The 56,089-nt window shown below is 66.9% G+C and carries 55 protein-coding genes and 1 other RNA gene (1 of these 56 cut by a window edge); 27 read left to right on the top strand and 29 right to left on the bottom strand.

The window, feature by feature from the left end; all coding sequences use genetic code 11:
• Both hisS and VLA96_06825 read right to left on the bottom strand, forming a co-directional pair.
• A protein-coding gene (hisS, locus tag VLA96_06830; protein HSE48907.1) for a histidine--tRNA ligase crosses the window boundary here: on the bottom strand, positions 1-1,292 show its 5' portion. Its footprint begins 73 nt before the window's first position; the window shows 1,292 of its 1,365 coding nt (coding positions 1-1,292); the start codon lies at positions 1,290-1,292; its stop codon lies beyond the left edge, outside the window.
• Entirely contained in the window at positions 1,293-1,814 is a 522-nt protein-coding gene (locus VLA96_06825; protein ID HSE48906.1) for a gamma carbonic anhydrase family protein, read from the bottom strand.
• Between the two features lie 164 nt (positions 1,815-1,978).
• On the opposite strand from VLA96_06825, the gene VLA96_06820 reads away from it, so the two are divergent.
• The 3 genes from VLA96_06820 (at position 1,979) to VLA96_06810 (ending at position 6,090) form a co-directional block, all read left to right on the top strand.
• A complete protein-coding gene (locus VLA96_06820; protein HSE48905.1) occupies positions 1,979-5,143 on the top strand; it encodes a TonB-dependent receptor in 3,165 nt (1,054 codons plus the stop codon).
• Positions 5,144-5,412: 269 nt separating this feature from the next.
• Positions 5,413-5,595 (top strand): 30S ribosomal protein S21, encoded by a 183-nt coding sequence (gene rpsU, locus VLA96_06815; GenBank protein ID HSE48904.1) that lies wholly within the window; start codon positions 5,413-5,415, stop codon positions 5,593-5,595.
• A gap of 171 nt (positions 5,596-5,766) precedes the next feature.
• Positions 5,767-6,090 carry a zinc-ribbon domain containing protein gene (locus VLA96_06810; protein HSE48903.1) on the top strand — a complete coding sequence of 108 codons (324 nt, stop codon included), beginning with the start codon at positions 5,767-5,769 and terminating at the stop codon, positions 6,088-6,090.
• Positions 6,091-6,223: 133 nt separating this feature from the next.
• On the opposite strand, the gene VLA96_06805 is transcribed toward VLA96_06810, so the two are convergent.
• Positions 6,224-6,685: a response regulator gene (locus tag VLA96_06805; GenBank protein ID HSE48902.1), complete on the bottom strand. Its 462-nt coding sequence runs from the start codon at positions 6,683-6,685 to the stop codon at positions 6,224-6,226.
• Between the two features lie 111 nt (positions 6,686-6,796).
• Here VLA96_06805 and mtaB point away from each other — a divergent pair, with 111 nt between their 5' ends.
• The 9 genes from mtaB (at position 6,797) to VLA96_06760 (ending at position 14,956) form a co-directional block, all read left to right on the top strand.
• Entirely contained in the window at positions 6,797-8,140 is a 1,344-nt protein-coding gene (gene mtaB / locus VLA96_06800) for a tRNA (N(6)-L-threonylcarbamoyladenosine(37)-C(2))-methylthiotransferase MtaB (GenBank protein HSE48901.1), read from the top strand.
• Between the two features lie 55 nt (positions 8,141-8,195).
• Complete coding sequence (gene infC / locus VLA96_06795; GenBank protein ID HSE48900.1) at positions 8,196-8,711, top strand: translation initiation factor IF-3; 516 nt, start codon at positions 8,196-8,198, stop codon at positions 8,709-8,711.
• A gap of 17 nt (positions 8,712-8,728) precedes the next feature.
• The gene (gene rpmI, locus VLA96_06790; GenBank protein ID HSE48899.1) at positions 8,729-8,923 is read left to right on the top strand and encodes a 50S ribosomal protein L35; all 195 of its coding nucleotides are present in this window, start codon (positions 8,729-8,731) and stop codon (positions 8,921-8,923) included.
• A gap of 113 nt (positions 8,924-9,036) precedes the next feature.
• Complete coding sequence (gene rplT / locus VLA96_06785) at positions 9,037-9,405, top strand: 50S ribosomal protein L20 (GenBank protein ID HSE48898.1); 369 nt, start codon at positions 9,037-9,039, stop codon at positions 9,403-9,405.
• 137 nt (positions 9,406-9,542) lie between these two features.
• A complete protein-coding gene (gene pheS / locus VLA96_06780; GenBank protein HSE48897.1) occupies positions 9,543-10,646 on the top strand; it encodes a phenylalanine--tRNA ligase subunit alpha in 1,104 nt (367 codons plus the stop codon).
• Between the two features lie 93 nt (positions 10,647-10,739).
• Positions 10,740-12,764, top strand: a complete 2,025-nt coding sequence (pheT, locus tag VLA96_06775) for a phenylalanine--tRNA ligase subunit beta (protein ID HSE48896.1) — start codon at positions 10,740-10,742, stop codon at positions 12,762-12,764.
• A 187-nt stretch (positions 12,765-12,951) separates the two neighbouring features.
• On the top strand, positions 12,952-14,094 hold the full coding sequence (locus tag VLA96_06770) for an aminotransferase class I/II-fold pyridoxal phosphate-dependent enzyme (protein ID HSE48895.1): 1,143 nt from the start codon (positions 12,952-12,954) through the stop codon (positions 14,092-14,094).
• An 81-nt stretch (positions 14,095-14,175) separates the two neighbouring features.
• Positions 14,176-14,460, top strand: a complete 285-nt coding sequence (locus VLA96_06765) for a hypothetical protein (GenBank protein ID HSE48894.1) — start codon at positions 14,176-14,178, stop codon at positions 14,458-14,460.
• Positions 14,461-14,629: 169 nt separating this feature from the next.
• Positions 14,630-14,956, top strand: a complete 327-nt coding sequence (locus VLA96_06760; GenBank protein ID HSE48893.1) for a cell division protein ZapA — start codon at positions 14,630-14,632, stop codon at positions 14,954-14,956.
• A gap of 48 nt (positions 14,957-15,004) precedes the next feature.
• Here VLA96_06760 and VLA96_06755 read toward each other — a convergent pair whose 3' ends face one another.
• From VLA96_06755 to VLA96_06745, 3 genes are read right to left on the bottom strand one after another with little or no spacing between them, the layout of a single operon-like run.
• Positions 15,005-16,603: a sulfatase-like hydrolase/transferase gene (locus tag VLA96_06755; GenBank protein ID HSE48892.1), complete on the bottom strand. Its 1,599-nt coding sequence runs from the start codon at positions 16,601-16,603 to the stop codon at positions 15,005-15,007.
• The gene (locus VLA96_06750; GenBank protein HSE48891.1) at positions 16,603-18,024 is read right to left on the bottom strand and encodes a class I SAM-dependent methyltransferase; all 1,422 of its coding nucleotides are present in this window, start codon (positions 18,022-18,024) and stop codon (positions 16,603-16,605) included. The genes VLA96_06755 and VLA96_06750 overlap by 1 nt, the downstream gene beginning before the upstream one ends.
• Before the next feature lie 10 nt (positions 18,025-18,034).
• The gene (locus tag VLA96_06745; GenBank protein ID HSE48890.1) at positions 18,035-18,244 is read right to left on the bottom strand and encodes a hypothetical protein; all 210 of its coding nucleotides are present in this window, start codon (positions 18,242-18,244) and stop codon (positions 18,035-18,037) included.
• 126 nt (positions 18,245-18,370) lie between these two features.
• On the opposite strand from VLA96_06745, the gene ssrS reads away from it, so the two are divergent.
• The 4 genes from ssrS to VLA96_06725 all read left to right on the top strand — a co-directional run bounded on the left by ssrS (position 18,371) and on the right by VLA96_06725 (position 21,674).
• Positions 18,371-18,558, top strand: a non-coding RNA gene (ssrS, locus tag VLA96_06740) — 6S RNA.
• Between the two features lie 100 nt (positions 18,559-18,658).
• Positions 18,659-19,516, top strand: a complete 858-nt coding sequence (gene lgt / locus VLA96_06735) for a prolipoprotein diacylglyceryl transferase (GenBank protein HSE48889.1) — start codon at positions 18,659-18,661, stop codon at positions 19,514-19,516.
• 78 nt (positions 19,517-19,594) lie between these two features.
• Positions 19,595-20,572 (top strand): RluA family pseudouridine synthase, encoded by a 978-nt coding sequence (locus VLA96_06730; protein HSE48888.1) that lies wholly within the window; start codon positions 19,595-19,597, stop codon positions 20,570-20,572.
• A gap of 34 nt (positions 20,573-20,606) precedes the next feature.
• The gene (locus VLA96_06725) at positions 20,607-21,674 is read left to right on the top strand and encodes a VWA domain-containing protein (protein ID HSE48887.1); all 1,068 of its coding nucleotides are present in this window, start codon (positions 20,607-20,609) and stop codon (positions 21,672-21,674) included.
• A gap of 86 nt (positions 21,675-21,760) precedes the next feature.
• On the opposite strand, the gene VLA96_06720 is transcribed toward VLA96_06725, so the two are convergent.
• Positions 21,761-22,711 (bottom strand): VWA domain-containing protein, encoded by a 951-nt coding sequence (locus VLA96_06720; GenBank protein HSE48886.1) that lies wholly within the window; start codon positions 22,709-22,711, stop codon positions 21,761-21,763.
• A 183-nt stretch (positions 22,712-22,894) separates the two neighbouring features.
• Here VLA96_06720 and VLA96_06715 point away from each other — a divergent pair, with 183 nt between their 5' ends.
• Together VLA96_06715 and VLA96_06710 are read left to right on the top strand one after the other, a co-directional pair.
• Positions 22,895-24,148: a VWA domain-containing protein gene (locus VLA96_06715; protein HSE48885.1), complete on the top strand. Its 1,254-nt coding sequence runs from the start codon at positions 22,895-22,897 to the stop codon at positions 24,146-24,148.
• A gap of 155 nt (positions 24,149-24,303) precedes the next feature.
• The gene (locus VLA96_06710; protein HSE48884.1) at positions 24,304-24,888 is read left to right on the top strand and encodes a GTPase domain-containing protein; all 585 of its coding nucleotides are present in this window, start codon (positions 24,304-24,306) and stop codon (positions 24,886-24,888) included.
• 96 nt (positions 24,889-24,984) lie between these two features.
• On the opposite strand, the gene VLA96_06705 is transcribed toward VLA96_06710, so the two are convergent.
• From VLA96_06705 to VLA96_06695, 3 genes are all read right to left on the bottom strand, one after another.
• Positions 24,985-25,512, bottom strand: coding sequence for a DinB family protein (locus VLA96_06705; GenBank protein HSE48883.1), 528 nt, complete (start codon positions 25,510-25,512; stop codon positions 24,985-24,987).
• A gap of 182 nt (positions 25,513-25,694) precedes the next feature.
• A complete protein-coding gene (locus VLA96_06700; protein ID HSE48882.1) occupies positions 25,695-26,657 on the bottom strand; it encodes a branched-chain amino acid transaminase in 963 nt (320 codons plus the stop codon).
• A 129-nt stretch (positions 26,658-26,786) separates the two neighbouring features.
• On the bottom strand, positions 26,787-28,292 hold the full coding sequence (locus VLA96_06695) for a putative glycoside hydrolase (GenBank protein HSE48881.1): 1,506 nt from the start codon (positions 28,290-28,292) through the stop codon (positions 26,787-26,789).
• 327 nt (positions 28,293-28,619) lie between these two features.
• Between VLA96_06695 and VLA96_06690 the strand changes: the two genes are divergently transcribed.
• The 3 genes from VLA96_06690 (at position 28,620) to VLA96_06680 (ending at position 32,906) form a co-directional block, all read left to right on the top strand.
• Complete coding sequence (locus VLA96_06690; protein ID HSE48880.1) at positions 28,620-29,774, top strand: AAA family ATPase; 1,155 nt, start codon at positions 28,620-28,622, stop codon at positions 29,772-29,774.
• A 147-nt stretch (positions 29,775-29,921) separates the two neighbouring features.
• Complete coding sequence (locus VLA96_06685) at positions 29,922-31,379, top strand: M48 family metalloprotease (protein HSE48879.1); 1,458 nt, start codon at positions 29,922-29,924, stop codon at positions 31,377-31,379.
• Positions 31,380-31,508: 129 nt separating this feature from the next.
• Positions 31,509-32,906, top strand: coding sequence for a M48 family metalloprotease (locus tag VLA96_06680; GenBank protein ID HSE48878.1), 1,398 nt, complete (start codon positions 31,509-31,511; stop codon positions 32,904-32,906).
• A 168-nt stretch (positions 32,907-33,074) separates the two neighbouring features.
• On the opposite strand, the gene VLA96_06675 is transcribed toward VLA96_06680, so the two are convergent.
• Complete coding sequence (locus VLA96_06675) at positions 33,075-33,959, bottom strand: hypothetical protein (protein HSE48877.1); 885 nt, start codon at positions 33,957-33,959, stop codon at positions 33,075-33,077.
• Positions 33,960-34,328: 369 nt separating this feature from the next.
• Between VLA96_06675 and VLA96_06670 the strand changes: the two genes are divergently transcribed.
• From VLA96_06670 to VLA96_06660, 3 genes are all read left to right on the top strand, one after another.
• Positions 34,329-35,432: a type IV pilus twitching motility protein PilT gene (locus VLA96_06670; protein ID HSE48876.1), complete on the top strand. Its 1,104-nt coding sequence runs from the start codon at positions 34,329-34,331 to the stop codon at positions 35,430-35,432.
• A 261-nt stretch (positions 35,433-35,693) separates the two neighbouring features.
• Positions 35,694-36,251 (top strand): regulatory protein RecX, encoded by a 558-nt coding sequence (locus VLA96_06665; GenBank protein HSE48875.1) that lies wholly within the window; start codon positions 35,694-35,696, stop codon positions 36,249-36,251.
• A gap of 53 nt (positions 36,252-36,304) precedes the next feature.
• The gene (locus VLA96_06660; protein ID HSE48874.1) at positions 36,305-37,081 is read left to right on the top strand and encodes a hypothetical protein; all 777 of its coding nucleotides are present in this window, start codon (positions 36,305-36,307) and stop codon (positions 37,079-37,081) included.
• On the opposite strand, the gene VLA96_06655 is transcribed toward VLA96_06660, so the two are convergent.
• From VLA96_06655 to VLA96_06635, 5 genes are all read right to left on the bottom strand, one after another.
• On the bottom strand, positions 37,082-37,819 hold the full coding sequence (locus VLA96_06655; GenBank protein HSE48873.1) for an SDR family oxidoreductase: 738 nt from the start codon (positions 37,817-37,819) through the stop codon (positions 37,082-37,084).
• A gap of 1 nt (position 37,820) precedes the next feature.
• Positions 37,821-37,982: a hypothetical protein gene (locus VLA96_06650; GenBank protein ID HSE48872.1), complete on the bottom strand. Its 162-nt coding sequence runs from the start codon at positions 37,980-37,982 to the stop codon at positions 37,821-37,823.
• A 50-nt stretch (positions 37,983-38,032) separates the two neighbouring features.
• On the bottom strand, positions 38,033-38,605 hold the full coding sequence (locus tag VLA96_06645; protein ID HSE48871.1) for a PadR family transcriptional regulator: 573 nt from the start codon (positions 38,603-38,605) through the stop codon (positions 38,033-38,035).
• Between the two features lie 102 nt (positions 38,606-38,707).
• On the bottom strand, positions 38,708-39,643 hold the full coding sequence (gene trxB, locus VLA96_06640; protein HSE48870.1) for a thioredoxin-disulfide reductase: 936 nt from the start codon (positions 39,641-39,643) through the stop codon (positions 38,708-38,710).
• A gap of 109 nt (positions 39,644-39,752) precedes the next feature.
• Entirely contained in the window at positions 39,753-40,475 is a 723-nt protein-coding gene (locus VLA96_06635) for a hypothetical protein (GenBank protein ID HSE48869.1), read from the bottom strand.
• 36 nt (positions 40,476-40,511) lie between these two features.
• Between VLA96_06635 and VLA96_06630 the strand changes: the two genes are divergently transcribed.
• The gene (locus tag VLA96_06630; protein ID HSE48868.1) at positions 40,512-40,712 is read left to right on the top strand and encodes a hypothetical protein; all 201 of its coding nucleotides are present in this window, start codon (positions 40,512-40,514) and stop codon (positions 40,710-40,712) included.
• A gap of 83 nt (positions 40,713-40,795) precedes the next feature.
• Here VLA96_06630 and VLA96_06625 read toward each other — a convergent pair whose 3' ends face one another.
• The 11 genes from VLA96_06625 to VLA96_06575 form a co-directional block, all read right to left on the bottom strand.
• Positions 40,796-41,134 carry a gas vesicle protein GvpG gene (locus VLA96_06625; GenBank protein ID HSE48867.1) on the bottom strand — a complete coding sequence of 113 codons (339 nt, stop codon included), beginning with the start codon at positions 41,132-41,134 and terminating at the stop codon, positions 40,796-40,798.
• 68 nt (positions 41,135-41,202) lie between these two features.
• Complete coding sequence (locus VLA96_06620; GenBank protein ID HSE48866.1) at positions 41,203-42,075, bottom strand: GvpL/GvpF family gas vesicle protein; 873 nt, start codon at positions 42,073-42,075, stop codon at positions 41,203-41,205.
• 49 nt (positions 42,076-42,124) lie between these two features.
• On the bottom strand, positions 42,125-42,523 hold the full coding sequence (locus tag VLA96_06615) for a response regulator (protein HSE48865.1): 399 nt from the start codon (positions 42,521-42,523) through the stop codon (positions 42,125-42,127).
• Between the two features lie 2 nt (positions 42,524-42,525).
• The gene (locus VLA96_06610) at positions 42,526-44,646 is read right to left on the bottom strand and encodes an ATP-binding protein (GenBank protein ID HSE48864.1); all 2,121 of its coding nucleotides are present in this window, start codon (positions 44,644-44,646) and stop codon (positions 42,526-42,528) included.
• A gap of 48 nt (positions 44,647-44,694) precedes the next feature.
• Entirely contained in the window at positions 44,695-45,000 is a 306-nt protein-coding gene (gene gvpA / locus VLA96_06605; GenBank protein ID HSE48863.1) for a gas vesicle structural protein GvpA, read from the bottom strand.
• 24 nt (positions 45,001-45,024) lie between these two features.
• On the bottom strand, positions 45,025-45,336 hold the full coding sequence (locus VLA96_06600; protein HSE48862.1) for a gas vesicle protein: 312 nt from the start codon (positions 45,334-45,336) through the stop codon (positions 45,025-45,027).
• Between the two features lie 239 nt (positions 45,337-45,575).
• Positions 45,576-45,968: a gas vesicle protein K gene (locus VLA96_06595; protein ID HSE48861.1), complete on the bottom strand. Its 393-nt coding sequence runs from the start codon at positions 45,966-45,968 to the stop codon at positions 45,576-45,578.
• Entirely contained in the window at positions 45,965-46,591 is a 627-nt protein-coding gene (locus tag VLA96_06590; protein ID HSE48860.1) for a GvpL/GvpF family gas vesicle protein, read from the bottom strand. Before VLA96_06590 ends, VLA96_06595 begins: the two co-directional genes overlap by 4 nt.
• Before the next feature lie 9 nt (positions 46,592-46,600).
• Positions 46,601-46,837 (bottom strand): gas vesicle protein GvpJ, encoded by a 237-nt coding sequence (gvpJ, locus tag VLA96_06585; GenBank protein ID HSE48859.1) that lies wholly within the window; start codon positions 46,835-46,837, stop codon positions 46,601-46,603.
• Entirely contained in the window at positions 46,827-47,621 is a 795-nt protein-coding gene (locus VLA96_06580) for a GvpL/GvpF family gas vesicle protein (protein HSE48858.1), read from the bottom strand. The genes gvpJ and VLA96_06580 overlap by 11 nt, the downstream gene beginning before the upstream one ends.
• The gene (locus VLA96_06575; protein HSE48857.1) at positions 47,618-49,546 is read right to left on the bottom strand and encodes a TRC40/GET3/ArsA family transport-energizing ATPase; all 1,929 of its coding nucleotides are present in this window, start codon (positions 49,544-49,546) and stop codon (positions 47,618-47,620) included. The genes VLA96_06580 and VLA96_06575 overlap by 4 nt, the downstream gene beginning before the upstream one ends.
• 101 nt (positions 49,547-49,647) lie before the next feature.
• Between VLA96_06575 and VLA96_06570 the strand changes: the two genes are divergently transcribed.
• Complete coding sequence (locus tag VLA96_06570) at positions 49,648-51,816, top strand: SpoIIE family protein phosphatase (protein ID HSE48856.1); 2,169 nt, start codon at positions 49,648-49,650, stop codon at positions 51,814-51,816.
• Positions 51,817-51,858: 42 nt separating this feature from the next.
• Here the strand turns inward: VLA96_06570 and VLA96_06565 are convergent, their stop codons facing one another.
• Together VLA96_06565 and VLA96_06560 are read right to left on the bottom strand one after the other, a co-directional pair.
• Positions 51,859-52,761, bottom strand: a complete 903-nt coding sequence (locus VLA96_06565) for an SRPBCC family protein (GenBank protein HSE48855.1) — start codon at positions 52,759-52,761, stop codon at positions 51,859-51,861.
• Entirely contained in the window at positions 52,733-53,092 is a 360-nt protein-coding gene (locus VLA96_06560) for a metalloregulator ArsR/SmtB family transcription factor (protein ID HSE48854.1), read from the bottom strand. The genes VLA96_06565 and VLA96_06560 overlap by 29 nt, the downstream gene beginning before the upstream one ends.
• Before the next feature lie 411 nt (positions 53,093-53,503).
• Here VLA96_06560 and VLA96_06555 point away from each other — a divergent pair, with 411 nt between their 5' ends.
• Positions 53,504-55,969 carry a 3-hydroxyacyl-CoA dehydrogenase NAD-binding domain-containing protein gene (locus tag VLA96_06555; protein ID HSE48853.1) on the top strand — a complete coding sequence of 822 codons (2,466 nt, stop codon included), beginning with the start codon at positions 53,504-53,506 and terminating at the stop codon, positions 55,967-55,969.
• Positions 55,970-56,089 lie beyond the last annotated feature (120 nt).

Here is a 56,089-nt window from a genome sequence, read left to right as displayed (position 1 = left end):
TGCTTGACGGCGAACTCGCCCGACTTCACCTCGTTCTCGCCCACGATGACGACGTAGCGCGCGCCCAGCTTCACCGCCGTCTCGATGGACTTCTTCAGCTTGAAGCCCTCGTCGCCCATCTCGATGACGGCGTCGTGGCGGCGCAGCTCGCGCGCCAGCCGCGCCGCTTCCCGGTTCATGCCGGCGCCGAGCGGCGCGATGTAGGCGTCGGGCTTGCGCACGATGCTGCTGGCGTCGGCCGATTCCGCCAGCGACATCACCAGCCGGTCCTCGCCGATGGCGAAGCCGATGCCGGGCGCGGAGGGTCCGCCGAGCATCTCGCTCAGGCCGTCGTAGCGCCCGCCGCCGAGGATGGCGTTCTGCGCGCCCAGCGCCCCGTGCGTGAATTCGAACGCCGTGCGCGTGTAGTAATCCAGGCCGCGGACCAGGCGGTCGTTGAGCGTGTAGGGCACGCCGGCCGCGTCGAGGATGGCGCGCACCTCGGCGAAGTGCGCGCGGCAGGGCTCGTCGAGGTACTCGGAGATCTTCGGCAGCTTGGCGATGACGGGCTGGTCGGCCTCGACCTTGCAGTCGAAGACGCGCAGCGGGTTGGTGACGGCGCGGCGCCGGCAGTCGGCGCACATCTTTTCTACGACCCCGCTCAGCGCCTTCTTCAAAGCCTCATTGAACTTGGCGCGGTCGGCGGCGCAGCCCACGGAGTTGAGCTCCAGCGTCCAGCCGGAGATGCCGAGCCGGTCGAGCAGCGTGGCGAGCAACTCGAGCACCTCGGCGTCGACCGCGGGCGACTCCGAGCCGTTGGCGCTCGGGCCGATGACCTCGGCGCCGATCTGGTAGAACTGGCGGTAGCGGCCCTTCTGCGGGCGCTCGCGGCGGAACTGCGGGCCCATATAGAAGAGCTTGGTCAGGCCAGGGCGCTCCCACAGCTTGTGCTCGATGTAGGCGCGCACCACGCCGGCCGTGTTCTCGGGGCGCAGCGCGAGCATCTGGCCTTTTTCCGATTCGGCGCGCGCGCGGTCTTCCCACGCGAACATCTCTTTGCCGACGATGTCGGTCTCCTCGCCGACCGAGCGCTGGAAGAGGCCGAGATCCTCGAGGATGGGCGTGCGGATCTCGTGGAAGTTGTAGGCGCGGAAGACGTCACGCGCCGCCGCCTCGACGAAGTTCCACAGCGCGGTCTCCGGCGGCAGCAGGTCGCGGGTGCCGCGGACCGCCCTTAGCTGCGGCCGTTGGTCTTTGGTCTTTGGTCGTTGGCCGGAGGAGTCGTCGGCCTTCGGTCGTCGGTCGTCGGCCATCTACTTTCCTATCTCACGAAGATACTGCTCTTTGTACTCCAGGTAATTGTTCGCGTACCGCAGGATGGTCTCCTGGGTGGCGGCGTCGTCGATCTTCTTGCGGAACTTGCCGGGGACGCCCATCCAGAGCGAGTTCGGCTCGACCACCGCGTTCTCCGGGATCACGGTGCCGGCCGCGATGATCGACCCTGCGCCGATGTGCGCGTTGTTCAGGATGACCGAGCCCATGCCGATGAGGCAGCGGTCTCCGATGGTGCAGCCGTGCAGCGTGACCGAGTGCCCGACGGTGACGTACTCGCCGAGCGTGACGCCGTACTTGTGGCGCATGCCGTGGAGCACCGAGCAGTCCTGCACGTTGGAGTGCGCCCCGATGCGGATGGCGAAGACGTCGCCGCGCACCACCGCGTTCATCCAGATGGAGGCGTGCTCACCGAGTTCGACGTCGCCGATGACCTGCGCCGACTCGTCGACGTAGCACGACTTCGGGACCTTCGGGGTCACGCCCTGGTAGCTGCGGATCATGATGCCAACCTAAGCCAAGCAAGGTAACACAGCGCGAACGGCCGGCTTTGGCCGACAGGCGTCACAACCGGTTGTGACGACCGCCACAGGAGATCGACCCCGCCGCCCGGATACTACGCCATCCGCCAAGCGGCCCTTTGGTACGCACAGCAGGGGTGTCTCCCATGCGCTGGGCCCTCGTGTTCCTTTGCATCGGCACGGCCGCGCTTGCCCAGGACGCCGCTACGGCAGGCTTGCGCGGCGTCGTGCGCGACCCGACTGGCGCCGTCATCGCGGGCGCGACCGTCACCGCACGGCGCGCCGACACCGGGCACGCGCGCGCGGCCTCGACCGGCGCCGACGGGCGATTCGTGCTCGCCTTCCTGCCCCCGGGCGACTACATCGTCCGCGCGGAGGCCCCCGGGATGGCGGCGGAAGCGCGCGAGGGCGTGCACGCCGAGGTCGGCGCGACCGTGGAGCTGGAATTCGCGCTCCGCGTCGGCGGCGCCAACGAAACGGTGGACGTCTCCGCCGAGGCGACCGCGGTCGAGCAGGCGCCCAGCGGGCTGACCACCGTCATCGGGACGCAGGAGATCGAGCAACTGCCGCTCAATGGCCGGCGCTGGCAGGACCTCGCGCTCACCACCCCGGGCGTCACCCAGGACCCGCGCGGGCTGACCTCGTCGTGGAACGGCGACCTCGCCTTCGGTGGCGTGCGTGGCTATCACTCCACCTTCCTCGTCGACGGCGTCGACAACAACAACTCGTTCTTCGGCCAGGCCCGCGGCCGCTACCGAGCGCCCTACCAGCTCTCGAGCGAGGTCGTGCAGGAGTTCCGTGTCTCGTCGAACACGTACGGCGTGGAGTACGGCCGCTCGTCGGGCGCGGTCGTGAACCTGGTGACGAAGTCGGGCACCAACCAGCTCCACGGCAGCGCGTTCTACTACCTGCGCTCCTCGGATTTCGGCGCGCGCAACCCGTTCGTCGGGGACAAGCCGCCCGACCACCAGCACCAGTTCGGGTTTACGCTCGGCGGCAAGCTCCTGCGCGACCGCGCGTACTTCATGCTCGGCGCCGACCTGCACGACTACCGCACGCCGGTGAGCGTCCGGTTCCTCGACCCCGCCGGGCCGCAGAGCGTCCTCGTCCCCAAGCCGGCGGATTACGAGAGCACCGACCAGGCGCTGGTGTTCGCGACCGCGGACCAGCTCACCAGCGAGCTCGCCGGCGACTTCGGCTCCGACCTGCTGGGCAACACCGCCTTCGCCAAGTTCGACTACACGCTCTCGCCGCGCCACGCGTTGGCCGGCCGCATCAACACCTCGCGCTACTACGGCGCCAACAACGTGTTCTTCGACCCCGCCAGCCCGGTCACGTACCACGGGCTCTCCAACAACGGGACCGAAGAGGTCTCGACCGAGAGCGCCACGCTCTCGCTCAACAGCGCGCTGCCCGGCCGGCTGGTGAGCCTGCTGCGCGTGCAGTTCGCGCGCGACCTGCAGCAGTCGGCGGCCAACACGAGCGACATCCTCACGCGCATCGACGAGGTGACCGAGGGCTTCGGCCGCTCGACCATCCTGCCACGCCGCACCCGCGAGCATAAGTTCCAGCTCGCCGAGACGCTCTCGCTCGACACCGCGCGCCACACCTGGAAGTTCGGCGGCGACGTCATCTTCGCCCGCATCGAGAACTTCTTCCCCTCGCTCTCGGGCGGCGAGTACATCTTCGACACCATCCGCGTGAACCCGTGGACCTTCGCGCCGGCGACCTTCGGCATGCGCATCTCGCCCTTGCGCGCGTACGCCCACGGCGTGCCGCGCTTCTACGTGCAGAACTTCGGCGCGCTCGAGTCGCATCCCGACACCAGCGAGTTCTCGCTGTTCGCGCAGGACAACATCCGCGTGAACTCGCATCTGGCGCTCACGCTCGGCGTGCGCTGGGACCTGCAGACGTTCAACACCGGCGCGCTGGAGCCGAACCCGCTGTGGCCAGGCTCCGGAAAGCTCCCCGTGGACGCCAACAACGTGGCGCCGCGTGCGGCGTTCGCGTTCTCGCTGGGCGAACAGGACCCCCTGGTCGTGCGCGGCGGCTACGGCATCTTCTATACGCGCATTCCGCAGATCTATACCTCGGCGGTCGAGACCGACAACGGCCTGAAGCAGACGCACCTGTTCCTCGACAACGCCGACCCGTTCGACCACGCGCTGTTCCCGGCGTATCCGGACCCGCTGGTCGCCTGCGCGCCGACCGCGACGCGCTGCGAGCCGCCGCCGGGATTCACCGGCAGGCTGGAGAGCGAGATCTCGGCCTTCGCCGGCGATTTCCAGACGCCCTACGTGCAGCAGGCGTCGCTCACGGCCGAGAAGGAGACCTGGCAGGAGATCGCGCTGGGTGCGTCGTACCTCTACGTCCACGGCACGCACCTGATGCGCACGCGCGACGTCAACCTGCCCCCACCGGACTTCCTCACCTACCCGGTGTACGACTCGGCCGGCAACTTCACCGGCGAGTACTTTACGGTGGCGTCGTTCGCGAGCTGGCAGACGACGCCGTCGCTCAGCTGTCCATACAATCCGCCCTACTTCTCGCCGCCCTGCATCAACGACATCACGCGTCCGATCCCGCAGCTCGGCGCCATCGACCAGTTCGAGAGCGCGGTCTCCAGCGTCTACCACGGGCTCACCGTCTCGGCGCGACGCCGGATGCGCAATGGCTTTTTCTTCCGCTTGTCGTACACCTGGGCCAAGGCCATCGACGACGGCCAGGACGCGCCCTTCGCCGCGCCGCCCGCGGTGCAGAACGCCGCCGCTCCCCGCGCCGAACGCAGCGTCAGCTCGATCGACCAGCGGCATCGCGCGGTCGCCGCCTGGGTGTGGGAGCCGAAACCGTTTGACCGCGAGAATCCCCTGCTGAAGAAGTTGTTCAACGACTGGACGATCGCCGGCACCGTGACCTACGGCTCCGGACGGCCCTTCAACGCGCGCGTCCTGAGCGACCCCAACCGCGACACCAACAGCTCCAACGACCGCCTCCCCGGCCAGTCCCGCAACGCCTTCTATGGCCCCGAGTACCTGACCACGGACCTGCGCCTCACCCGGCGGCTCCACCTGGGCGATCGCTTGACCATGGACGTGCTGGCGGAGTCGTTCAACGTGATGAACCGGCGCAACGACCGCATGGTCATCAGCGATAACGCCTTCCAGAACTCGGCCGGGAGCTTCGTCTTCGGCCGCAACGTGCAGGGCGGCACGGCCTACCCGGCGCAATACGAGGTACGCCAGGACTTCCTCTCGCCCACCAACGCGTACGCGCCCCGACAGGTGCAGTTCGGGGTGAAGGTGAGGTTTTGAGAATCGAGCCCGGCACGTCAGTGCCGGGGAAAGGGGTTTCAGGGTTTGAGAATCCAGCCCGGCACGTCAGTGCCGGGCTGGATTCGTTACCACAGCCAAGCCAGCCCCCGGGTCACTTCGCCTCACGGCCGAAGTCCTCACTCATTCCCTGGGCCACCAGACAGACTGAACCGAGCCATATTAAACTTGACTTAGGAAGTAAACGTTGCAATAACTTACGAGTCCATCAGGGCCGGAAGAGGGGTGTTTTTTAGTTGGCAGAAGTCAGAGTGCAAGAAGGTGAGCCCCTTGAGAACGCGTTGCGCCGTTTCAAGCGCAAGGTGCAGCAGGAAGACATCATCAAGGAAGTGAAGCGTCACAGCTTCTACCTGAAGCCGGGCGAGAAGCGCCGGACGAAGGAAGCGCTGGCGCGCAAGCGCAATCGTAAGAAAGCTCGCAAGGAGCAAGACTAACTCGGCGGGCCGCTGCTTTCGGGCGGCGGCCCGTTCGCTTTTCATACCGCAGTCGTAAGCCGTCAGCAGTGAACGCGCCAAAGAGCGCGAGGGCCGAACCCAGGGGAGCGTGGACCCTCACTGGCGCCGCAGAGCGCCGGAGGGAGGGATCAGGGGGAGGTAGGGTTCCCGATGGAATTCCAGGACAAGACTCTGAAGTGCGTGGACTGCGGTGCGGATTTTGTTTTCACGGCCGGCGAACAGCTGTTCTTCCACGATAAGCAATTCAAGAACGAGCCCAAGCGCTGCAAGGCCTGCAAGGGAAAGCGCGCGTCGGCCCTCGGTCTGAACTCCGGCTCGAACTACCAGAAGGTCGAGACGCGCACGACCTGCTCGAACTGCGGCAAGGAGACCACCGTCCCCTTCAAGCCGACGCAGGGGCGCCCGGTGTACTGCCGCGAATGCTTCCAGGGAAAGCGCGGCACCTCGGCGAGCGCGGCCGGCGCCGCGTCGTAAGCGCCGCGCGGCGAGGCTTTCCATCCCGCGTGTAGGAGTGTGTGAGAGCGCGTCCCGCGGACGCGCTCTCCGTGTTTCCAGGCGCAAAAGAAAACGTCCGCCGCATCGCGGCGGACGCCTGCGAATCTTCCGTCTAGACCGCGCGCTTCATCTCGGCCTTGTTCTTGGCGCCGTTCTCCGCGACGCGCGCCGCCGCCTTCGCCGAGGCCTTCGCGGCCTTGGCCTTGTGGTCGGCGTGCTGGATGAGCATGACCTCGATCTGCCGCAGCAGGTCCTCGGTGTTCATCGGCTTCACCAGCATGGACTGCGCGCCTTCCTGCTTCCAGTCGTGGCCCAGCGTGGGATAGGCCGTCAGAATGGCGGTCGCCGGCCGGTACTCGGCCTTCTTGGCCGCGCGCACCACGTCGTAGCCGGAGCGCTCGTTCTCCATCTTCATGTCGGTGATGACCATGTCGAAGGTCGCCGCCTTGATCTTGCCGATGCCTTCCTTGGCGGAGGTGGCGGTCTCGACCTCGAAGCCGTTGATCTCCAGGATCGCTTTCAACGTGAGCAGGATTGCCAGTTCGTCGTCGACCAGCAGGATACGGCGCTTCATAGGCGGTAAGCTCCCAGGGGTTAAGGCTTACGAGACGGTTGTGATGCAACCTTCAGCTACTCCGGTTGCAGGGAAAAGAGCGAATCGATTGCTGTCTATAATACTCCGAATATGGCGAGCCGCTACTTCGTGCAGAACTTCGGATGCCGGGCCACCCAGGCGGATGGCGCCGAATTGGAGCGCCAATTCGCGTCGCAGGGCTTTCGAGCGGCCCAAACCGCCGCCCAGGCCGACCTGGTGGTGCTCAACACCTGCACGGTGACCGATTCCGCCGACAAGGATGCCCGGGCCGCCATCCGGCGGGTGCACCGGGAGAACCCGGGCGCGAAGATCGTTGTCACCGGCTGCTACGCCCAGCGCGCGCCGGAAGAGCTGGCCGCGCTGCCCGGCGTCTCCCAGGTGGTCGGGAACTCGCACAAGCACCAGCTCGCCGAGCTCGTGGCGCCCCCTGGCTTTGTGCCGCTGCGGTCGCTGGCGGAGACGGCCGGAAGGCCGTCGCTACCGAACATTTTCGTCTCCGACATCTTCGCCCACACCGAGCTGCTGGCCGCCCCGGTCTTCGAGGCCGAGACGCACGCCGAGCGTACCCGCCCGAACCTGAAGGTCCAGGATGGCTGCGACAACCGCTGCTCGTTCTGCGTGATCCCGTTCGTCCGCGGGCAGAGCCGCTCGCTCCCGCGCGCGCGCGTGCTGCGCGAGGTCAACGCGCTGGTCGCCCTGGGCTACCGCGAGGTCGTGCTCTCCGGCATCAACCTCGGCAGGTGGGGCAACGACTTCGAGCGGACCGAGGATTTCGAAGACCTCGTCCGCGCCATCCTCGGCGAGACGCCCCTGGAGAAGCTGCGGCTCAGCTCCATCGAGCCGATGGACTGGTCCGACGAGCTGATCGCGCTCGTCGCCTCGTCGCCGCGCATCGCCAAGCACGTGCACGCGCCGCTGCAGTCGGGCTCCGACCGCATCCTGCGCGCGATGCACCGCAAGTATCGGCCGTGGCACTACGCCGAGCGCATCGGGAAGGCGCGCGCCGCGATGCCCGAGGCCGCCATCGGCGCCGACGTCATGGTCGGATTCCCGGGCGAGACCGACGAGCTGTTCGAAGAGAACCGCGCCTTCCTCGCCGCGCTTCCCTTCACCTACCTGCACGTCTTCACCTACTCCGCCCGCCCCGGAACGCCGGCAGCGGATATGCCGGGCCAGGTCCCGGAGCGCGTCAGGCGCGAGCGCAACCGCGTGCTGCGCGAGCTGGCGGCGGAGAAGAACCACGGATTCCGCCAAGCGTTCGTCGGGCGCGAACTGGAAGCCATCACGCTCTCGCGCGCCGGCGACGGCTGGACCGAGGCGCTGACCGACAACTACCTCAAGCTGGAGCTTGCCGGCGCGCACGCGCCCAACCAGTGGCTGCGCGTCCGCGTGGCAGGCCTGAGCGATGACGGCCTGCGCGGCCGGATGCTATAATCATTGGGTTTTCCGCCCTGTTCCATCCCCTGCTTAGGAAAGCTGGAGGCGTCGCATCGATAAGAAGTTTATCCGCACGAATGAGCGTATTCGCGCGCGCGAGTTGCGCGTGATCGGCCCGGAAGGCGAGCAGTTGGGCATCCTGCAGCCCTTCGAAGCGCTGAAGATCGCTCGCGAAAAGAACCTCGACCTCGTGGAAGTCTCGCCGACGGCGCAGCCGCCCGTCTGCAAGATCATGGACTTCGGCAAGTACCTCTACGAGATGGACAAGAAGGAAAAGGCGGCCAAGAAGCACCAGAAGACCATCACCCTCAAGGAAGTGAAATTCCGCATCAACGTGGACGAGCACGAGTACCAGACCACGAAGAACCCCGTGCTGCGCTTCCTGGGCGAAGGAGACAAGGTGAAGGCCACCATCTTCTACCGCGGCCGCGAGATGTCGCACCGCGAACTGGGCCGCAAGATCCTCGACCGCCTGATGAAGGAGATCGAGGGCAAGGGCATCGTGGAGTTCATGCCCCGCATGGAAGGCAACACGCTGCACGCCATCCTCGCGCCGCCAAGAAAATAAAGACGAAAGGTTTTGCAATGCCGAAACTCAAGACCCATTCCGGCGCCAAGAAGCGCTTCAAGAAGACCGGGACCGGACGCGTCAAGCGCGCCAGTGCGTTCACCCGTCACATCCTGACTTCCAAGAATCGCAAGCGGAAGCGCCAGCTCGACATGCCGACCATGGTCTCCAAGGCCGACCAGCCGAAGATCAAGCGCATGATCCCGTACTAAAGGCAGCAATCAGCGATTAGCTGTTAGCTCATCGCTCAGCGAGTGAAGAGGCCACGAAGTTCCCTGCGAACCTCCTGCCTCCAGCCGCGTAACGAACGTAAAAGGAGAAAGCAATGCCTCGCGTCAAACGTGGTACCAAGCGCCGCCAGAAGCGCAAGAAGATCCTGGAGCGCGCCTCCGGATATTTCCTCACTAAATCCAAGCTCTACCGCTCGGCAAAGGAGTCGGTGGAGCGCGGCCTGAAGTTCGCCTACGCCGGCCGCCGGCAGAAGAAGCGCCAGTTCCGCTCGCTGTGGATCGTGCGCATCGGCGCCGCCGCCAAGCAGAACGGCATGAACTACAGCCAGTTCATCAGCGGGCTGAAGAAGTCCGGCGTCGAGCTCGATCGCAAGATCCTGGCCGACATCGCGGTCCACGACCCGACCGGTTTTGCCGGCCTGGCCGAGCAGTCCAAGGCCGCGCTGGCCAGCAAGTCGGCGTAGCACCAGCCGTCAGTCTTCGGTCTTCAGTCGTCAGTCTTAGGATTGTCATTCCGAGGCCGCCTTCAGGCGGCCGAGGAATCTGCTTTTGAAAAAGCGGATTCCTCGCTACGCTCGGAATGACAATTCCAGAGCCTTTCATGTACGAGGTCCCCAAACTCGGAGACTATTCGCCGGCGTCGCTCGACGCCGCGGTGCGCGACCTGTTGGCCGCGCTCGACTCCGAAGCCGCCGCGATCGCGAGCGAGAACGACTGGCGCGTATTCCGCGACCGCTGGATGGCGCGCAAGAACGGCATCCTCACGCAGGTCAATGAGGCGTGGTTGAAGGCCGCGCCCGGACCGTCGAAGCGCGACGTCGGACAGCGCGTCAACGAACTCAACAAGAAGGTAGAAGAGGTGGTCGAGGGCGCGAAGGACCGCGCCTCCGGCGCCACCTCCTCCGCGCGCCTCGCCGCCGAGAAGCTCGACGTCACCCTCCCCGGCATCCGGCGGCCGCTCGGGGTCGAGCATCCCGTCATCCGCACGATGAACCACATCGTCGCGGTCTTCCAGCGCATGGGCTACTCGGTCGGCGAAGGCCCGGAGATCGAGACCGACTACTACAACTTCGAGGCGCTGAACTTCCCGCCCAACCATCCGGCGCGCGACACGCAGGACACGCTGTTCGTCGCCGGGCAGGAACGCAAGCCGCAGCGCGAGCGCCTGCTGCTGCGCACGCACACCTCGCCGGTGCAGATCCACACCATGGAGCGGCAGCCGCCGCCGGTGCGCATCGTCATCCCCGGCAAGGTCTACCGGCACGACACGCCCGACGCGACGCACTCGCCCGTCTTCCACCAGGTCGAAGGCCTGGTGGTCGACCGCAACATCACGTTCTCGGACCTGAAGGGCACGCTCGACCACGCCATGAAGGAGCTGTTCGGGTCGGATGTGAAGACGCGCTTCTTCCCGTCGTTCTTCCCCTTCACCGAGCCGAGCGCCGACGTCGCCGTGACCTGCTTCAAGTGCCACGGCAAGGGCTGCCGGCTGTGCAAGATGAGCGGCTGGATCGAGCTGCTCGGCTCGGGCATGGTCGACCCCAACGTCTTTCAGTTCGTGAAGCAGAACGGTTACGACCCGGCGAAGGTGTCGGGCTTCGCCTTCGGCATGGGCGTGGAGCGGATCGCGATGGCGATGTACGGCATCGACGACATCCAGTTGCTGTATTCGGGCGACGTCAGGTTTTTGGAGCAGTTCGCGTAACACCGAACGCCGAGGCGCAGAGAGCGCCGAGGTCTTTTTGATGTTCGACTCGGCGGCCTCCGCGCCTCCGCGTTGGATTTTGAACTTGCGAAGATGAAGATCGTCCCCACATGGCTGCGCGAGTACGTCGACCTCAAGGCCGACGCGGAGACGCTCGCGCGCGACCTCACGATGGCCGGCATCTCGGTCGAAGCCATCGAGAAGTCCGGCGGCGAGACCGTGTTCGCGATGGAGATCACCACCAACCGCCCGGACGCGATGAACCACTACGGCGTGGCGCGCGAGGCCGCCGCCATCTACGACAAGCCGCTCAAGCCGATTGTCGCGAAGCTGCCGAAGGGCGCCGGCAAGGCCGATTTCAAGATCGAGATCCACGACAAGCAGGGTTGCGCGCGCTACACCTCGCGCATCATCCGCGGCGTGAAGATCGGGCCGTCGCCGAAGCGCATCGCCGAGCGCCTGCAATTGAACGACGCGCGGCCCATCAACTCCGCTGCCGACGCCACCAACTACAACCTGATCGAGATGGGCCACCCGACGCACGCCTTCGACGTCGACACGCTCGAGGGCGGGAAGATCATCGTGCGGCGCGCGCGCGCGGGCGAGAAGCTCAAGACGCTCGACGGAGTGGAGCGCACGCTTTCGGCCGAAGACCTGGTCATCGCCGACGCGAAGAAGGCAGTCGCGCTGGCCGGCGTGATGGGCGGCTTCGACACCATGATCACCGAGAATACGAAGAACGTGCTCATCGAAGCCGCGTGGTTCGACCCGGCGACGGTGCGCGCGATGGCGAAGCGCCACGGCATGCACACCGACGCCTCGCATCGCTTCGAGCGCGGCGCCGACTTCGGCGCAACTTCCTTGGCGGCCGCGCGCGTCGCGCAACTCATCATGGAAGGCTCGGGGGGCGCGCTCGAGGGCGGCGAGATCGACGCGGTCGGGCGGCAGGTGAAGCGGCCCACACTGAAGCTGCGTCCGGCGGAAGTGAAGCGCCACCTCGGGCAGGAGATCGCGCCCGCTCGCATCACCGGCATCCTGAAGCGGCTCGGCTTCCGCGTCACCGGCAAAGGTCCCTGGAGCGTGCAGGTCCCCACCTGGCGGCTCGACGTCGAGCGCGAGATCGACCTGATCGAAGAGCTCGCGCGCATTTACGGCTACAACAATTTCCCCAACACGCTGCCCGGCTTCTCCGGCTCGGTGGTCGAGCTGCCGGCGGCGGAAAAAGAAGAGAAGACGCGGCGCGCGCTGCTGGCGCTCGGCTACCACGAGGCCATCTCGTACTCGTTCATCTCGCACGCCGACGCGAAGGCGTTCTCCGGCGCGCAGGCTATCGAGCTGGCGAACCCGCTGAACGAAGAGCTCTCCGTCATGCGGACCTCGCTCGTCCCCGGCATGCTCGACATGCTCGCGCACAACCTGAACCGCGACGTGAAAGACGTCCGCCTGTTCGAGGCCGGCCACATCTTCGAGCAGGCCGGCGCCGGCGTGCACGAGTCCCCCGCCCTCGCGCTGGGCGCCACCGGCACCGCCGCTCCCGGCTCGGTGCACGACACGCCGCGGCCCTACACGTTCTTCGACCTCAAGGGCGACCTCGAGACGCTGCTCGAAAGCTTCGAGCACAAGACGCTCTACTTCGACGCGCTGGTCTCCGACTACTACCATCCGGGCCGCGCCGCGCGCGCCGTGATGGACGGCGAGACGGTCGCGCGCTTCGGCCAGCTCGAGCCTGCGGTCGCCGCCCGGCGCAAGCTGAAGCAGGAGGTCTACGTCGCCGAGGTCTTCCTCGATCGCCTCTACAAGCGCGCGCTGCGCGAGCCGCGCTACCAGCCGCTCTCGAAGTTCCCGGCGGTCGAGCGCGACTTCTCGCTCCTCATGCCCGACGAGGTCACCTTCGACCGCATCCGGCAGGCGGTCGAGGCGCTGGGCATCGCCGAGCTGCGCGGCTTCGCGCCGGCCGAGATCTTCCGCGGCGGCAACGTCGGCGCCGGCAGCTACTCCCTGCTGCTGCGCGCAACCTTCCAGGCCGCGGACCGCACGCTGCGCGACGACGAGGTCGCCGGCTGGTCGCAGCAGCTCGTCCGCGCGCTCCAATCCCTCGGCGCTTCCCTCCGCTCCTAAGACCCAAGAACAACAGGAGGACGCAGAGGACGGGGAGGACAGATATTTCTTTCTTTCAACGCGGGCTGTCCGGTGTCAGTGAAGTTCGTCCTTCAGGAAACAAGGAAAAGACCTCGGCGTACCCTGCGTCCTCCTGTTTTCATTTGGTGTTCGGGACTACAATCCGCCGGATAGTCGCGAGGACATCATGGCCGTATCGCGTCGCTCTTTCCTTCGCACCGGCGGCATCGGACTTGCCGCCGCCACGCTTCCGCTTCCCGCCCTTGCACAAAAGTGTGGCGAGCCGCCGCGCGCTCCGCGGCCCGGGGGCCCGATCCTCCTGAACGGCAACGAGAACCCCTACGGGCCGCTGCCCAGCGTGAAGGCCGTGATGGCAGGGACGCTGGAGACCGCGAATCGCTATCCCGACTTCCGTTACGAAGAGCTGATCGGCGCGATCGCGAAACTGCACAAGGTGAAGCCGGCGCAGGTGCACGTGGGCTGCGGCTCGACCGAGATCCTGAAGATGGCGGCCGACGAGTTCGCCGCCGCGCCCGCGCGCCTGGTGGTGGCCGAGCCGACGTTCGAGGCCATCGTGCACTACGCCGAGGCGGAGAAGGCGAACATCGTGCGCGTCCCGCTGCGCCCCGATCACTCGCACGACTTGATGGGCATGTTGAAGGCGATGGGCGCCGGCCCGGGCCTGTTCTACATCTGCAACCCGAACAATCCGACCGCGTCGCTCACCGCGCGCGCCGAACTCGACGACTTCCTGAAGCGCGTCCCTCCGAACACCTACGTCCTGATGGACGAGGCGTATCACCACTTCGCGGTGGGCGCACCGGGATACACGTCGTACCTCGACCCGTGGGTCGCGGACGACCGCGTGATCGTCGCGCGCACGTTCTCGAAGGTCTATGGGATGGCGGGGCTGCGGCTGGGGTATGCCGTCAGCGGCGAAGAGACGCTCAAGCGCCTGAACACCGAAGAACTGTACGACAACGTGAACTGCGTGGCGGCGCGCTGCGGCACGCTCGCGCTCGGCGCGACTGCGGAGATGCAGGCGGCGGTCGAGCGCAACGCCCGCGACCGCGCCGCGTTCCTGGCGGAGTGCCAGCGGCGCCGCATCCAGGCCATCCCCACCTACGCGAACTTCGCGATGATCTACTGCGGCAGCGTGGCGCGCGAGGTGCGCGCCTCGATGCACGCGCAGGGCATCCGCATCGGGCGGCCGTTCCCGCCGATGTTGAAGTGGTGCCGCATCTCCTTCGGCACGCCGGAGGAGATGGCGCAGTTCTGGATGACGTGGGACGGGCTGAAGGACTGCCTGGGCGAGATCCGCGAGACGTAGCGCGCGGCGTTGTGCAAAAGTTTCTTGACCGCCTGCGTTATACTGCGCTCGCGCCACCGCAAAAAGAGGAGAACGCACCGCATGACCGTGAAGGCCCAGCGCGAGCTCGACGCCGAATTCACCGCCGACGATTTCCAGGCACTGGAGCAGAAAGTCTTCCAGACGGTGGAGATGCTGAAGGCGGCGCGCGCCGCGCAGCAGGCCGCCGAGCGCGACGCCCGCCGCCTGCGCGAGCAGTTCGGCCAGCGCGACGACGAGTTCGAGTCCATGCGCGCCGAGCTCATCGCCCTGCGCAAGGACCGCGAGGAAGTCCGCGGCCGCGTCGAGAAGCTCCTCCGGCAGATCGACCAGCTCACCGCCGAGTAAACAGCCTTTACCGGCTAACTTCGGGTTTCTTCCGGTTTTTGCCCGCTAACCTCCGAACCCCGCCCGCAAGTTTTCCTTTGCTTAATTGCACTTCCGGTACATAATCGGCTCAGGCGAACCCGCGACACATACAAACAACACGATGCCGACTCCAACCCAGGAGAGAGCGGTGACGACGAAGCCGAACGGAAACGGGAACGGCAATAGCGTCCGCGTCGAGATCTTCGATCAAGCCTACAACCTCCGTGGTACCGACCCGGAATACATCTTCAAGCTGGCGGAGTACGTCGACATGAAGATGCGTTCGGTGGCCGAGCAGACCTCGACCATCGACTCGGTGCGGCTGGCCGTGCTCGCCGCGCTGAACATCGCCGACGAGTACCAGATCCTGAAGAAGAAGTACGAGGCCATCGCCGGGGATTACAACGCGCGCGCCCACCAGCTGCACGACATGCTGAACGAGGCGCTCGAGGAATCGCGGCGCGCCGTGAGCTAGGAGCGCCGGCGTCTCGCCGGCAGGGGCGGCGGCGTCCCGCCGCCGCGGTCATTTCCTGTAGACGCTGTACGGGCTCTCGCCGATGGTCCGGTGAGCGTCGAGCCACGCCGCGGCGCCGGCGGCGTCCTTCACTTCCCCGCGCACGATGGCCAGCACCAGTTCGCGCGTCAGCACGGTGTTGAACGCTGGCTCGTAGCTCCGCGCGCCCCCGCCCGGCAGCTTCACCAGGAACGGCACGCGGTGGTCGATGGGCCCGAGCGCGCGCCGGTCGTCTTCCGCCCAGCCGAAGTGCGTGCTCCAGAAGTCGGACCGCCACCAGTGGTCCGCCGAGACCACGACCACGCTGTTCTGCCACACGCCGGCTTTTTCCATCGCGGCGCGTATCTCGCCCAGCGCGCGGTCCGTGAGCGCGAGGTTGTCGAGGTAGCCGCGCTCTTCGGAGGTCGAGAACTGCCCGGTCCGGCGGTCGTAGATGCCGTGCGGATGCGGCACGCCGAGATGCAGGATGACCATACCCATCTGCGGGTCGGCGGCGTGGGCGACCGCGCGCGGCTCGAGCTCGCGGTAATCCTGCAGCTCCTCCGCGCGCTCGCGCTCGCCCGCGCTCACGAATCCCGGGATGTGCCGCAGCTCCCACGTCACGGTCGGGATGTCGAGCAGCTCGTCGAGCATGCTGACCGCGATGCCGGAATCGCGCCGCACCTCGCCCAGCAGCAGCCCGCCGTCCTCCCAGTCGCAGCGCGCGAGCTTTTCGGCGATGCCTGCGATGCGGCAGTACGGATGCCACCACGCGGTCAGCGCCACGTTCATGCCGAGGCCGTGCGCGTCGGCGAAGATGCCGGGCTCGCGGCTCCAGCGCCGCGGCGTCTGGTCCTCGCCGAAGTAGAGCACCAGGTCGTCAGAGCCGAGCGGCGTGGCTCTCGACACGAGCTTGCCGGTGAACAGCGCGGGGAGCGATAGCTCGGTCGCGCGCGCCGGCGGGTAGGCGTTCGTCGCGAAGAGCGATTCCGCGCGCAGCCGGTCGAACTCCGGCATCTGCACCGAGGGATCGCGCGCCAGGAACGCCTGCTTCATGTCGAGCTCGTCGAAGACGATCCACACCACGCGCGGCCCCGCGTAGCCGGGCCGCATCGCCGCCGGCGGCAGGTCGCGAAAGTTCAGCTTCGCGTTGACCTGGTAGAGCAGCCACGCGCCCTGCGCGAAGGTGACGAGCACGAAGGGGCTCCCGATCAGCAGCAGCACGGCCGCGGCGTGCGCGATGCGGTCGCGCCAGCGCGCGAACACAGCGAGCGCGATCGCCGTCACCAGCGCGAACAGCAGGATGCCGGCCGCAAAGCCGAACTTCTGGTGATAGAAGACCGCCTGCTTGTTCCACTGCGCGGTGAGCAGAAAGATGACGAAGAACGCCCAGCGGACCGCGGCGCGCGCCAACCTGCTGCCGCTGCGCTCCGCCAGTTCCACCACGGTCCAGAAGACGAACGCGAGCAGCGCCACGTCGAGCATCAGGCCGAACATCAGCCCGTTCGGCGGCTGCTTCGAGTAGTACGCCAGCTTGCCGTTGAGCAGCTCCTTCCACAGGCGAAGGAACATGACGTTCGCGAGCGAGAGCGCGACCAGGAAACGCTTCCCTGCCGTCATCGCGCCCATCAGGCGGCCTTCTTGCGCAGCAGATAGAGCGTGCGCGTGCCCTGCTCGAGCTTCCGGACAATGGCGAATCTCCGCTGCGCGGCGGCTTCGAACGCGGCGGGCGTGAGCTCGCGGTGCAGGGCGTCGCGTCCGCGCGTCAGGCGCTTGAACATCGCGTCGGCGGGGTCGACGTATTCGACGACGGCGGCGTCGCGCGTGAGCTCGGCGGCGAGCGCGAGCACGTCGTCAAGCGGAATGCGCTCGCTCACCAGCATGTGGTGGATGAGCGCGAGCAGCAGCACCAGGTCGAAGCGGCCGCGCGCGCGCTCCAGCCACGCCGGGCACTCGCGGTTGCGCCATCCGGTCGCCGGCGACGGCCGCGTCAGGTCCACTACCAGCGGCAGAACATCCGCCTGGCGCGATCGCGCCTCGCGGAACACGCGGTCGACGACCTCGGGATCGTAATCGAGCGCGACCACGCTCGTGCCCGCGCGCTCCGCCGCCAGGAGACTGAAGAACCCGGTGTTACAGCCGGCGTCGAGCACGCTCTTCGGGGCGACCTCGGCCAGCGCCGCGCGCACGAACTGCTCCTTGCCGGCGAACTGCTGCTCCGAGTAGCTGTGCGTCTTCATGTAGTCGGACCAGGTGGACTTGTCGGCGGCGGGCGCGAGCGCGTCGAGCTTGCCGCGCAGCCCGCGCAACTGCGCGCCCAGGACGTAGCGCGCCTGCTCGGGATCGTTCAGCAGCTTGGGCTGGTAGATGGTCTGGTCATCGGCGGAGTGCTTCGCGCCGAGGCGCGTCGGCATGGTGACGAGGCCGAGCAGCGGCGGCAGCCAGCGCTCGACCGGCCCGGTCATGCGGTACAGGTCCTCGGGCTCCAGCCCGTCGCGATGGGCGAGGAAGACGTCGCGCAGCGGGAGCTTGAACTTCTTCCACGCCAGCAGCGGCAGCAGGAAGGTGCGGACGAACTGCGCATACGGCAGCCAGGTGGCGTCACGTGGCTCGCGGCGCTCCACCGAGAGCACGTCGACGAAGACCGGCTGCGAGCCGCGGAACAGCACGTTGTACGGCGTGGCGTCCTTCAGCCCCAGGCCGGCGCCGGGCAGCGCGGCAGCCAGTTCCAGCGTCAACACGCCGGCGGCGTGCAACATCGCCGGCGACCACTCGTAAGCGTACGCCGGGAACGCGATGCGCTCGTGCTCCACCACGCGCGCCGCGCCGGCGAACAGCGGCTGCAACTCCGCGGGCGCGTCGGTCACCGTCGTGGTCCGCACCAGCCGGCCATCGCTCAGCAGCTTCTGCGCGAGCGGCGACGCGAGGAACGCGTCCAGGTCGGCAAGCGCCTCTGCGCGCACGCCGCGCAGCACCCGGTCGCCCAGCAACACCACGCGGCCGGCGGGATCGCGGAACGAGGCAGCTTCGGCGGCGCGCAGGTCGCTCATCGCGCGCGCACTACTCCGGCTTGTCGTCGGTGGATTTTGCTCCGAACAGCTTGAAGAAGAACTTGCGGAAGTAGAAGGACGCGCCCAGGAAGGCGGCCACCAGGCCCTGCCAGATCAGCATGCCCGACCCGGGGTCGGTGTAGGCGTGCGCCGGCCGCTCGCTCGCCACCACGAAAAGCAGCACGGCTGCGATCGCCGCCAGGTATGACTTTCTCGGCAAAACAGGATTCTCCCAGGGGACTGCCTAGATTTTATCAGCGCGTGCGCGCCGTAGCACTTGCGATGCCAACTTTTTGGCCCGGCTCCCTTGTCAGCGACCGCGCTTTTCTCTACTCTGCGAATGAGAGCCGGCCTGCAAAGTTTGTGCAGGTGTAACCGCTTTTTTGAACCAACATTCAAACAATAGGGAGCTCGGCTCGCCGGTCCGGTGTGCGATGCTCCGCCATGCGGAGATGCCTAAAGGGCCGCGGAGGGTTCCCACCGTCGCTTGCGACGGTTCAAAAAACGGCCACCTCACGGCCCCGCGGGTCGGTCTTTCATTTGTGATTTGGTAATTTGTAACTGGTAATTGCGTCAGGATCGTCGGGCCGCGGCTCTCCATTACCGATTACAAATTACCGATTACAGATCCTCCTTGTTTCCCCGCCTCTTCCATCTCGGTGACTTCTCGCTGCCCACCTACGGCGTGCTCTCGGCCGTCGGGCTGCTGCTCGGCCTGGTGATCTGCGTGCGCCTCGCCAAGCGCGCGGGCATCGACGGCGACCGCGCCTGGGACCTCGGCATCTGGGCGATCATCAGCGCCATCGTGGGCGCCAAGCTCATGTTGTTCGTCACCGATTGGGGACCCCACGCCGAGCTGGTGCGGCTGGCGTTCGCGCGCGAGACGCTGCCCGCGCTCCTGCACTGGGACCTGGCGAACCGGCACGCGGCGGCGCTGTTCGTGCTCATCCAGGCAGGCGGCGTGTGGTACGGCGGCCTGCTGTTCGGCTCGCTCATCGCGTGGCTCTACATGCGGCGCCACCACATGCCCGCGCTCAAGACCTTCGACGCTTACACGCCCGGCATCGCCTTCGGGCACATCCTCGGGCGCATCGGATGCTTCGCCGCCGGATGCTGCTACGGCCGCCCGACCGACAAGCCCTGGGGCGTCACCTTCACCGACCCGCTCGCCTACCAGAACTCGGGCACGCCGCTCGGCATCCCGCTCCATCCGACACAGCTCTATGAGGCCGCCACGAACACGGTGATCTTCCTCGCGGTGCTCTGGCTCTTCCGCCACAAGCGGTTCGACGGCCAGGTGCTGGGCGCCTACTTCTTCCTCTACGGCGTGGCACGCTACTTCCTCGAATTCTTCCGCGACGACCCCGAGCGCGGCCTGGTCTTCGGCGGCGCCATGACGGTGACGCAGTTGGTCGCGCTCTGCCTGGTCGCCGCCGGCGGCGCGCTCTGGCTGCGCCGGCCCGCGCCACGCAGCGCTCCTGCCGTCGCCTAGTACTTCTTCGCGGACTCGGTCCGCCTCTGCGTTCTCTGCGTTTCAAGCTTTTTGCCCGCGGCTGCTATTCTGCGCACCGTGAGCCAGACGTTCCACGTCTCGCCTGCCGTTGCCGGTCTTCGCCTCGACCGCTTCCTCGTCGAGCAGCTGCCGGACGTGAGCCGCGCGCGCGTGCAGGAGCTGATCGCACAGGGCGCGGTCGCGGTCGACGGCAAGCCCGCGAAGCCTAGCCTGAAGCTGCGTGGCGGCCAGAGGGTCGACGTCGCCGCGGCCGCCGGGCGCCCGCCCATCAAGGCGGTCGCCGAGGACATCCCGCTCGAAGTCGTTCACGAGGACAAGCAGCTCGCCGTCATCGACAAGCCCGCGGGGATGATGGTGCACGCGGGCGCCGCCAAAGCCGATGATCCCCGCAACCGCGGCACGCTGGTCAACGCGCTGCTCCACCGCTTCGGGAAGCTCTCCTCCGGCGGCCATGCGCTGCGCCCGGGCATCGTCCACCGCCTCGACAAGGAGACCAGTGGGCTGCTGGTGGTCGCCAAGGACGACGTCACGCACCGCAAGCTGCAGGAGCAGTTTGCCGGCCGCAACGTCAGCAAGAAATATGTCGCGCTGGTGCACGGCTGGCCGAAGCAGGACTCCGGCGCCATCGACCTGCCCATCGCGCGCGACCCCAAGCGCCGCACGCGCATGACCACGAGGGCGCGGAGCGGGCGCGCGGCGCTCTCGCACTACCGCGTGCTGCGGCGCGTCAGCTCGAAGTTCGGCAAGTTCGCCCTGGTCGAGGTGCGCATCGCCACCGGCCGCACCCACCAGATCCGCGTGCACCTGGCCGCGCTCGGGCATCCGGTGGCCGGCGATACGCTCTACGGCGCGCCCGCCGAGCTCAAGAGCGGCAAGGGCAAGCTCGTCCTCGGACGTAACTTCTTACACGCCGCGGAACTCGGATTTACGCACCCCACCACCGGCAAGACCATGCGCTTTCGTGCCTCGCTTCCGCCGGCACTGCGTGATTTCATGAACAAACTCGGCGAAACAGAGCTGCCGGATGGCATCTAATCTGCTAGCCACTCAGACTATAATGAAGTTTCCGATGCGTATCTTTCTGTGTGTCCTCGTTCTGGCCGGGCTGGCGTGCGCCCAGGAGTTGCCGGCAGCGCCCTCGGCTGCCAGGAGCGGCGCCCAGCAGCCCGCCGCGCCCGCTGCTACGACGCCGGCTGACGCGACGCCCGCGCCTGCCCCCGCGCCCGAGCCGCCCAAACCGGCTCCTGCCGCGGCCGCTGCCACTGCGCCCGCCAACGACGAAGAGATCGCCGACCCCGGCACGGTCATCGTCAAGCGCGTCAATGAGGTCAACGTCATCTTCACCGTCACCGACAAGGGCGGCCGCTTCGTGAAGGGCCTGAAGCAGGCCGACTTCACCGTGCTCGACGACAAGAAGCCGCCCCAGTCCCTGGTCGCCTTCCGCAGCGAGACCAACCTGCCCATCCGCGCCGCCCTGCTCATCGACTCCTCCAACTCCATCCGCGACCGCTTCAACTTCGAGCTCGAAGCTTCCGCCGAGTTCCTGAGCCAGACCATCCGCCCCAAGGTGGACAAGGCCATCGTCTACGGTTTCGACTCCACTCCCGACCCGGTGGTGGAGAACTTCACCGACTCGACCGAGCAGATGGTCAGCGGCCTGCGCCGGCTGCGCCCGGGCGGCGGCACCGCGGTCTGGGACATCGTCTACCGCATCAGCCGCGACAAGCTCGGCAAGCTCGATGAGCCCTTCGCCGTCCGCCGCGTGATGGTCCTCATCTCCGACGGCGACGACAACCAGAGCCGCGTCAGCTTCCAGGAGGCGATGGACATGGCGCAGCGCGCCGAGGTCATCGTCTACGCCATCAGCACCAACATCTCGGGCGTGGTCTCGCGCGGCGACAAGCGCCTGGAAGAGCTCGCCGAGGCCACCGGCGGCCGCGTCTTCTATCCCATGAACCTCGACGACATCGCCGAGAAGTTCGTGAAGATCCAGGAAGAGCTGCGCAGCCAGTACGCCGTGGCCTACAAGCCCACCGACTTCGTCGCCGACGGCCGCTACCGCTCCATCGACATCCTGGCTTCCAACAAGAAGTTCAAGGTGCGCGCCCGCAAGGGCTATTACGCGCCGAAGCAGTAAGAGCGATTAGCGATTAGCAATCAAAAGAGCCCGCGCGAGCGGGCTCTTTTGCGTGAGGTGGTTTCACTGATCGCTGATCGCTAACGCTACTCCGCGTTCGCGTAGTACCCCTTGCGCGCCTGCACCTTGTAGTCCTGTTTGCTCTTGATCTCGACGCGCCGGAAGGTGCCGTCGCGCTTGTTGTTGGTCGGCGTGTAGCCGATGGAGTACTGGCTGCGCAGCTCGAGCGCGATCTGGTCGAAGGCGGCTTTGAGCTTCTCGAACTTGTCGCCCACGCGGATGACGCGCCCGCCGGTCTGCTCGGCGAGCTGCTTCATGGCGCCTTCGCCGTCGCCGAACTGCGCGAACTCGCGATCCTGGATAAGCAGGACGTAGCAGATGGTATCGGCGCGCTGCGCGGACTCGACGGCGAGCTTGAGCGTGGTCTGGCTGCCCTGGTCCACGCCGTCGGTGAGGATGATCATCGCCTTGCGGCCGACCTCGCGCCCCAGCTTCTCGTCGGCGCCGAGCCAGATGGCGTCGTACAGCAGCGTGCCGCGCGGCGGACGCGTGGTCGGGAGCGGGCCGCCGCCCAGCCCCGGTGGCGCGCCGTACATCCCGCCGCCCGTGTTGATGCGCGCCCGATACAGTCCATCGCGCAGCTCGCGCCGCGAGCTGGTGAAATCCTGCAGCAGGTCCACGTTCACGTCGAAGCTGATCACGAACGCCATGTCCTTGGGACCGAGCACGTCGGAGAGGAAACGGCTCCCTACCTCCTTCTCCATCTCGATCACGCGCTGCATGCTGCCGGAGGAGTCGATCAGCAGCCCCAGCGTCAGCGGCTGGTTGCTCTCGGAGGAGAAGTACTTGATGGTCTGCTTCTTCTCGTCCTCGTAGAGCTCGAAGTCGCCGGGCTTGAGGTCGGGGATCAGCCCGCCGCGCTTGTCCTTCACGTTGAAGAACACGTTGACGACGTCCACCGACACCTTGAAGTTGAAGTCGTCGTCGTTGCGCCGGTCCGGCGGCTCCTGCTGCGGCGCCGGCTCGGTGTTGGTCACCGCCGGAGCCTGGGCGAGCCCCGGCGCGCAGAAAAGAAGGAGCGCGAACGCGAAGCTCGCGCATCGAATCAAGAGACGCGGGAATGCTGGGGCTGGCACTTTTGTTATCGCCTGTTCTTTATTGTATTTTAGATGCAGCTACTCAGCCGAACGGCACAAGCCAAAGCTGCGGAAAAAGGACTCATGAGACGCTGGATGAAGGGGTACGCCGTGGTCGCGCTGCTCGTGGCACTGGCCTGGATGGCCTTCGCCCAGACTGACCCGCAGCAGACCATCCCGGACGCTCCCTCGGCCACCAAGCCGCAGGCTAATCCCTTCCCCGCCGATGCGCCCAAGGCGCCCGCGAACTCGCGCGAGTCGCGCTCCACCCCGACCAAGCCCAACGAGCCGCCGGTGAACACGCCGGCGCCCGACGCAACCCAGGACGTCCCGGGCGCCGGCGAGGTCGGTGGCCGCGAGCAGATGTACACCCTGAGCGTCACGACCAACCAGGTGTTCGTGCCGGTGACGGTGCGCGACTCCGACGGCCGCCGCGTCGAGGGCCTGACCGTCCGCGACTTCTCCGTCTATGAGGACGGCATCCGCCAACCCATCAACTTCTTCACCAGCGACCCCTTCCCGCTTTCGGTGGCGGTGCTGGTCGACATCGGCATGCCCGACGTCGAGATGCGCAAAGTCAACGAGACCCTGCCGAACATCGTGAGCGCGTTCAGCCAGTACGACGAAGTGTCGATGTACACCTACGGCAACTCGGTCTCGCGCGTCATCGACTTCTCTGCGGTCAACGAGAAGCTGAGTGCGGGCATCAAGCGGGCGCGCAAGCCGGGGCGTTCCGGCGGCGGCGTCGCCATGGCCGGCGGCCCAATGAGCGCCGGGCCCTCCGTCAACGGCCATCCCATCGACCCGAATACGCCGGTGATGAACACGCCGCGCATGGAGTCGCGCGTGTTGAACGACGCCATCCTGCTGGCCGGCCAGGACCTCTCGCGCCGCCCGCGCGACCGCCGCAAGATCATCTTCGTCATCTCCGACGGCCGCGAGCAAGGCAGCCGCGCCCGCTACGACGACGTCCGCAAGGTGCTGCTCTCCAACGACGTCACCGTCTACGCCATCAACGTGGGCGACTCCGCCCTGCCCGGCTACGACACCCTCAGCCGCGTCCACATCCCTTACTCCAGCTACCAGAACCTGCTGCCGCGCTACGTCCGCGATACCGGCGGCCAGATCTACCAGGAGTTCGGCCGCGAAGCCATCGAGAACGCCTACTCCGGCGTCACCGAGGTCGCCCGCAACCAGTACACCCTGGGTTACAAGACCAAGAATGCCGTGGCCGGCAACTACCGCTCCATCGAGGTCCGCGTCCACCGCGGCGGCTTGCGCATCTCGGCCCGCGACGGCTACTATCCGCTGCCGCCCCCTCGTCCCCAGGCCCAGTAGCGAACCGGGCTCCCGGCAGCACCAAAGTCACCTGCAACCCGTTTCGGCCGTGTGATATAACCGAACGTGCATTTCACGTAGTCGATCTGCACTGTATCCCCCTTCGCCCGCGCGGCCCACCCCCGAGCCCCTCGGAGCGATGACAGAGGCAAGGCTTGAGCTTCATCAATTTCGCGGCCCGCGAGATCAACTGCAAGATCGTCTATTACGGCGCCGGTCTCGGCGGCAAGACGACCAATCTGCAGGTGGTCTTCGACAAGACCGGTGACAAGCAGAAGGGCAAGATGATCTCGCTTGCCACCGAGACGGACCGCACCCTCTTCTTCGACTTCCTGCCGCTCGACCTGGGGACGGTCCGCGGCTTCAAGACCCGCTTCCACCTCTACACCGTGCCCGGACAGGTCTTCTACGACGCCAGCCGCAAGCTCATCCTGCGCGGCGTCGACGGTGTGGTCTTCGTCGCCGACTCGCAGGAAGAGCGCATGGACGCCAACATCGAAGCGCTCGAGAACCTGCACGAGAACCTGAAGGAACACGGCTACGACTTCGCCAAGATCCCCTACGTCCTCCAGCTCAACAAGCGCGACCTGCCCAACGTCCTGCCCGTCGAGAAGCTCAAGCAGGAGCTGGTGAAGAAGGGTGAGCCGGTGTTCGAGGCCGTCGCCTACCAGGGCACCGGCGTCTTCGAGACGCTCAAGGAAGTCGCCCGCCAGGTCCTGGTCGAGCTCAAGAAGGGCTAACCACCAGACAAAAACCACCGAGAACACGAAGGACGCAGAGGTGTCTTTTGCTTCATTCCCTCTGCGTCCTTTTGCGTCCTCTGTGGTGTTGGCTTCTTACTGCCCCATCGGGGTGTCGGCGCTGCCGCCGTAGATGTCCGGCACCTTCCCGCCGCAAGGGCGCAGGTACGCCGCCAGTTGCCCGCGGTGATGGATGCTGTGGTTGTTCATGAACAGGATGTAGGCGTACGCCGGGAAGTTCATGCCGAAGAACTCGCGGCTCTCGGCGATCTTCTCCGGGCTGAGCGCGCGGACTTTCGTGAGCGCCGCCTTCATCTTGCCTTCGTACCACTTCGCCATCTCGGCGGTGGTCTTGGGGCGTTCCTTCTCGAAGCGCGGGTCGGGGAAGGCGAACTTCCCTTCCGCGATCTGCTCCAGGAAGATCACGTCCTCGCTGGCGATGTGCCAGGCGAGGTCGCCGGCGCAGCGCGATTTCGCGTCCGGCTTCCAATCCGCTTTTTCGTCGGGCACGGCGCGGATCACGTTGGCGGTCTTCGGGATCTCGGACTCGATGGCCTGCAGCAGGAATTCGCGCACTCCCGCGGCAAACTCGGTTTTGGCTTCGGCTGGTGCGGTGGTAGGCATGGGAACTCTCCTTATGATTCCAGTGTGGTGGGCGCCGGCGACCCCGGCGTCGGGGTTCAGATGCGGTAGCTCAAGGAACGACGCAACATTTTGCAGCGATTGGCAGCGCTTTGTCATCCGCGGAAGAAGCCCGCAATGAAAAAGGCTGCCTTTCGGCAGCCTTTCCATCAAATCAGCGATCGCTAGACGCCGACCGGCTGCTTGTTCTCGACCGGCACGGGCGTGAGCCAGTGATGGCGGTCCGCCACCTTGCCGTGCACGATGCCGAAGAACTCCTTCTGCAGCGCCTTGGTGATCGGACCGGGGCGGCCGTCGGCGACGGTGATCTTGTCGACCGACCGGATGGGCGTGATCTCCGCCGCGGTACCGGTGAAGAACACTTCGTCGGCCACGTACAGCATCTCGCGCGGGATCATCTGCTCGGCGATCGGGATCTTCATCTCCGCCGCCAGGTGCAGCACCGAGTCACGCGTGATGCCCGGCAGCACCGAGTTCCCCAGCGGCGGCGTCACCAGCTTGCCGTGCCGCACGATGAACAGGTTCTCGCCCGAGCCTTCGCTCACGTAGCCGTTCACGTCGAGCGCGATGCCCTCCACGTATCCGTTGAGGATGGCTTCCATCTTGATGAGCTGCGAGTTCATGTAGTTCGCGCCCGACTTCGACATCGCCGGCATGGTGTTCGGCGCCAGCCGCGCCCACGACGACACGCACACGTCCACGCCTTCCTCGGCGCCGCCGTGCCCGGCCGCTGCTGCCAGGTACTTGCCCCACTCGTAGTTCGCGATGTAGACCTCGGTCGGCGAATTGAACGGGTTCACGCCCACTTCGCCGTAGCCCCGCAGGATGATGGGCCGGATGTAGCACGGCCAGGTCTTGTTGGCTTTCACCAGTTCGACCATGCCCTCGACCAGCTCGTCCTCGGTGAACGGGCAGTCGATGCGGTAGATCTTCGCCGACATCACCAGGCGCCGCGCATGCTCGCGCGCCCGGAAGATCGCCGGACCGTTGGGCTGCTGGTAGCACCGCACGCCCTCGAATACGCTCGAGCCGTAGTTCACTACGTGCGACATCACGTGGATGGTCGCCTCTTCCCACTTGATCAGCTTCCCGTTGTGCCAGATCTTCTCGGTCTTCTTAATGGCCATTCCGGCGCTCCTTGATGCGCACTCCAGTATTTTGGCGAAAGCTGGGAAGATCGCTACCCGACATTATAACCGTAGGCTCTCGCAGCCCAATCCAGAGTTTTTGATGAAAGACAGCCCGGCGAGGACTCGCTATTGCAGGCCGGCCGCGGTCGTCGCCGCGCGCTTCTCGCCCTGGAAGAACTTCTCCGGCGCCTGCCGCATCGTTCCCATCGCCGTGAACGGCTTGGAGTAGTCATTGCGCGCATTCCAGAACAGGAAGCCGATCCCGCCCTGCTTCTTCGCGGTCGCCACCTGCGTCTCGATGTACGCCGGCGAATACGTCCTGGTCCGCCACCCGAACGCCTGCAGCCACGGCCGCAGCACCACGCCCGACTCCGCGGTGACCTTGCGGAAGCGCGCCATCGACTCCCCGATGAAGTGCTCGGGCGCGTCGCCCGGCAGCGCGTACCCGTCCATCCCGAAGAAGTGCGACGGGTAGATCATGGGCGAGAGCACGTCGCAATGCTCCGCCAGTCGCGCGATGTCCTGCCCGACGTGCGCCAGGTCGATGGGCCGCTGCCACGCCACCACCCCGAAGACGTCGAGTGAGAACAGCACGCCCCGCGGGCGCAGCTCGCGCTGCGAGCGTGCCACGAAATCGGTGATGACGTCGGCTCGCGTCCGCTTCTCCGCTTCCTGGTATGCGAACTTCGCGTCCGCCTGGTCGCCTTCCGCCGGGAACCGCACGTAGTCGTACTGGATCTCGTCCACGCCGCCGGCCGCGGCCGTCTGCGCCAGCGCGATGTTGTAGTCCTGCACTTCGTCGCGCGAGGGGTCGGTCCACACCAGCTTGCCGTTCTCGCGCCACGCGCCGCCGCCGCGCCGCGACTGCACCGCCAGCTCCGGATGCCGCCGCACCAGCAGCTCGTCGCGGAAGATGGCGATGCGCGCGATCACGTGCATTCCCTGGCGGTGCGCCCAGCGCACGAACTTCGGCAGGTTGCGGATCGGCCGGTTGCGCCCGCCCGCCGCCAGTGGATGCGCGAACGGGATATTGACCGAGCCGTCACTATCCTTCACGTCGAACACGATGGCGTTCCCGCCCACGTCGCGCCAGCGCTCGATGATCCGCATGCCCGTCTCCGAGCCCGCCATCGTCCCTGTCAGGTAGATGGCGCGCACCTCGAAGTCCTTCGCGCGCGCCACCGGCTTCTCGACGACCGGTTGCGGCTCGATGTCGGGGATCGCGACCTGCGTCCCGCCCTTCAGGAAGTCGCCGCGCAGTTGCGGGTTGGCGCGGCGGATCGCCGCTTCCAGTTCGCGCGTGGTCATGTACGGCGTCTCGGGCAGGTACATGCGCGCGATCGTCACCACCGCTTCCCCGGGCTTCGCGGTGTGGACCCGCGCGTTCGCCGGCGGCTCGGGTTCGGCGGTCGGCGCCGGAGGCTGGATCTTCGCGGGCGGGATGCGCGCCGGCGCCGGCGATCCGGCAACCGTGAACGCCACCGGCTCGATGCGGGTCGTCGCGCGCGCGCGCGTCGCCGGGTGCGCAGCGGTCGGACCGTTGCTCGATCGGGGCGCGAAGAATACCAGCAGCGCTACGGCGGCCGAGACGAGCACGAGCAAGGCAGGAAGGAACCCGCGGGGTCGAGACATGGTCCGCTTTCGTCCAGAGCAGGGGGAAGCTCGCGGCGATAGTAGCACGCCTCGGCAGCTGCTCTGGTTGACTGCTTAGACGCCCCGCCGATTACGGAAGATGCGCGCCGCATCGTCCTTCCGGCGCTGTGGAAATCCGCCGCCCCTGCCGTGGTGCAACTTTCAGCATCTAACCCATCCAGGTGGGGATGGCCCGATGGTTACTGATTCGCCAACAGCTGAAACTCTGGCGCGTGATTTGCAACTCGCTGAGTCTCTCCTCCATCTCACCAACGTCATACCTCCGCCGGCGCGCGGAGCGGGCCCGCGTACCGGAAAGGCCCAACTATGAGGACTGGTCTTAATACCGCACTCGATCCCACCAAGCGCAGCAGCGACGCGCAGGACTTCGACACATCTCTCCGCCGCAAGATCGTCGGGCAGGACGCCGCGATCGAAAAGGTCGCCGAGATCTACCAGATGTTCCTCGCGGGGCTGAATCCTCCGGGACGTCCCATCGGCAACCTGCTCTTCCTCGGACCGACCGGCTCGGGCAAGACCCGCGTGGTCGAAGCCATGGCCGAGACGCTGTTCGGCGACGCGCGCGCCTGCATCAAGATCGACTGCGCCGAGTTCCAGCACTCCCACGAGATCGCCAAGCTCATCGGCTCGCCCCCGGGTTACCTCGGCCACCGCGAGACGCACCCGCTGCTCACGCAGGAAGCGCTCAACCAGTGGCACACCGAGAAGCTCAAGCTCTCGCTCCTGCTGTTCGACGAGATCGAGAAGGCCTCCGACTCGCTCTGGCAGCTGCTGCTCGGCATCCTCGACAAGGCCACGCTCACCCTCGGCGACAACCGCCGCGTCGACCTGTCGCAGTGCATCATCATCATGACCTCCAACCTCGGCGCCGGCGAGATGAACGAACTCATCAACGGCATGATGGGCTTTGCGCAGCCGCAAGCGCACCTCGACAATCGCATCGACGAGAAGATCAACCGCACCGCCGTCGAAGCCGCTCGGCGCAAGTTCTCGCCCGAGTTCATGAACCGCATCGACAAGGTCGTGGTCTTCAAGATGCTCAAGCCCGAACACCTCGAGCAGATCCTCGAGATCGAGCTCGGCATGGTGCAGCAGCGCATCCTGCAGGCCACCGGCAACAACCAGTTCGTCTTCTCCTGCACGCCCAAGGTGAAGCGCTTCCTGCTCGAGGAAGGCACCGACCCGAAGTACGGCGCGCGCCACTTGAAGCGCTCCATCGAGAAGAACGTCGTCTTCCCGCTCGCCAACCTGGTCGCCACCGGGCAGGTCAAGCTGGGCGACTTCGTCCGCATCGACATGGACGCCAGCAACACACTGTGCTTCGTGAAGGAAGCCGAGGGCGCGCTGGTGCCGGTGCTGCTCGAGAAGTACGGCCAGGAAGCCGCCTCCGCCACCGCCGCGGCCAAGAGCGGCCGCACCACCACGCGCGAGCGCGGCGCCGGCTCCCTGCTCGACAAGTGACCTCGATCCTCCCCCCGCAAAGCGCCGGCCGCGGCCGGCGCTTTTGCTTCGCGACCCTCGCCGCTGCCACTAGACACGGGCCGCTTTCCCCGCATCTAACCTATCCAGACTCTCAGGATTTATGATGATTGCCCCTCAGGAGGCACTATGAGACTCCGCTCCCTGCCCGCGCGCCTGGTCGCGCTCACCCTGGCGCTGGCGCTGGTCGCTCCGCAGCTCGCCCTCGCTCGCTACCAGCCCACGACCGGCCGCAACGCCTTCACCGAAGAGCAGGAGATCGAGATCGGCAAGCAGGCCGCCGCCGAGGTCTACAAGAAGTATCCCGTGCTGCCCGACAGCGACCCGCTCACCCGCTACGTGCAGAGGCTCGGCAACCGCCTGGCCGCCAACGCCCCCGGCTACAAGTGGCCCTACAACTTCCACGTCGTGAACCAGAAGGAGATCAACGCCTTCGCCCTGCCGGGCGGCCCGATGTTCATCAACGTCGGCACCATCCAGGCGGCCGACAACGAAGCGCAGCTCGCCGGCGTGATGGCGCACGAGCTCGCGCACGTGGTGCAGCGCCACGCCACCCGCGCCTACACCAAGCAGCAGGTTCCCTCCGCGCTCGCGCAGATCGCCGGCGCCATCCTCGGTTCCCGGGGCGGCACGCTCGGCGGGCTCGGGCAGATCGCGCTCCAGGTCGGCGTCGGCTCCTACTTCATGAAGAACACCCGCGACGCCGAGCGCGAGGCGGACCTCGTCGGCACCGACGTCATGTACGACACCGGCTACGACCCGCACCAGATGGCCGTCTTCTTCCAGAAACTGGAAGCGCAGGGCGGCTCGCGCGGGCCGGAGTTCTTCAGCGACCACCCCAATCCCGGCAACCGCGCCGCCGCCGTCAGCGCCGAAGTGAATACGCTCCCCGCCAGGAGCTTCCAGCGGGACTCCGCCGACTTCACCAATGCCAAGCGCGCGGCTGCGGGATTGAAGCCGCTGACCGCGCAGCAGATCGCCGAGCAGCAGAAGAAAGGCGGCTTCTCCAACGGCCAGGCCGCTTCCGGCGGCGCCACCGCCGGCGGGACTTCTCCCGCGACCATGGGCCCGCTCGCCCGTGGCGACGTCATGCCGAGCGGCAGCTTCCGGCAGTTCCAGCACTCCGCCTTCACCATCAAGTATCCGGACAACTGGCAGATCACCGGCAACAACAGCTCGCAGGAGGTCACCTTCGCGCCGCGCGGCGGCGCCTCCGATAACAGCACCGCCTACGGCGTCCTGGTCGGCGGACAGCAGGTGCGGAACGCCCGCTCCCTCGACGACGCCACCGCCCAGCTCATCCAGGATTGGAGGCAGGGGAACCCCGACCTGCGCACCGCCGGCTCGCCCGAAGACATCCGCGTCAACGGCGTCTCGGCGAAGTCGGTCGACCTGCTGAACACCTCGCCCATCAAGGACTCGAGCGGCCGCACCGTGCGCGAGCGCGATTGGCTGGTCACGCTGCCCTACGGCCAGCAGGGCATCCTGTACGTCGTGTTCATCGCGCCCGAGACCGACTTCGACGCGCTCCGCACCAGCGCCTTCGAGCCCATGCTGCGCTCGCTCCACATCCAGCAGCCGCAATGAGTTGTTAGCTGCGAGTTGCTAGTTGCGAGTCGCGGGGGCTCCCTGGCGACTAGCGACTGGCAGCTCGCGGCCACTAACAACCTGCAACGAACAACGAACGACTAGCTCCTCGCGCGCATCTATCTCTCCATGCACGCCCGTCGCACCATCGCCCTTTTCCTCGCCCTCGTCCTGACCGGATGCGCAGCGCGCCAGACTGGCCCGCTCCAGCCCGGCCCCGACGCCTTCCCCCAGCCCGGCGGCTTCAACGCCTTCTCCGTCGACCAGGAGGTCGAGATCGGCAAGCAGGCGGCCGCCGAAGCCGAGCGCCAGCTCCCCATGGTCGCGCCGCGCGACCCGCTCTCCGACTACGTCAGCACGCTCGGCCACAAGCTGGCCGCCCAGCTGCCGGACAAGCGCTACGTCTACAGCTTCAAGGTCGTGAACCAGAAAGAGATCAACGCCTTCGCGCTGCCGGGCGGGCCGGTGTATGTGAACGTCGGCACCGTGCAGGCCGCCGACAACGAGGCGCAGCTCGCCGGCGTCATCGCCCACGAGATCGCGCACGTCTACATGCGGCACGCCACCCACAACGCCTCGCGCCAGATGGCCGCCTCCATCCCGCTCCAGATCCTCGGCGGCATGCTCGGTAAGGGCATGGGCGGACAGCTCGCCCGCCTCGGCCTGAGCTTCGGCGTGGGCTCCATCTTCCTCAAGTACAGCCGCGACGCCGAGAGCGAAGCCGACCGCGTCGGCGCCAAGATCATGTACGAAGCCGGCTACGACCCGCACGCCATGGCCGCGTTCTTCGAGAACCTGAAAGCCGAGGGCGGCGGCAGCGGCGGCCCGCAGTTCCTCAGCGACCACCCCGACCCCGGCAATCGCGCGCAGGCGGTGAATGACGCCATCAGCCAGCTGCCGCCGAAGACTTACGTCAAGAACAGCAACGACTTCACGCGCGCCAAGGCCGAAGCCGCCAGGATGAAGCCGCTGACGGCGCAGCAGATCGCGCAACAGCAGCAGCAGCGCCAGCCGCAGGTCACCCAGGCCTCGGCGGCCGACATCCTGCCGAGCCGCGATTTCCGCACCCTGAACCACTCGCAGTTCCAGCTCGCGTACCCGTCGAACTGGCAGGTGTTCGGCGACCAGAACTCGGCGGTCACCATCGCGCCCCGCGCCGGCGTCTCGCAGGACGCCATCGCTTACGGCGTCGTCATCAGCGGCATGCGGCCGCAGCAAGCGCAGTCGCTCGAGCAGTCCACCCAGCAGATCTACGAATTCCTGCGCCAGTCGAACCCGCAGTTGCAGCAGTCCGGCCAGGTACAGCGCACCAGCCTCAACGGCATGGAAGCGATGGTCGTGCCCATGGTCGGCCCGTCGCCCCTGCGCGACTCGAGCGGCGCCGCCGCCCCTGAGCGCGACCTGCTCGTCACCAGCCTGCGCTCCGACGGTACCGTCATCTTCATGCTGTTCATCGCGCCCCAGGCGCACTGGGAGCAGCTCAGCCCGGCATATCAGGAGATGTTAAGGAGCTTCCGGACGCGCTAGGCCACCGCGTGGGCAGGCGCCGGTGACTCGCCGGCGCGGCGAAACGCTCCAGTCCCGCGCAGCGGGACGCCATTCGTTTAGCCCAGCACGTAAGTGCTGGGATACCCGCGCACACCCCGATGCCGAGTCGGCTTCAGCCGACGACACAGATTCTTTGACCTTGGCTTGCTAGCGGGCTTTGACGCCCGCTTCGACCTTCGCGCGCTCTTCGTCGCTCATCTGCGACCAGACGGAGCGGCGCGTGCTTTCCAGGCGGAGATTGTGCGGGTCGGCGGCGAACGCCTGCGAGAACCAGGCGTAGGCGGTCACGCGGTCCGGCTCGACGCACGTGCCGGTCAGGTACATCGCGCCCATCTTCGTCATGGCCTTGGGATTCTCGCCCGCGCCGCGCAGGGCGCGCAGCGCCTCGTTGCACTGCCCCGCGGCGATGAAGCTGTCGGCCTGCTTCACCACCGCGTCCGAGAACTCGCGCGCCGCCGCGCGAGTCTCGGGCTTCTGCTCTTCTGACTTCGGCTGCTCCGGCTCCGCCGAATCGCTCTCTGATCTCGGTTCCTCCGGCTGCGCCGCCGCGTCGCTCTTCCCTTTCGGCTTCACTTCCTCCGATTTCGGCGCTTCGGTCGCCGGCTTGGCCGTCTTGTCGCTCTCGGCGCCCGACGCCGGCTGCGCCTGCGTCTCCTCGGGCGCGGCGGGCTCGTTGCGGACCGCGGGCTCTTCGGCCGGCTGCGTGGCCGCCGGCTTCGCCGGCTCCGGCTGGCTGGCGCGCAGCCTGCCGGCTCTCCATTGCATGCCGAACAGCGCCACCACGCCCAGCAGCAGGAGCATCAGCGCCCAGAAGCGCCAGCTGATCTCGCGCTCCGGCTTTTCGTACTCCGCGCTCCCCAGCCCCAGGAACGACGGCGCCGGCTCGCTCGCGTGATAGGTCCCGCGCCGCTCGCTGCGCTCCTCGTAGCGCGCCGCGTCGTCCGGCAGACGCCGCACCGGCGGCACCAGGTTCGCCTCCGGACGCGCCGGTCCTTCCTGGACGGGGGCGTGGCCGAACTCTTCCCGCTTCAACTCGCTCCGGGCGGCGGAGCGACGGCCGCGTTCCGGCAGCCGTTCGCCGCACATCCCGCAGAAGCGGTTCTCATCGGGATTTCGATGTGCACATTCAGGACAATACAAAGGATTCCTCCAATCGAAGGGCGCCGATGTGGCGCCGGCGTCTCGCCGGCGGTCGCCGCCGCAAGACCCGCGCTACAGCTTGGAACCATCCAGCAGCAGTTCGGGTTGGCATCCGGAAAATCCTTTGCCCTGAGCGAGTTCCGCCGCCGAAAAAGCGCCCTTTCAGGTTCCTCTCTGATTGCGTATTGCCCGGTAAAGTGATACTTTCACCGCACTCGAAGCAGCTTCCCGACGGACTCGACCATGCACATTGATGACCTTTTGAAGATCGCGATGGAGCGGAAGGCTTCCGACTTGCACCTCAAGGTCGGCAACTTCCCCCACATCCGGCTGGACGGCGAGCTCGTCCCGCTCACGGACCAGCCCCGCATCTCCGCCGAAGACATGCTCAACATGGCCTTCAGCATGATGAGCAACCGGCAGAAGCAGAAGTTCAAGGAGACCGCCGAGCTCGACATGGCCTACGGCGTCGCCGGCCTGGGCCGCTTCCGTGTCAACGTCTTCCAGCAGCGCGGCAACGTCGGACTCGTCCTCCGCGTCATCCCCACCAAGATCAAGCCGCTCGAAGAGCTGTACATGCCGAAGATCATCGAGAAGATCTGCGAGGAAGCGCGCGGCATGGTGCTGGTCACCGGCGTGACCGGCTCCGGCAAATCCACCACGCTGGCCGCCATGCTCGACCGCATCAACTCGAGCCGGCCCGAGCACATCATCACCATCGAGGACCCGATCGAGTTCCTCCACCGCGACAAGAAAGGCTTCGTCAACCAGCGCGAGGTCGAGGTCGACACGCCCTCGTTCGGCTCCGCGCTCCGCGCCTCGCTCCGCCAGGATCCCGACATCATCCTGGTCGGCGAAATGCGCGACCTCGAGACCATCTCGACCGCGCTCCACGCCGCCGAGACCGGCCACCTGGTCTTTTCCACCCTGCACACCCTCGACGCGGTCGAGACCATCAACCGCATCATCTCCGTCTTCCCGCCGCCCGAGCAGAAGCAGGTCCGCATGCAGATGGCCGCCGTGCTGCGCGCCGTCATCTCGCAGCGCCTCGTCAAGCGTGCCGACGGCCAGGGCCGCGTGCCTGCCATCGAAGTGCTCATCTCCACCGCCTACATCCGCGAGTGCATCATCACGCCCGAGAAGACGCGCTCCATCAAGGAAGCGCTCGCCGCCGGCGTCTCGCAGTACGGCATGCAGACCTTCGACCAGTCGCTCTACGACCTCTACACCCAGAACCTCATCGACTACGACACCGCGCTCGAGAACGCCTCGAACCCCGACGACTTCAAGCTGCGCGTCCAGGGCATCGGCTCCACCGCCGACTCCGCCCGCGAGCAGATGGAGTCCGCCGGCTTCGGGAAATAGACACAGGAGGACGCAGGGGACGCAGAGGTTTGGTTTTCTTGACCTCGCGTCCCCTTCCTCTTTCACCCAGGCACCGGCGTGGCTCCTGCGAGTCTTCCCTCTCGGTATCCCTCTTTCGTTCACCCAGCCCTCTCGGTATCCTCTCTTCCGTGAGGCATCGATCTGCCTCCTGCTCTGAATAAAGACAAAAAAGAATTCCTCCGCGTCCTCGGCGTCCTCCTGTTTTCATTTGACCTTCTCCGGCGGCAGTAGAATGCCGCCATGGCCTTCCGCCGCCGCTCTTCGAAGACCTATGACGAACCCGCGCTCTACGAGTACGCCATCGGCGCGCTCGGCCGGAAGATGCGCACCGTCGCCGAGCTCAAGCGCCTGATGCGCCAGCGCGTCGCGAAGCAGGAGGACGGCAACGACCTCATCGAGCGCGTCGTCCTGCGCCTCAAGGACCAGAAGTACCTCAACGACTCGCAGTACGCCGCCGCCTACTCCAGCTACCGCAAGGACAACGAGAAGTTCGGCCGCAGGCGCGTCGTCACCGAGCTCAAGGCCAAGGGCGTCCACGGCGACGTCATCGAGAGATCCGTCGCCGCCGCCTACGAAGGCACCAACGAGGAGAAGCTGGCGCGCGACTTCCTCCGCCGCAAGCGCCTCAAGAAGCCCGCCGACCAGAAACAGGCCGCGCGCATCTTCCGCGCGCTCGCTCGCGCCGGCTTCGCCACCCGCACCGCCGTCACCATCCTCCGCCACTGGGAGGTCGACGACGAACTCCTCAGCACGCTCGAGTCCGAGACGGCCGAAGCTGCACCGGAGCCTGAATCCTGACTTCGCTCCGCGACCGTGGCGCGATACACTACCCCGCTTCCCTGGAGATTTGATTGAGCGACGAAAGCCTGAGCCTGGCGGTTTCGATCGGCCTGTTCGCAGGCCTGATGCTGCTGCTCGACCTGGGATACCGCGTCGGCGACCGCCAGCGCCGCCAGCATCCCGAGACCAGCCACGAAGGCGTCGGCGTCATCGAGGCCGCGGTCTTCGCGCTCCTCGGCCTGCTGCTGGCCTTCTCGCTCTCCGACGCCATGACCCGCCTCGACCAGCGCCGCCAGCTCATCGTCACCGAGGCCAACTCGATCAGCACGGCCTATCAGCGCATCGACCTGCTGCCCCCGGCCGACCAGCCCGCCATGCGCTCGCTCTTCCGCGTCTACCTCGACGCGCGCCTCGCCGCCTACCAGAAGTTCCCCGACGACCGCGCCGCCGAGGCCGGCATGGACCAGGCCGAAAAGATCGAGGACCAGATCTGGGAGAAAGCGGTCGCGGGCGCCCGCGCCAGCTCCGACCGCGAGGCCGAACTGCTGCTGCTGCCCGCCATCTCCGACATGGACAGCGTGACGACCGAACGCAAGTTCGCCCTCCACACCCACATCCCGCCCTTCGTCTTCGCGCTGCTCATCAGTGTGGCGCTGCTCAGCGCGCTGCTCGCCGGTTACGCCATGGCCAAGCGCGGCACCCGCAGCTGGCTGCACCTCGTCATCTATCCGGTCGTCGTCGCGGTGACCATCTTCGCGCTGCTCGAGCTCGAGTATCCGCGCTCCGGACACCACGTGCTCGAGCCCGTGGACAAGGCGATGTACGATCTGCGCGATTCCATCAAGTGATCAGTAGCAGAGCCCGGGCGCGCGCCGCAGGTACTCGCCGCTCTCGAGCTGCTGGAGCATGAAGTCGGCGACGTCGGCGCGCGCGATCCACCCGCCCCAGACGTAGTTCCCGACGCTTCCGTGGCGGTAGCGGCCGCGCCGCTTCCCGTTCGTCAGCATGCCCGGACGAATGAGCGTCCAGTCGGCCGTGCTCGCCGCGACGATGCGCTCTTGCCGCGCCTTGTCCCAGAGGTAGAACGGCAGGATGACCGGCGCGAGGAAGAAAGTGAACTGCAGGCCGCCGCGTCCGGCCGCGTCGCCGAGGCCCAGCGTGGTCTCGCAGAGGAAGCGCTGCACGCCGTGTTTCGCCATCGCGGCCAGCAGGTTCGCGGTGCCCAGCGACTGGATGCGCGTCGGCCGCCAGAACTGCTTGTGCCCGAGCGCGGAAAGCACTGCGTCCTGCCCGCGCACCGCGGCCTCGAGCGACGCCGGGTCGAGCACGTCGCCGCGCAGAACGGTCAGCCGCGGATGCTCGACCGCGAGCGCCGCGGGATTCCGCGCCAGCGCGGTGACTTCGTAGCCGCGCTCGAGCGCCTGCGCCACCAGCTCGCGTCCCGTCCCGCCGGTCGCGCCGACAATGAGCACGCGGCGCACGCTCGCCGGCGTTGCCGCTCCGGCCGAGGCGCCCACGCGCGCGCCGCGGACTGCCAGCGCCAGCGTCAGCGCGATCGCATACGTGAAGAAAATGAGCCAGAGCATGTCAGGCCCTCGCGGCGTCCTTTCGCGGGTTGAACCGCTTGCTGCCGGTGGCGGCCATCCCCGCCATCAGCCAGAAATAATACTTGCCGAAGCGGCGATGCGTCGCGCCGCCCTTGGCGGATGCGAGCGCGACCGGAGCGCAGAAGCATGCGTGAAGCCGCACGCGATGTGGCTCCAGAGCGCTCCGCGGATCACCTGTTCCATGACTCTCCCTCAGTCGCCCGTCTTGGTCGGCGCGACGGCTTGCAGTTCGTTGAGGATCTCGAGCGCTTCGCCGGCCCAGCGCAGGTGCGCCTCGGCCTCGAGCTGGCCGTAGCGCAGCGTGATCAGCCAGTACGGCAAGTCGGGGACCTGCGCGTACTGCGCCATCAGCTCGCGGTCAAGCGCGGCGAAGCGATCGCGCGCCTGCATCTCGGCGTCGCGGAACATCTCCACCTGCCGGATGGCTTCGGCGGCCGAGACCTGCCGCGCGAAGAACAACTTGAACAGCAGTTCGTTACGCGGCACGCGCGGCTCCGCGGGCCGGCGCAACCACTCCGCCAGCACCGCGCGACCTTGTTCGGTGATGGAATACACGTGGCGCGTGCGGCTCAGGCCGCGCTCGCCGCGCTTCGTGACCAGGCCCTCGCGCGCGAGCCGCTTCAGCGTCGGATAGATCTGGCCGTAGCTCTCGGTCCAGAAGTACGCGATGCTCTCGGCGATGGTGGCGCGGATGTCGTAGCCCGACATCGGCCGCAGCGTCAGCATGCCGAGGACTGCGTAATGACTAGAGGGACGATACGCCATCACTCTAATAGATATATCTCTGCTAGATATTTGTCAAATATAAATCGGATCTCGCGTTAACTCGTTGGTGCGGAGAAGCTTATCGCCTCTTGCCTTGGCCTCTTACTTGCCGTGCTCTTCGAGGAATTTCTCGACTTCGAGGGCGGCCATGCAGCCGGTTCCGGCGGCGGTGATGGCCTGGCGGTAGCGGCGGTCCATGACGTCGCCCGAGGCGAAGACGCCGGGGACCTTGGTGAAGACGTAGTCGGTGGTCTTGAGGTAGCCATCCTGATCCATGTCGAGCTGGCCGGCGAACATCTTGGCGTTGGGGATGTGGCCGATGCCGAGGAACATGGCGCTGGTGGGAAAGTCCCAGACCTTCCCTGTCTTGACGTTGCGGAGCTTGAGGCCCGTGACTTCCTTCTGGCTGACGTCGTAGACATCATCGACGACGGTATCGGTGAGGAACTGGATCTTCTCGTGGGCGCGGGCGCGCTCCAGCATGATCTTGGAGGCGCGGAACTCGCTGCGGCGGTGGATGAGGGTGACCTTGGTGGCAAAGCGGGTGAGGAAGAGGGCTTCCTCCATGGCGGAGTCGCCGCCGCCGATGACGGTGATCTCCTTGCCGCTGAAGAAGAAGCCGGCGCAGGTGGCGCAGGAGGAGACGCCGTGTCCGATGAGGGCCTGCTCGCTGGGCAGGCCGAGCCAGCGCGCCGAGGCGCCGCTGGAGATGATGAGCGTATGCGTCCGGATCTGCTTCTGCCCGACGGTGAGCAGGAAGGGCCGCTGGCTGAGGTCAGCCTTGGCGAGGTGACCGGTCTCGACCTCGGCGCCGAAGCGCCTGGCCTGCTTGCGCATGTTCTCGATCAGCTCCGGGCCCTGGATGCCTTCCGGGAAGCCCGGGAAGTTCTCGACCAGGGTGGTGAGCGAGAGCTGGCCGCCGGGCTCGTGGCCTTCGAGGACGAGGGGCTTCAGGTTGGCGCGGGCGGCGTAGATGGCGGCGGTCAGGCCGGAACATCCCGACCCGAGGATGACGGTATTGCGGACGGAGTTCTCCATAAGGGCGCTGTCTGCTAGTGGCCTTGGGTTTGTGGGCTAAGGCGTTCGCGTCCTTAATGGATGCGAGCGCGGATGGAACGATGCAGTGTAAACGGAGAGGCGGCTGCCGTCACGGTTTCTGTGACTTGGCGGCGGCGGGCTTGGGGGCCGCGGACTTCGCCTTCGCCGGCGCGATGCGGGTGAACTCGGCGGGGACGGTGCGGCGCGCGCCGAGCGAATCGCGATAGGCAGCCATCACGCGGGCGGCGCTGCGGAACAGCGGCTCGTACTGCTTCTGGTCGACGGCCGGGCAGCGCGAGAGCCCGACCGAAGACTTGGCGTAGCGCTCGAGGCGCAGGCGCGAAGGCGGGGTGTCGGCGGCCAGCATGGTGGCGGGATCGGTGGCAGAGGCGCTGTCGGTGAGCGTGACCTGCATGAGCTCTTTGGGATCGCGGACGCGGAAGACCAGGACCTCGAACAGGCCGCTCTCGTCGCGCGTCATGGTGTACTGCACGTTGGCGAAGTAGCCGGAAGCGAACTCGCGGCGCAAGCGGACCCAGGTGGCGGGCGGGACGTTGCCGCCGGTGAGGCGGGCGGCGATCTCGCCGCCGGTGGCGCTGGAGCGGCCGCGGGCGACCTCGAAATCACTGGAAAAAAGAGGCGCGAGCGGGATCCTGCCGAGGGCGCTGGTCAGCTCCTTGGTCTCGCCCTCGTCGGGCGTGCAGACGTTCAGGAAGGTCACCTGCATCTGCGGTTCTTTCTGGCCGGACGCTGCCGGCGGCTGCGCGGGCTGATCCTGGGAGAAGGCGGCGAAGGCGAAAAGCGCGAAAGCGGCTATGCGAAGGGTGCGCACGCGGCGATTCTACCGTAGGCAGACTAGAATCGCGGCATGGCGAATCTGGTGCTGGTCTACGGGATGCGGCTGCTGCCAGCGGACGAAGTAGAGCAGGTGGGCGATGCGCCCATCCGGTTGAAGAACGGCCGGGAAGCGCGCTGCACCATGCACGTGCTCGAGGGCGGCAAGGACGACATCGTGAAGCAGCTCAAGATGAGCGTGGAAGCGTTCTTCGAGCTGCACTATCCGGAGTAAGGCGGTACTCGGCGCCCAGTAGCCAGAAGAGGGCGATGGGCCGCGGGATGCGCGGCCCCTGGGTACTGGGTACTGGGTACTGGCTACTTCTTTTCTGATGGGCCGTAGTCGAGGTGGACGTCGACACCGGAGCCTTCGGCGACCTTGCCGGTGAGCGGGCCGCGCTCGCCTTCGGGCGGGGCGCCGGCCATCTCCATGCGGCGGTTCTGGACCTCACGCAGGGCGCGCAGGATCTCGGCCTGCTGCTCGCTGTATTCCTCTTCAGTGATGTCGCCGTTATCGAACTCGACCTGCAGTTCGAGCAGCGCCTCCTTGAGCGGGGCGTCGTCGAGGTACTGCTCTTCCGCGGTCTTCTGGATGGTGCGGAAGACGAACTTGATGCCGTCGATGGGCATCATCAGCAGGTCGTCGATCAGGAACATAGTTTCCCGTTTCCCGTTTCCCGTTCCCGCGTTGCCAGTCGCCACTCGGGAAACCGGGAACGCTTCTCTTACGTGGCGGTGCCGCGCTCCAGTTTCAGGCGGATGTTGACGAAGTTGTAGGGCGGCCAGGGGCCGGTGTACTTGAAGTTCAGGCGGTCGCCGAAGCGCTGCGCGATCTTGTTGACGGCCTCATCGAAATCGGATTCCTTGTCGCGATGGATGAGGAAGGCGGCGTTCATGATCATCTTGTCGCCGATGGGCTTGTTGTCGCGGGAAGCGACGCACACCGGCCGCAGCGCCTCGTAGATCTCGCGCACGTACTCGGCGGCCCGCTCGACCAGGGCCTTGTCGATCATGCGGCCCAGCTGCATGCGGGCGAAGTAGGTGGATTGCAGGTGCTTGCGCGTGATCTCCTGGTGGAAGCGGTGGATGTCTTCGTGGCCGCGCTTGAGCTCCTCGATGATCTGGTCGCGGTCCCAGGTGACCTTCAAGCCGAACTCGAGTTTGTTGGCCATCTGCTTGAGGACGTCCTTGAGCGAAGCGTAGATGGACTTGAGTACCTCGCGGATGTCGTCGTCGGTGCGGAAGACGGTGCCGAACGACATCGGGATGATGGTCTGGGCCTTCATGACGGTCTCGATGACGTGCTCGTGGGCGAGCGCGTTCTCGCGCGTGGGGTCGAAGATGAAGACCGGCGTCTTGCTGACGATGGCGGCGATGTCGCCGTGGTGGACGGTGTAGACCATCTCGCCGGTGCCGCCCATACCGATCTTGCCGAAGTTCATGGAGTCCTTGGCCTGGATGACGCCGTAGACGTAGCGGCCCTCACCGGCCTCGGGAGCGGCGACGGGGACGAGCTGCGGGCGCTCGGCGCGCGTGAGCTGCGAGGGCTCGAGCGCGTGGACCTCGCGCTCGGCGTCGACCGTCCTGCGGACCTTCACGGCTACCGCCGGCTTCTCTTTCGGTTCCGGCGCGGCTTTCTTGTTGGGACTACGCTTTCTGGTGGCGGGACTCATTCCTCGACCTCACCTTCTGCGAGATGGTAGAGAGAAACTCATTGATGTCGATGGGCTTGAACAGCACCGCGACGCCGGCTTGCTCGGCCTTGTCCATGACTTCCTTGCTGGCATAACCGGTGACCAGGATGGCGGGCACGGTGGCATCGCGGCTGCGGCCATGCTCGATGACCTCGAAGCCGGTGTGCTTCTGCTCGAGCGAGAGGTCGCAGATGAGCAGGTCCATCGGATCCTGTTCGAGTGCGGCGATGGCGTCTTTGCACGAGATGGAAGCCGTGACCTTGTATCCCTGCTGCTCGAGGATCATGCGGTAGGTGAGCAGGACGGAGGGCTCGTCGTCGACCACCAGCACGTGGCTGTTCTGCGCGTTCATGGCTAGCGCACCACCGGCAGGGAGATCTGGAAGAGCGTTCCCTTGCCGACCTTGCTGCGGACCTTGATCTTGCCGCCGTGGTTCTCGATGATGCCTTTGACGATCCACAGGCCGAGGCCGGTGCCCTTCTCGCCCTTGGTGCTGACGAAGGCCTCGAAGATGTTGGGCAGGATGTCGTGCGCGATGCCGGCGCCGGTGTCGGCGATGGAGATGCGGACCCAGCTGTGGATGCCGTCGGGCTCGGGCACGTGGCGGGTGCGGATGATGAGGCGGCCGCCTTCCGCCATGCTGTCCTTGGCGTTGACGACCAGGTTGGAGAGCACCTGGCGGAACTGGTCGGCGGAGCCGACCGCGGGCGGCAGCTTGTCGAGGTCGGTAAGCGCGACGATGCCGTTGCGCTGGAGCTGGCGCGTGAACAGCAGCAGCGTGTCTTCGATGACGCTGTTGATGTCGATGGAGCCGGCCTGCTCGCTGGTGCGATAGAGCCCGAGCATCTGGCGGACGATGCGGGCCACGCGCTCGGTCTCGCCCTTGAGGATGTCGTAGACGGGCTTCTTCTCCTCCTTCACGCCGTCGGCGAGCAGGTAGATGGCGTTCTTGATGGCCTCCATCGGGTTGTTGACTTCGTGCGCGATGGTGCCGGCGAGGCGGCCGGTGGCGGCGAACTTCTCCACTTCCAGCATGCGGCGCTCGACCTTGAGCTGCTCGACCTTGCGCAGCGGCGTGAGGTCGCGCAGCACGGTGACGGTGTAGGCCACCTGGCCGCGGACGTCGTAGATCTTGCCGGAGCGGGCGTCGTATTCGAGCTCGGCGCGCGCGCCCGGCGACCACAGCTTGAGCGGGGCGTTTTCGCGGTCGGAGAACGAGAAGGTGAAGCCCATGATGTAGGCGTCGAGCTTGGCGAGGTTCTTGACGACCTGGGGATCGACGCGGCCTTCCTTGCTGCGCGCGAACAACTCCTGCGCCAGCGGGTCGAGCAAGACGACCTTGCCGGCGGAGTCGGCGACGATGATGGGGTCGCCGACGTTCTCGATGATGAGGTTGAGGCGGTCGCGGTCCTGGCGCACGACTTCTTCGGCCGCCAGCAGGCGCTCGAAGTTGGTGCGCAGTTCTTCGTCGGCGCGGCGGAGGTCGGTGACGTTGCGCATCACGGTGACCAGGCCGGTGCGCATGCCCTCGCGCGTGAAGGTGGGCGCGGTGACGGCCTCGAACAGCACTTCCTCGCCCTCGATGGGATCGACGAGGGTGAGGTCGCGGGAGGCGTCTTCGCCGCCCATCGCCATCGACGAGAGCGCGGCGGAGAACAGTAGGTTGTTGAGCTCGACGGCGCGCACCAGGCCTTCGGTGGTCTCTTCCGGCAGCTTGAAGAACTGCTCGGCGGCGCGATTCTGGGTGATGACGCGATGATGCGTGTCGGTCAGAATGACGGGGTCCGACATGCTCTGCATCATGGTCTGCATCTGCGCGATGGTGGTGTCCATGTCGCGCATGCGGTTGTAGTAGTGCTCGACCTTGAAGAGGCGGGCGAGGTAGCGGTTGGCGAGCTCGATGAGGGCGCGCAGCTCGCTCAGCTCGCGCTCGGAGGTGGCGCCGTTGAGCTCCACCGCGACCAGGCCGGCGTAGGAGCGCATGTCACAGACCTCGCAGGTCTGGCGGTCGAGCTGCAGGGGCTGCGGGCTGGAGAAGTTGACGAGCGCCAGGCAGTCGGCGCGGCGCTCGCGCTCCGCCTCCCAGCACATGTTGCGGTTGCGATAGATGAAGGGGTGGCAGTAGAGATTGTGGTTCTTGTTGCCGGGCTGGGGCAGCACGGCAGGCTGCATGCCCTGCAGCACGCCGACGAGCGGGTTCTCGGAGGCGTAGAGGGAGGTGCGGAACTGCGCGAGGAACTGCTTGCCGGCGTTGACGGATTCGGCGGGAACGAGCTCGCCGGTCTCGGGATCGACAGTCGCGATGGCAGCGCGGCGGAAGCCGAGCGCCATGATCTCTTCCAGGAGGACGGGGAAGATATCTTCGGAGCGCTCGACGTCGAGCAGGCGGAGCGCGGAGCGACGGCGCAGCGCCGCCATGCGGCGCTGCGCGGGAAGTTGGGCAACGGTATTCACACGCATCTCAGGCGTGGCCATGCGGACACCCTAGTCACATCAATCGCCGTCGTTCCTTGCGGTACAGGGCTAGCGACGTGCAGCCGCCCGGCGGGGAGCAGGTCGCGGACGCCGCACCGGCTCTTCCTCGACCACTTCGACGACTTCTTCGCCCTCGCCCAGGCGCGGACGCGAGACCAGACCGCTGAGACCGACCGCATCGGCGTACTTGAGATACGTATCGATCGAAGCGACCACCACGCGGGCTTCGACCGTGATCAGGTCGATGCCGACCAGCGAAATGCGTACCCACGCATCGATCACGATACCTTTGTCGAGTACCCGATCGAGTACGTCGATCAGACTTGAGCCGCCGGATACGCGTTCAACAGCCATCGGAGGGTCCTCCTGAAACTCTTTTTACCTTGCGGGCCTCGCCGCCTTCTTGCGGCGCGCGGGTTCCAAAACGCCTTCCGCCGGACCGCGAGCGGGCAACCGGCGCCGCCGCGGCGCTCCGACCGTAAGGTTGGGATCGTGCTTCCACCAGTTCAAGCCGATCTGCTCGGCCTTGTCGACCGAACAGACCAGCAAGCGGATGCGAATGGTGAGCAGCTCGACGTTCGCCAGCGACACACGAATGTCGCCCGCGACCACCAAGCCCTTGTCCAGGACGCGATCCAGAATGTCGACCAGATTCGTGTTGCCTGAAACGGTGGGTAGTCGTTGCTCCATGCGCCTTCCGTGATGAGGAATAACGGCTGTTGGACCCTTTTGGAACGTCTCTCAGGCCGCAACGAGTCCGCTATTCTAACAGCACTCAACTTTTGGGGGAGTCCGACGCCGGTCGACTGCGAAACCGAGCGCCAATTCTCTTGGATGCAGGAAGTTGGCAGCGCCTGAGAAAAAATTTCATGCCGTCCGAAAGGACAATGACCCGCGCTTCGGAGCAGCAGCAACTCTCGTATTTTCTATCACTTATCTTGAGCCGATGGGTCGGGCGGCTCGTTCAGGTTGCCGATGCCGATGCCCAGATTGAGGTCGGCGGGCTGGATGCCGAACTGGTCGCACAGCTCCCCGATCTTCTGCTCCAGCTTCATGAGGGCCTGTCCCATCTCCTCGACCTGCTGGTCGGAAAGCGAGCCGCCTTCCATGCGGCGGATGGCCTGGCGCTCGAGCACGCGGCGCAGGAGCTCGATGAGTCCGAGGACCAGCTTGGCGAGGCCCTGGTCGAGCGTCTCCGCGTTGCACTCGATGCGCTCGGCGGTGCCGGGGACGGTGTTCTCGAGCTGCCGCTTGAGGTCGCGGACGGCGGCGGTGACTTCGTCGGGTGAGAGCTGGCGCGGCTTGTCGATGCGGTGGCTCATGCGGGAGTGGTGAGAGCGGGGTCGAGGAACTCGGCCGGCGGCCAGGGGCCGGTCACGCGAAGATCGTCGCGGCGGCCGGAAGCGTCAAGGTGCGAGACGAAGTCGCGCTCGCGCCCGCGGGGCACGAGCGCGAAACAGCGGATGCCGTCGCGGGTCTCGCGCTGCCGCCACTCGGCGGCAAGATCGGCGAGCGCTTCGCGCGCCGCGGCCGCCCGCTCCGCGAGCGCGCGTTGCGCGTCGCGGCGCGACTCCAGGTAGGCGCGGCCCGAGCCGGCCGCGGCGGGCGCGGGCGCCGCAATGTGCAACTCCATCTGCACGACGCCGCGCAACCGCTCGAGCTCGCGCAGGATGGTCGCCGCATTCGCGGCGAGCCAGGCGCGCAGCTCCGGCTCGCCCGGCAGCAGGGTCGGCATGCGGAACGGGATCACGGTCGCTGCCTGGAAGAGCGCGGAGATGACGCGATGGAAAGCCAGGACGTCTTCCTTGGCGCCGCGGGTCGGCGCGGCATTGGAATGCCACGCGGTGATGCCTTGCTCGTCCAGCGAACGGAGCGGTTCTCCGCCAACGCCCTCGAACGGCGGCGCGGGCGTGCCCGACTTCGTCATGCCATAGAGCAGGAGCACGAGGTCATTCTAGCGGTTGCGGTCGGGCAGCGGGCGGGCGCCCGGCTCGACGACCCGCATCGCGGTCTCGACCGACGTGAGCACCACGTTCAGCCCGACGTACACCAGGTCCACGCCGGCGAGCGAGATGACCAGGCTGCCCTGGATGACGACGCCGGAGTTCAGGACGTGGTCGAGCAGGTCGAGCAGCGAGAGCTCGTCGGCGGGGTCGTTGGCGGAGATGAGCAGCTCGGGGTCAGCGGGCATGGCGACTCACGAAAGAATAGGGCGGCCAGGGCCCGCTGGTCTCGATGCGGCGCTCGTAGCCCCAGCGGCGGGCAAACCTGGCGAGCACCTCGTCCCACTTCTTGCGGTCGGCGCGGCGCACGAGGAACGACGCCTGCCACTCCAGGCCGCGCTGTCCGGATGAGACCTTGCCCGCCGGGACCGCGTCGGCGGCCACCTTGGAGAGCGCGTCGGCCAGCTCGCGGATCTCGGGCGCGACCTGTTGCGCGCCCGCGGGCTTGAGCATCGCGGCCTTCTGGCTCAGGTAGTCGCGGCCGCTCGCGGCCGCCATGGCGGTGTGCACCGGCTGATCGACGCGGAACACTTTCACGCCCCACTCGTCGGCATCGGCCAGCCGGCGGAGCGCGGACTCCATGTCCTTCTTGCGCTTCGCCACGTCGGCGGCCAGCGTCTTCTCGCTCAGGAAGACGGTGCCGAAGCGCGCGGGCAGCACGGTGCGGTCCTGGGAAAGCTCGGCGACGACGCGCTGATGGCGCACGCTGGCTTCGGCGAGCCAGTCGAGGTTCTCGATGTTGCGCTCGAGTTCGGCGCCGTACTCCCTGGCGTCGACGCGGCTGACCCAGCAGGTAAGCCCGGAACACGGGACGGATGCGACCGCGGCCTTGCCATCGACGCCGGCCGCTTGCGGCGCGGGGCCCGCGGCGCGCGTGACGCCGTAAAGATAGAGGACCTGGTTCGCGGGCGAGGTCCGCTTGCTGCTCGCCGCTGCCTTCTTCGCCGGCCGCTTTGTGGTCTTCTTCTTCATCGAGCGATGCGCCATAGTTCGCGGGTGAAGCGTTCGAGAGCCTTGCGTCCGGCGATCTCGTGGCCGAAGTCGCGCGCGACCAGCAGCTCGGCGTCGAGGCTGGGGAGCCGCGCCAGGGTCGCGAGCTGCCAGCGGCGCGCCGTCTGGCAGCGGCGGCAGCCGCCGGCGCCTTCGGGAAATAGGACGCGGTTCACGAAGAGCGCCGCAGGCTGGATACCCATATGCTCGAGCGACGCCAGCAGGCGTCGCGTCTCGCGGTCGGGCATGGGCTCGGCCAGCATGACGACAAAGAGCTCCGCGCGCTTCGCGTCGCGCAACATCTGCGCGAGCTCGCGCACACGCTGCGCGATGGTCGCCACCTCGACCGCGATCTCGCGAGCGAGTGGGAGTGTACGGTGCGGCGCGAGGCTTTTCAACAGCAGGCGCGACCAGAGCAGCATGCGGTCGGGCATGCGCAGCAGGTCGAGCGCGTGCCCGGTGGGCGCCATGTCGATGACCACGCGGCCGCGCCTGGCGTCGAGCAGGTCGAGGATGCGAAAGGTGGCGAACAGCTCGTCGACGCCGGGCGGGACGATGTCGAGCAGCGCGGCAAAGACGGCGCGGTCGAGCGACATGTCCACGTGGACGCCCTGGACGTTGGTGGAGAGCGCCTGGTCGAGCTGGCGCTTCATGCGCTCGGCCCAGCGGCGGAACTCGTCGACCGAGGCGAACTCCATCGCGCGGAACCTGGCGTCGCCCAGGACGGAGGCGCCGCGGTCGTCGATCGGCTTCTGGAAGACGTCGTCGAGCGAGGGCGCGGGATCGGTGGAGCAGATGGTCAATGCCACCTTGGGCTGCGCGGCGCGCGCGTGGAAGGCCAGCGCGGCGGAGATGGTCGTCTTGCCCACGCCGCCCTTGCCGAGCGTGAGCGTGAGCGGCGCGCGCAGCTCCGGCCATTTGACGGGGCGGAAACTGAGCTTCGCCGAGGCGGCAGGCGAAGCCGGCCGAAGCCGCAGCGGCTTGCGCGCGAACACGTGCGCGCCGAAGGCGGCGAGCGCCGCGGCGCCCAGGATGGGATGCCCCGGGTCGGGAGCGGCCTGCACCGGCAAGCGCCGGAAGTTGCGCCGCAGGAAGACGCGGGCGCGTTTGGCCGACTGCGCGCGCGGCCCGCACTCCGCGCACTTCGCGGAGCGCTCAACGACCTTGTTCAGAACGACGCGCGTCAGAGCGATCGCGGCTTCGGACTCGCGCATCTGCCGCGCGACCCGCACCGACTCGTTGAGCGAAAAAGTCTCCGGCGTGGTGACCAGCACGACGTCCGTGCCGTCCTCGGCCAGCGCCGTGCGGACGTCCTTCACCATCTGGCGCCACTCCGCGATGAAGGGCTGCGAGACCGGGCGCGCGCGCCCGCCGAAGTGCGCCGCCAGCACCTGGTCGCGCCCGGCGGCCACGTCAAGGAAGTCGAGGAACCTGGCAAAGTGCTCCGGCATCTCGAACAGGCGCAGCGTGTGGCCGATGGGCGCGGTGTCCACGACGATGCGGTCGTACGCGCCCGAGGCGAGCAGGTCGTGGATGGCGAGCAGCGCGGCCATCTCGGCCATGCCGGGCAGCGTGGTGTCGAGCAGCGGCTCGATCTCCTCGCGCGAGAAGATGGTGCCGTTCTCGACCAGGGTGAGGATGGCGTCGCGATTGACGGCGAGGAACTTGCGGAACTGCTTCTCGGCGTCGACCTGCCAGAGCGAGAGGTTGCCGCGCGCCAGCCGGACGCGCTTCGGCGCATCGCCCAGCCGGACCTGAAAGACGTCGGCCACGGAGTGCGCCGGGTCGGTGGAGAGCAGCAGCACGCGCTCGCGGGGGCGCGTCGCGGCGGCGTGCGCGGCATAGGCGGCGCTGAGCGTCGTCTTGCCGACGCCGCCCTTGCCGACGAAGAACGAGAGCGCGGCCACGGCGGCATTCTAACCGCCGCCGTGAACCAGGAGGCGCCGAGCCACGTATTCACTGGTGGGAACGGTTCGGGGGAACGCTCCGCCTATAATCGAAGCCAGCGATGGCAGCACACTCCAACCGGTCCTGGCAGCGCACGCTGCGCGCGCGCGGCGTCTCGCGGCGCTACATCCCGCAGACGCGCCTGGCGCTGCTGGCGGCCTTCAGCGCCGCTCTCACCGTGGCGTTCGCGGTCGTCTACTACGCCTTCCGCGCGTTCGGCGCCGGCGCCGGCCCGCAGGCGTTCGCGGAGTGGTGGTACAACGCGACCCGGTTCGTGACCATCGTGCTGCTGCTCGGGCTGCTCCTCCGGTGGATCCGCCTGCGGCTGATGTGGAGCGTGCGGCGGCGGCTGTTCGTCACCTACTTCTTCATCGGCGTGATCCCCATCGTGCTGCTGCTGCTGATGGCGCTCATCGTGGGCTACCTGTTCGCGGGGCAGTTCGCCACCTTCGTGGCGGTGTCGGAGATCCGCAAGGAGCTCGACACCATGGCCGCCGCCAACCAGCTCGTGAGCGAGCAGATGGCCGCCGGGGCCGGCGCGCCCGACAAGCGCGCGCGCGACCTGGTCGGCAAAGGCGAGGCCGCCGGCGTCGCGATGTCGGTGTGGCTCGACGGCAAGCTGCTGGCCGCGCAACCAGGGGCGCCCGCCCAGCTTCCCGCCTGGGTGAAGGATCCCGAGAAGACCATCGCGGCCGAAGGCGACAAGCTCTTCCTCCTGGCGATCACGACGCGCGCCACTCCCGCCGGCCGCCTTGCCATCCTCTCGCGCAAGGACCTGAAGGACGAAGCCGCCGCGCATCTCGCGAGGTCCCTCGGGACGTTCAACGCATGGACGCCCGACTTCACCACCGACGACCAGAACTGGGACGTCGACCAGAAGAAGAGCGGCGCGGAGAGCAAAGGGCCGAAGCTCTCGCTCAGCGCGAACCGGCCGAAGGCGCAGATCACCGACCGCAAGGGAAACCAGCGCGGCCCCACGGTCACGGCCGGCACGCTGCCGCCCGCGACGCGCACGCTCGACAACGAGATCCTCTACGGCACGCCGTACGAGATGGTGGAGTGGCAGAGCGGCAAGCGCTCGAACGGACTGTTCGGCGGGCGCACGCGCTACTCCGTGCTCTACCCGCAGCTGTTCGCCAACATGAGCACCTCGGCGACCATCGTGCTCACCGCGCTGAGCGCCGCGGCCATCGCCTTCGGGATCATCGAGCTGATCGCGTTCGGCATCGGGGCCGGCCTCACGCGCACCATGACGCGCAGCATCGCCAACCTCTACGAAGCGACCCAGCACATCAAGCGCGCGGATTTCGCGCACCGCATCGAGGTGCGCGGCAACGACCAGCTCGCCGAGCTGCAAGGCTCGTTCAACGCGATGACCGAGGACATCCAGCGGCTGATCCTCGAGCAGAAGGAAAAAGAGCGGCTGCAGAACGAGCTGGCCATCGCGCAGGAGGTGCAGGACCAGCTCTTCCCGCACGACCCCAAGGGCCTGCCGACGCTCGAGGTGCAGGGCGTGTGCAAGCCGGCGCGCACCGTGAGCGGCGATTACTACGACTTCATCCCGTTCGGCGCCGGGAAGCTCGGCATCGCGGTGGGCGACATCTCCGGCAAGGGCATCTCGGCCGCGCTGATGATGGCGACCGTGCACTCCGCCGTCCGCGCCTACGAGAAGCTGGGCTCGGCGGCGCTGCCGTCGCTCACCCTCGCCGCGACCGTGCCGGTGCCCTCGGGCGAGAGCGCGGCGCTGCTGGCGCGCGCCACGCAATCGCCGGCCTCGGCGCTCGGCCTGCTCAACAAGCACCTCTACGAGACGACGCCGCTCGAGAAGTACGCCACGCTGTTCCTCGGCATCTACGAGGAGGCGGAGCGCAAGCTGGTCTATTCGAACGCCGCGCACCTGCCGCCTTACGTCGTCGGCGCGGACGGCACGGTGCGAAAACTCGACGGCGCGTCGGGCCTGATGGTCGGACTGTTCGACCACCCGAAGTGGGAAGACGCGCACATCGAGCTGCGGCCCGGCGACCTGTTCGTCGCGTTCTCCGACGGAGTGATCGAGCCGGAGAACGAGTTCGGCGAGTTCGGCACCGAACGCCTGCTGGAACTCGTGAAGACCCACCAGCGCGAGCCGCTGGCGCGCATCTCGGAAGAGGTCATCCAGGCGGTGCAGGACTGGATCGGCTCGGCCGAGCAGCCCGACGACATCACGCTGGTGCTCGCGCGCGCAAGATAAGAGCCCGGCCGAGGGCGGCCGGGCTGCAACGGCGTTGCTTTCCTACTTCCGCTTCGCCACGAACTCGCCCAGCGCCTGGGCGAAGTGCGTCCAGCCACCCCGGAAGTTCTTGACCGCGTAATCCGGGTGCTTCTCGCCGTCGAACGATGCCAGCCCCGTGTGCCTGAGCACCAGCCGGGTCTTCTTTCCCTCGGGGAAGAGTTCGAAGCTGACGACCGAATCGCCCGCCACATCGGGATAACGCCAGCGGTAGGCAAGCTTCCTGTTGGGGACCACCTCGGTCACCTTCCAGTCGTGGATGTACACCTTGCCCTCGTGCTCCACGTCCACGCGCGTCTCGAACCCCACCTCCGGCCGGAAGGCGGTGAGCTCCTGGAAGTACCACTGCTTCATCTGCTCCAGGTCGGTGAGCGCACGCCACACTTGCTCGACCGGCGCGTCGTAGGTGCGCTCGACCGTGACGACATCGGCCAGGTAGCCGGCGAGGCGGCCGAGGGTCTGCTTGCCGCCCTCGCGCGCGTCGTACTTCTCGATCACCAGGTCGCGATCCTCCTGCGTCGGGAAGACCATGCGGATGGTGAGCAGCGTCTTGTTGCCTTCCTGTTGCTCGAACGTCCAGGTGGCCTCGAAGCTGTGGCCCTTGCCGCCCTGCTTGCCGCCGCCGTGCGAGTACACGATGCGCTCCGGCGGAACCACTTCGCGGAAGACGCTCTTGTTGGGATAGTCGGCGCCACCGGGGCCGTGCATCGTCTGGCGCCACACGCCGCCCGGCTGCACGTTCATCTCGTGGATGGTGGTGGTGAAGCCCTTCGGCCCCCACCAGTGCACGACCTGCTGGGGGTCGGTCCATGCCGCCCATACCATCTCGCGCGGCGCGTCGAGCAGGCGCGAGATCACCAGCTCGCGCGCCTGCGTGTCAGTGCTTCCTGCCTTGATCGCGGACATGCTTCCTCTCTTTTTTCTGTTCCTGCAGATACCGCTCCAGCCGGTCGAGGCTCTCCGTCCAGAACCGCCGGTAGTGCTCCACCCAGTCGGCAACCTCCTTCAGCCGGTCGCCCTCGAGCCGCGCGGGGCGCCATTGCGCCTCGCGCCCGCGCGCGATGAGCCCGGCGCGCTCCAGCACCTTCAGGTGCTTGGAGACGGCGGGCAGGCTCATCTCGAAGGGCTGGGCCAGCTGCTTGACCGAAGCCTCGCCGCGCGCGAGCCGCGCCAGGATGGCGCGCCGCGTGGGGTCGGCGAGGGCGGCGAAGGTGGCGCTGAGGTGGTCGGAGGTCATCGTGTTCAACCTTCTGGTTAATTAACCTGATGGTTTAATACACGACCGTGCGCGCCTATGTCAAGCACCACGCGGGATCCGGCAGCAGCCCTCCCCGGCGCGGGATCGAGCATCTTTGTTGTTGACTGAATGAAGGCTCATTCAGTAGCATCGGGACAATTGATAAGGGGCACGCGCCGTCAGTGCCATCCTCACCCCCACATTCACTCCGGCGCGTGCCTGTTCCTCAGCCGGCCCGATTCGTCTGACGGAGTTTTGAGCGTGGACCTTTGCCGCGACTCGCGCATGCACAACGGGGCTGAGCTCCCTCTCATCCAATTCCCCGCAGTCTGCTCGTCGGCTCCCTCACATTTCATTCCAGAAAGGCGCAGTTTTCTCGTCGCGCGTTTCCGCGGCTGAGCGCTCATCCCCATGCAAAAACGCATTGATAAGGTCGCTGTTTTGGGAGCCGGGACGATGGGCGCGCGCATCGCGGCACACCTGGCCAACGCCGGTGTTCCCTGCTTCCTGCTGGATATCGTGCCGCCCGGCGTGGCGGCAGACGCTCCCAAGGCCGAGCGCAACAAGATCGTGGCGGCGGGCCTGGAAGCCGCGCGCAGATCGAAGCCGGCGGCGTTCTTCTCGGCCGACGTCGCGCGCCTGGTCACCATCGGCAACTTCGACGACGACCTCGGGCTGGTCGCGCAGGCCGACTGGATCATCGAGGCGGTCGCCGAGAACCTCGACATCAAGCGCGCGCTGCTGAAGAAAGTGGATGCGGTGCGCAAGCCGGGAACCATCATCACCACCAACACCAGCGGCCTGCCGGTCTCGAAGATCGCCGAGGGCTTCCCCGAGGACTTCCGCCGCTCGTGGTTCGGCACCCACTTCTTCAACCCGCCGCGCTACATGCGGCTGCTGGAGATCATCACCACGCCCGACTCGGACAAGGATTCGGTCGCGGCGGTCGGGCGCTTCTGCGACCTGCGCCTGGGCAAGGGCATCGTACGCGCGAAGGACACGCCGAACTTCATCGCCAACCGCATCGGGACGTTCAGCGTCCTGAACGTGATGCGCGTGATGCAGCAGCTCGACCTCAGCATCGAAGACGTCGACGCGCTCACCGGCGCGGCCGTCGGCTGGCCCAAGTCGGCGACCTTCCGCACCATCGACATGGTCGGCCTCGATATCCTCGGCCACGTGGTGGCGAACATGACCGCGGCGCGCGCTTCAGCAGAAGGTCCGAGCGGCAAGGCCGGCATGCTCGACGAACGCAGCGACCTCGCCGTCCCCGCCTTCTACCAGCAGATGCTGGAGCGCAAGCTGCTCGGCGACAAGACCGGCGGCGGCTTCTACAAGAAGGTGAAAGGCGCGCCCGAAGGCCAGGACCGCCTCGCCATCGACTGGAAGACGGGCGAGTATGGCCCGCGCAAGAAGGCGAAATTCCCGCAACTCGAGATGGCGAAGAACGTCGAGACCATCCCCGAGCGCCTGAAGATGCTGCTCGCCGGCGACCCGGCGAAAGACAAGGTCGCGAACTTCTACTGGACCACGCTGTCGGAGCTGTGGACCTACGCCGCGAATCGTATTCCCGAGATCGCCGACTCGGTCGTCGAGATCGACCGCGCGATGCGCCTGGGCTTCAACTGGGAGATGGGCCCGTTCGAGCTGTGGGACGCGGTCGGCGTCGAGCCGACCGTCGCGCGCATGAAGAAGGAAGGCAAGCCGGTCGCGGCCAACGCCGAGAAGCTGCTCGCGAGCGGCTCGAAGGCCTGGTACGAGGCGCACCCGGATCTGCCGAGCGGGCGCAGCTACTTCGACCTCGGCAAGCAGGGCTACAAGCCGGTGGACGTGCCCGAGGGCCAGTGGTCGGTGACGGTGGCGAAGCGCGGCGGAACCAAGGTCGTGAAGAAGAACGCGGGCGCCTCGCTCGTGGACCTGGGCGACGGCGTCGGCTGCATCGAGTTCCATTCCAAGATGAACTCGCTGGGCGGCGACATCGTCCAGCTCATCCTGCAAACGCTCAAGCCCGGCTCTGAAGCCGGCGCGGACTTCGACGCCTTCGTCATCACCAACGACGCGCAGCATTTTTCCGTGGGCGCGAACATCATGCTGCTTCTCATGGCGGTGCAGGAGGAGGAGTGGGCCGAGATCGACCTGATGATCCGCCAGTTCCAGAACATGACGCAGGCCATCAAGTTCTCGTCCAGGCCGGTCGTCGTGGCGCCGTTCGGTATGGCGCTGGGCGGCGGCTGCGAGGTCTCGCTCCACGGCGCGGTGCGCCAGCCGCACGCCGAGCTTTACATGGGGCTGGTCGAGGTCGGCGTGGGTCTGCTGCCCGGCGGCGGCGGCTGCAAGGAGATGACGCTGCGCGCCGTCGACCAGGCCGCCGCGCTGCGCCCCGGCGGACGCGGTGAGTCGGTCGAGCTCATGGAAGCCATGAAAAAGGCCTTCGAGACGGTCGCAATGGCCAAGGTCTCAACCTCTGTCGAAGAGGCGCACAGTCTCGGCTTTCTCTCGGACATCGACGTGACCACCATGAACCGCGACCGCGTGCTGGTCGACGCCAAGAACTGCGCGGTCGAACTCGCGCGCGCCGGCTACCGCCCGCCCGTGCCGCGCACCGACATTCCCGCGCCCGGCGAGAGCATCCTCGCCACGCTCAAGCTCGGCGTGCATCTGATGCGGCAGGGCGAGTACATCTCGGACCACGACGTGAAGGTCGGCAACAAGGTCGCGGAGGTCCTGTGTGGCGGGGCCGTCACGCCCGGCACGCCGGTCAGCGAGCAGTACCTGCTCGACCTCGAGCGCGAAGCCTTCAAGTCGCTCTGCGGGGAGAAGAAGACGCAAGAGCGGATTCAGTTCACGCTGAAGACGGGAAAGCCGCTGAGGAACTAGATGCAACCGTTTGTACTCATCGCCGCCATTCTGACTGCTGCGCTTGCCCTAGTGCACTCGTTCCTAGGTGAGCGGTTGGTTATCGCTCCCTTGTTTGCCGGCACGCTTCCTAAGCTCGGC

The organism is Terriglobales bacterium (assembly GCA_035457425.1).
Classification (GTDB): domain Bacteria; phylum Acidobacteriota; class Terriglobia; order Terriglobales; family Acidobacteriaceae; genus JACPNR01.
The sequence above is the reverse complement of the archived record's forward strand: the minus strand, read 5'-3'. Positions and strand labels throughout refer to the sequence as shown.

What these genes read in the sequence shown, in the direction of transcription:
- mtaB (HSE48901.1), top strand. Translation starts at nt 6,797, where the DNA reads ATGGCGAGCCGCTACTTCGTGCAGAACTTCGGATGCCGGGCCACCCAG.
- VLA96_06680 (HSE48878.1), top strand. Translation starts at nt 31,509, where the DNA reads ATGCACGCCCGTCGCACCATCGCCCTTTTCCTCGCCCTCGTCCTGACC.
- VLA96_06685 (HSE48879.1), top strand. Translation starts at nt 29,922, where the DNA reads ATGAGACTCCGCTCCCTGCCCGCGCGCCTGGTCGCGCTCACCCTGGCG.
- VLA96_06725 (HSE48887.1), top strand. Translation starts at nt 20,607, where the DNA reads ATGCGTATCTTTCTGTGTGTCCTCGTTCTGGCCGGGCTGGCGTGCGCC.
- VLA96_06570 (HSE48856.1), top strand. Translation starts at nt 49,648, where the DNA reads ATGGCAGCACACTCCAACCGGTCCTGGCAGCGCACGCTGCGCGCGCGC.
- VLA96_06595 (HSE48861.1), bottom strand. Translation starts at nt 45,968, where the DNA reads ATGAGCCACCGCATCGACAAGCCGCGCCAGCTCTCACCCGACGAAGTC.
- gvpA (HSE48863.1), bottom strand. Translation starts at nt 45,000, where the DNA reads ATGGCTGTTGAACGCGTATCCGGCGGCTCAAGTCTGATCGACGTACTC.
- VLA96_06655 (HSE48873.1), bottom strand. Translation starts at nt 37,819, where the DNA reads ATGCTCTGGCTCATTTTCTTCACGTATGCGATCGCGCTGACGCTGGCG.
- VLA96_06810 (HSE48903.1), top strand. Translation starts at nt 5,767, where the DNA reads ATGGAATTCCAGGACAAGACTCTGAAGTGCGTGGACTGCGGTGCGGAT.
- VLA96_06705 (HSE48883.1), bottom strand. Translation starts at nt 25,512, where the DNA reads ATGCCTACCACCGCACCAGCCGAAGCCAAAACCGAGTTTGCCGCGGGA.
- rpmI (HSE48899.1), top strand. Translation starts at nt 8,729, where the DNA reads ATGCCGAAACTCAAGACCCATTCCGGCGCCAAGAAGCGCTTCAAGAAG.
- VLA96_06770 (HSE48895.1), top strand. Translation starts at nt 12,952, where the DNA reads ATGGCCGTATCGCGTCGCTCTTTCCTTCGCACCGGCGGCATCGGACTT.
- VLA96_06825 (HSE48906.1), bottom strand. Translation starts at nt 1,814, where the DNA reads ATGATCCGCAGCTACCAGGGCGTGACCCCGAAGGTCCCGAAGTCGTGC.
- VLA96_06765 (HSE48894.1), top strand. Translation starts at nt 14,176, where the DNA reads ATGACCGTGAAGGCCCAGCGCGAGCTCGACGCCGAATTCACCGCCGAC.
- VLA96_06700 (HSE48882.1), bottom strand. Translation starts at nt 26,657, where the DNA reads ATGGCCATTAAGAAGACCGAGAAGATCTGGCACAACGGGAAGCTGATC.
- VLA96_06750 (HSE48891.1), bottom strand. Translation starts at nt 18,024, where the DNA reads ATGAGCGACCTGCGCGCCGCCGAAGCTGCCTCGTTCCGCGATCCCGCC.
- VLA96_06610 (HSE48864.1), bottom strand. Translation starts at nt 44,646, where the DNA reads ATGGCCACGCCTGAGATGCGTGTGAATACCGTTGCCCAACTTCCCGCG.
- gvpJ (HSE48859.1), bottom strand. Translation starts at nt 46,837, where the DNA reads ATGCCCGCTGACCCCGAGCTGCTCATCTCCGCCAACGACCCCGCCGAC.
- VLA96_06630 (HSE48868.1), top strand. Translation starts at nt 40,512, where the DNA reads ATGGCGAATCTGGTGCTGGTCTACGGGATGCGGCTGCTGCCAGCGGAC.
- VLA96_06565 (HSE48855.1), bottom strand. Translation starts at nt 52,761, where the DNA reads ATGTCCGCGATCAAGGCAGGAAGCACTGACACGCAGGCGCGCGAGCTG.
- VLA96_06820 (HSE48905.1), top strand. Translation starts at nt 1,979, where the DNA reads ATGCGCTGGGCCCTCGTGTTCCTTTGCATCGGCACGGCCGCGCTTGCC.
- VLA96_06695 (HSE48881.1), bottom strand. Translation starts at nt 28,292, where the DNA reads ATGTCTCGACCCCGCGGGTTCCTTCCTGCCTTGCTCGTGCTCGTCTCG.
- VLA96_06555 (HSE48853.1), top strand. Translation starts at nt 53,504, where the DNA reads ATGCAAAAACGCATTGATAAGGTCGCTGTTTTGGGAGCCGGGACGATG.
- VLA96_06625 (HSE48867.1), bottom strand. Translation starts at nt 41,134, where the DNA reads ATGTTCCTGATCGACGACCTGCTGATGATGCCCATCGACGGCATCAAG.
- pheT (HSE48896.1), top strand. Translation starts at nt 10,740, where the DNA reads ATGAAGATCGTCCCCACATGGCTGCGCGAGTACGTCGACCTCAAGGCC.
- rplT (HSE48898.1), top strand. Translation starts at nt 9,037, where the DNA reads ATGCCTCGCGTCAAACGTGGTACCAAGCGCCGCCAGAAGCGCAAGAAG.
- VLA96_06665 (HSE48875.1), top strand. Translation starts at nt 35,694, where the DNA reads ATGGCCTTCCGCCGCCGCTCTTCGAAGACCTATGACGAACCCGCGCTC.
- VLA96_06560 (HSE48854.1), bottom strand. Translation starts at nt 53,092, where the DNA reads ATGACCTCCGACCACCTCAGCGCCACCTTCGCCGCCCTCGCCGACCCC.
- VLA96_06715 (HSE48885.1), top strand. Translation starts at nt 22,895, where the DNA reads ATGAGACGCTGGATGAAGGGGTACGCCGTGGTCGCGCTGCTCGTGGCA.
- pheS (HSE48897.1), top strand. Translation starts at nt 9,543, where the DNA reads ATGTACGAGGTCCCCAAACTCGGAGACTATTCGCCGGCGTCGCTCGAC.
- VLA96_06690 (HSE48880.1), top strand. Translation starts at nt 28,620, where the DNA reads ATGAGGACTGGTCTTAATACCGCACTCGATCCCACCAAGCGCAGCAGC.
- VLA96_06645 (HSE48871.1), bottom strand. Translation starts at nt 38,605, where the DNA reads ATGGCGTATCGTCCCTCTAGTCATTACGCAGTCCTCGGCATGCTGACG.
- VLA96_06755 (HSE48892.1), bottom strand. Translation starts at nt 16,603, where the DNA reads ATGGGCGCGATGACGGCAGGGAAGCGTTTCCTGGTCGCGCTCTCGCTC.
- VLA96_06615 (HSE48865.1), bottom strand. Translation starts at nt 42,523, where the DNA reads ATGAACGCGCAGAACAGCCACGTGCTGGTGGTCGACGACGAGCCCTCC.
- VLA96_06805 (HSE48902.1), bottom strand. Translation starts at nt 6,685, where the DNA reads ATGAAGCGCCGTATCCTGCTGGTCGACGACGAACTGGCAATCCTGCTC.
- trxB (HSE48870.1), bottom strand. Translation starts at nt 39,643, where the DNA reads ATGGAGAACTCCGTCCGCAATACCGTCATCCTCGGGTCGGGATGTTCC.
- VLA96_06580 (HSE48858.1), bottom strand. Translation starts at nt 47,621, where the DNA reads ATGAAGAAGAAGACCACAAAGCGGCCGGCGAAGAAGGCAGCGGCGAGC.
- VLA96_06600 (HSE48862.1), bottom strand. Translation starts at nt 45,336, where the DNA reads ATGGAGCAACGACTACCCACCGTTTCAGGCAACACGAATCTGGTCGAC.